Here is a 57,671-nt window from a genome sequence, read left to right as displayed (position 1 = left end):
AAAGGCAAAGATGTGGTGCTGAACTTTGAGATGGAAAGCGATGCACAGGCCTTGAGTGAAGTCTCCGTTGTTGCACGTAAAAACCTGGAAGGTGAACGTGCGTTGAGCATGGAACGCCAGAAAGCCACTGTAGCCATTGAAAACCTTGGGGCGAAAGAAATGAGCGTGAAAGGTATTAGCAATGTGCAGGAAGGTGTGAAAAAAATAACTGGTATCTCGATTGCCAGTGCAGGACAGTTGATTGTGCGCGGATTGGGCGACCGTTATAGTACGACTACTTTGAACGGACTGCCGATTGCTTCCCCGAATCCGGATAACAAACTGATTCCTTTGGATTTGTTTCCTTCAAGTACGGTACGAAACATAACGGTAAGTAAGGTATATGAAGCAGGAACATTCGCAGATTATTCAGGAGCACATATCGACATCAGTACCAAAGAAAATACGGGAAAGGACTTTTTCTCCATCGGTTTCAATACGGGAGGCCGGTTCAATACAATTTTCCAGGACTTCTATAAAATGGATCAGCAATATTCCTTGTTCCGTAATCCGGGCATTAATCAGAAGTACATTGATATGCCTAAAGCGGACTTTTCTACTGCCATTACAAAGGAAAATCCTTTTCATACAACTTTCGATGTGAATAAGAGTATAAGTCTTCCGGAATTTGGCGGTAATATAGCCGGTGGAAAGAACTGGGATGTGAATGGACAGAATCTGAGTCTGTTGGCCGCGTTAAGTGCAAGCAATACCAATGAAACCACAAAAGATGCTTTTTATCGTACCCTTGAGGCCGGAGGTACTACCCTCGACCGCTTTAATTACGACAGTTACCGTCAGGAACTGAAACTGGCTGGTCTTGGTAACCTGGCTTATACGCTGAGAGATGCTGACCGCATAGGATATACCTTCTTTTATGCACGTAATGCGGAGAATACCTACATGTTGCGACAAGGAGAAGACTATGAAGACAATGAACTGATAGGTAACAACTCTGTGACTCATATTTATACTCTTCAAAATCATCAGTTGAACGGACACCATGAGTTTGGAAAACAGTGGGACTTGAACTGGAGCGGTTCGTACAGCAAGACTTCCAGTGAAGAACCAGACCGCAGACAGGTGATGTTTGAAAAGGCAGGTAACTCTCTGGAACTGTTCGACCTGAACAAGCAGGAGAATATGCGTTATTTCGGCTCGCTGAATGAAGAAGAATGGGTGGGCGATTTGCGAAGCTCTTATCGTTATGGAGACAATAACCTGATACGTATGGGAGCTACTTACAAAGACAAGAGCCGTACGTTCCGTTCTACACGTTTCTACTATGATGTAAGCCGTTTCAATCCTGAAATAGAGGATATTTACCAGACTTCCAGCTTTATGGGGTATGACCATATTGCCAATGGAGACATTTCTATAATCCGTGACCAGCAGCCGAAAGACCAGTATGATGCCGGACATTCCATTTATGCCGGATTTATTGATGCGGAATATTACCCGACAGCCAATTTCCTGGTGAACATAGGAGTACGTTATGAATACAGCCACCAGTGGGTAAATTATGCGACTGACGGAGGTGAAGCCAAACGGAATGAGGTGAACTGTCATGATTTCTTCCCGGCATTAAACTTGAAATATACCGTGAACGATGCCAACAGTCTGCGCTTCTCGTTCTCACGTACGGTAACTCGTCCGTCATTTATCGAAATGGCTCCTTTCCTCTATCAGGAATCGTATGGAGCAGCCATGATTCGAGGTAATGCAGAATTGAAGAACGGATATAACTACAATATCGACTTACGTTACGAACGCTTCGACCAGCAGAACAGCAACAATATGTTCTCTATTACGGGTTATGCAAAAATCCTGGAAGACCCGATTGAACGTACACAGACCTTGTCGGGTGGTGCGGCTGTTCACTCTTTCCAGAATGCAGATACAGGTGTGGCTGCCGGAGTGGAAGTGGAATTCCGCAGAGAACTGTTCCGCGACTTCCGCGTAGGAGCCAACGCTTCTTACATGTACACCAACGTACAATTGCCGGAAGGTGGAGCCTATACCAACGCACAGCGTTCCCTGCAGGGAGCTTCTCCTTACCTGGTGAATGCGGATATCAGCTATGCGCCTAAGTTTAAGAACGATACACAGTTGACTGCTACGCTGCTCTATAACCTGCAAGGGCCACGCATTCATGCGGTAGGTATCTCCGGATTGGGCGATGTGAAACAGGAGGATTTACATACACTGGATTTCGTGGCTACTTACAAACTGAATGACCACTGGAACTTTAAGTTGCAGATGACCGACTTGCTGAATCAGGACATCGTATTCAAGCAGGAAGTGAAAGACGGCAGAAAACTGGAAGTGGAACGCTACGGAAGAGGAACTGCTTTTGAATTAGGTTTTAGCTATACATTATAAAAATTCATAAAGGGAAAAATTGAACACTATTCTAAACTTTTTATTAACGAGAAAAGTATGAAAACAATGAACTTGAAATTTATGTCGATGGCCGCAATCGCTGCTATGACTTTGTGTACTGCTTGTAGTGAAGATGACAACACTCCGAATCCGGAACCTCCTGTTGCAGATGCGTATTCTTCAGAGTTGTTCTTGGCTGCAGCAAACAATAACGCAATCAATTATAATTTCAGCAATACATTTACAAACAAATTTGTCGGTACGATTGACGGTGGAGCCGACATGACGAAGGTAGATAATTTCTTTGAAGCAGCTGCTTATCGTGGTGCAGTTCCAGCTAATAATGACTGGACAGCCGGATGGATTCGTACAAGCGGCAACGGTGATGAAACAAGTACCAATGCTGAAGAAATTCTGCAAGGCGAACTGACTGCCAATAAAACTTTATTGAAGAATAAAGTATATGCACTTAGCGGTGAATATATTGTGAAGACTGGCGCTACACTGACTATTGAAGAAGGTGTGAAAATTGTTGCCATGACTGACGATGAGTCTGTAGACTATATTTTGGTACAGCAGGGGGCTAAAATCGAGGCTGTAGGAACAAAAGAAAATCCGATTATCATGACTTCAGACAAGAAGGAATCTGGTGCATGGGGCGGTTTGCACATCTGCGGTAAAGCTCATACCAATGCAGAAGGTGGTACCGGTAAATCAGAAATCGGTGATGCAGCTTATGGAGGTTCTGCTGACAATGATAACTCTGGTACACTGAAATATATTCGTCTGGAAAATACGGGATATGCATTGGACTCTGAACATGAAGCAAACGGTATTTCTTTCTATGGCGTAGGTAACGGTACTACAGTAGAATACGTACAGGCTTACAATGGTTCTGACGACGGTTTTGAATTCTTCGGTGGTAGCGTTGACGTGAAACACATGGTAGTTACCAACTGTAGTGATGACTCTTTCGACTGGACTGAAGGATGGAACGGACGCGGCCAGTTCCTGGTGGCTTATCAGGAAGCAAAGGAAACACTCGGATTTGATTGCGACTGTTTGATGGAATGCGATAACAACGGTAAGAACTTTGCAGCCACTCCGGTAGCTTGTCCTACTTTGGCTAACCTGACCTTGATTGGTAACGGTGGTGAGAAACAGGGGGTTCGCTTGCGTGCCGGTACACAAGTGAAGATGTACAATGCCCTGATTTCTGGTAAGGGAAAATGCTTGACAACTGAAACTACAGAAACAGAAAAGGCATTGGTAGACGGTACTTCAGTATTGAACTACGTAACTTTGGCTACGGATATTGAATGTAACGGTGCTGAAGAATAAGAAATAGATTTCATTTGATTGATGGCGGTCTGTCGGGAGAAATGGCTCGGCAGACCGCTCCTTTTTTATTGGAGAATGAAATGCATTTTTCCGTCTTCTTCTCCGTGATAGGAAAATCCTTCCCATTCAAAGTCTTTCAGTTGTTCCGGATGTGCTATCCGGTTTTTCAGGATGAAACGGGTCATCTCGCCCCGACACATCTTGGCGTAGATAACTACCGTGGTAGGTTTCCCGTTTTTCAGGGTGTAGAACTCGGGTGTAATGACCTGTACTTCCCGACAGACTTTTTCCCAGTCGAACAAGTCTTTCATTTCACTGCTGGCCAGGTTGACAAGAATGCCTCCTTGTTGCCGGATGGCATCAATGAAATAGTCTGTCAGCAAAGGACGCCAGTATTCAAACATGGTTTTCCGCTCGTGTTCCGGTAAGCGTACACTGCCTTCCAAGCGGTAATTCTGAATACTGTCCAGCGGGCGGAGTAATCCGTATAAGAAAGAGGTAATCAACAAATGTTGCTGGGCATACCGGAAGTCTTCTGCGGTAAAGTCTGCCGGATGGATGCGCTTGAACACGATGCCTGTGTAGGCCAGAAGAGCCGGCAGGGCAGGAGTCTCCGGTGAAAGGAACTCGTGGTAGCGCAGATAGTTTTCGGCTGCTAACTTCGGATTCACTTTCAGCATCTGGGCCAGTTCTTCGGCAGTAAATTGAGTCATGTACAAGGCGTTTTCGCGGGCCTCTTTCAAAAAATGAGGGGTACTGGTTTCTGGATATGGAGTTTTGCTACGTGCGGTCATGGTTTTGGCACACGAGATAAATGTCATCATACGCGCTCTTGTTTTTCGTTAAAACTATTTACAAAGATAGACTCCTTGGCGGATTTTCCAGCGGTTTACGGTATATTTGTCAGGGTTTAACATTTTATAGAAAGGAAAGAACAATGAAAAATTTACGGATTTGGAGTCTTTTGTGTCTGATTTGGATGGGCGTATTGGCTGCTTCTGCACAAGACACCGGGAAAGAAAAAATCAGTTTGGGTGATGCCATGCCTGCCATTACCCTGAATTCGGAAATATATGGTAAAGTAACCCCAGCCGACCTGAAGGGAAAAGTGGTGCTGGTCAGCTTGTTTGCTACGTGGTGCGGACCTTGTCAGATAGAACTGGCAGAAGTTCAGAAGACCTTGTGGCCGAAATATAAGGATAATAAGGACTTCAAGTTGTTAGTTATCGGCCGGGAGCATACGGATGCAGAACTGAAAAAATACAATGAACGGAAGAAATTCAGTTTCCCGCTCTATCCGGATCCTAAACGGGAAGTCTTCTCTCTTTTTGCCGACCAGACAATCCCCAGAGCGTATCTGTTCGGAAAAGACGGTAAGCTGATTCATGCTTCCATAGGCTATACAAAGGCTGAATTTCAAGAACTTATGGCTGATATTGAAGCCGCTTTGAAATAAGAAAAAGGTATATGAAAAAAACGTCCTTGCGTTTAAGGGAAAACGCAAGGACGTTTTAGTGGAAACGCAAGTGCATTTTACTTCAAACGCACTTGCGTTTTAATCTAAACGTCAAAGCGTTTTTTTAAGCGCTTTGACGTTCTTATTTTCTACCATTGGTATACCTTATTTATATTCCTGCCAACTCTTGATCTGGATTTCATTCTGGTTCATGTGGCAGAATGCTTCGATGAACGCTTTGGCCAGACGGGCATTGGTAATCAGCGGAATGTTGTGGTCGATGGCACCACGACGGATGCGGTAACCGTTGGTCAGTTCCCGTTTGGTGTGGTTTTTCGGGATGTTGACAATCAAGTCGAACTTATGTTCCGCAATCATCTTCATCACATTGTTTTCTGCATTCGGACGTTCATCCGGCCAGAACACCGGAGTGGTGGTGATGCCGTGAGAGTTCAGGAAGGCAGCTGTACCGGCTGTAGCATAGATGTTGTATCCTTTCTGGTGAAGCATCTGGCTGGCATCCAGCAAATCGACTTTCGACTTGGTGGCACCGGAAGAGAACAGAACGGACTGTTTCGGAATCTTGTAGCCGGTTGCAATCAAGGCATTCAACAATGCTTCATCGAAGTCGTCTCCCAAGCAACCTACTTCACCGGTAGATGACATGTCTACTCCCAGTACCGGGTCGGCATTCTGCAGACGGGCGAATGAGAACTGAGAAGCTTTTACCCCAATCCAGTCGATGTCAAACGCCAGCTTGTCAGGACGTACGTAAGGAGCATCCAGCATGATGCGGGTAGCCGTTTCGATAAAGTTGCGTTTCAATACTTTTGATACGAACGGGAAGCTACGTGAAGCACGCAGGTTACATTCGATTACTTTTACATCGTTGTTCTTAGCCAGGAACTGGATGTTGAACGGACCGGAGATATTGAGTTCTTTGGCAATCTTGCGACTGATTTTCTTAATCTGGCGGGCAGTAGCAAAATAGATGTGCTGTGCCGGGAAGACAAGTGTCGCATCACCAGAGTGTACACCGGCAAATTCGATGTGTTCTGAAATAGCATATTCTACGATTTCACCGTTCTGTGCCACGGCATCGAATTCTATTTCCTTGGTTTCCTGCATGAATTGTGATACAACTACCGGATATTCTTTTGATACCTCGCTGGCCATTTGCAGGAAGCGTTCCAGTTCTTCCTGGTCGTAGCATACGTTCATGGCTGCACCACTCAGTACGTATGACGGACGAACCAGTACCGGATAACCCACTTTCTTGACAAAGTCTTTCACATCGTCCAGGCTGGTCAGTTCCTGCCAAGCCGGCTGGTCGATGCCCAACTGGTCAAGCATGGCTGAGAACTTGTTACGGTTTTCAGCACGGTCAATAGAAATCGGAGAAGTACCGAGTACCGGCACAGCCTGACGGTAAAGTTTCATGGCCAGGTTGTTCGGAATCTGACCACCTACGGAAACGATGACGCCGCGCGGCTGTTCCAAATCAATCACGTCGAGTACGCGTTCGAATGACAACTCGTCGAAATACAGGCGGTCGCACACGTCGTAGTCAGTAGAAACCGTTTCCGGATTGTAGTTAATCATGATAGACTTGTAGCCTAACTTGCGGGCTGTCTGGATGGCATTTACCGAACACCAGTCAAATTCTACAGATGAACCGATGCGGTAAGCTCCTGAACCCAGCACGATGACTGACTTTTCATTCTTATAATAGTTTACATCGTATCCTTCTACGGCATACGTCATGTACAAGTAGTTGGTTAGTTCCGGATGTTCGGAAGCTACGGTATTGATGCGTTTTACGGCCGGAAGGATACCTAATTTCTTACGGTAAGAACGAACGGCCAGATTTTCCTTTTCCATGTTACCCTGCTGAGGCTTCAGTACGAAGCGGGCAATCTGGAAGTCAGAGAATCCCATCACTTTGGCTTCACGAAGTACCTCTGCCGGAAGTTCTTCGAGCGAGTTGTAGGTTGACAGTTTATGTTTGTAGTCTACAATATTTTTCAGTTTGCCGATAAACCACGGGTCAATTTTGGTCAGTTCATAGATGCGTTCGATAGAGTAACCTTCTTCCAATGCCTGTGCAATGGCAAAGATACGCAAGTCAGTCGGATTGGCCAGTTCATCATCCAGGTTGGTGAAGCGGGTGTGGTCATTGCCCACAAATCCGTGCATGCCCTGTCCGATCATACGCAGACCTTTCTGGATGATTTCTTCAAACGTACGTCCGATAGACATGATTTCACCCACAGACTTCATGCTTGAACCGATGCGGTGAGAAACTCCGGCAAACTTGTTGAGGTCCCAACGCGGAATCTTGCAAATCAGGTAATCCAGTTGCGGAGCTACGTAAGCAGAGTTCGGTGTACCCATTTCTCCGATTTCATCCAAAGTATAACCCAAGGCAATCTTGGCAGCTACGAAAGCCAGTGGATAACCGGTTGCTTTGGAAGCCAGTGCAGAAGAACGGCTCAGGCGGGCATTTACCTCGATGATACGGTAGTCGTTGGTTTCCGCATTGAACGCATACTGAATGTTACATTCACCCACAATGTTCAAATGACGGATACATTGTTTGGACAAATCCTGCAACATGGTTACCTGTTCTTCGCTTAGTGAGCAGGTAGGAGCCACTACGATAGATTCACCGGTATGAATACCCAGCGGGTCGAAGTTTTCCATGCTGGCCACGGTGAAACAGTGGTCGTTGGCATCGCGAATCACTTCGAATTCAATTTCTTTCCAGCCTTTCAGTGATTCTTCCACCAGAATCTGTGGAGAGAAGGTAAAGGCACTTTCAGCCAGTTCTATGAATTTTTCTTCATCGGGGCAGATACCACTTCCCAATCCTCCTAATGCGTAAGCCGAACGGATCATCACCGGATAGCCGATGGTACGTGCTGCTTCCAGTGCGTCTTTCATGTTTTCTACCGCACGGCTGACCGGAGTCTTCAGAGATTTCTCGTTTAACTTCTTGACAAAGAGGTCGCGGTCTTCTGTATACATAATGGCGTCTACGGAAGTTCCTAATACTTCCACGCCGTATTCTTTCAATATACCTTTCTGGTAAAGTTCCGTACCGCAGTTCAGGGCCGTTTGTCCTCCAAAGGCCAGCAGAATGCCGTCCGGATGTTCTTTCTTAATAATCTCAGTTACAAAATAAGGTGTAACGGGCAGGAAATATACTTGGTCGGCAATTCCTTCCGAAGTTTGAATAGTAGCAATATTAGGGTTGATAAGTACCGAGCGGATGCCTTCTTCGCGTAAGGCTTTCAGTGCTTGTGAACCTGAGTAGTCGAATTCTCCGGCTTGCCCGATTTTCAGTGCGCCTGATCCGAGAACCAGGACTTTTTTGAGTTCTTTCTTCATGGTTATAGATAATTTGTTGTGGTATCGTTAAAGGTAGTCCCTGTCAGGCAGATGGTTGTCTGTTGAGACCTCTTGCAAAGAAACGATTTATTTTGAAGAAAACAAAGGATTTATATATCTTTAGAGAAGATAGGATGCGGTTCGAAAGCTCTTTCACTCAAAAGCAAGCTTTTGGCTTGGAGCTTCGCTCACCTTTCGCTATCTTTGCTGCAATTTAAAAATGAACAATAGCTTATATTATGAAAAAGGAAAAGATTATCTTGACCGGTGACCGTCCGACCGGAAAATTACATATCGGCCACTATGTAGGTTCATTGCGCCGACGTGTGGAATTGCAGAATTCGGGTTTGTATGATAAGATATTTGTGTTCGAAGCCGACGGACAGGCTTTGACGGATAACATTGAGAACCCGGAGAAAGTACGTCAGAACGTGATTGAGGTGGCTTTGGATTACTTGGCTGCCGGACTTGACCCTGCAAAGTCAACCATCTTTATTCAGTCACAGATTCCGGAACTCTATGAATTGAGCTTCTATTTTATGGATTTGGTAACCGTATCGCGCTTGCAGCGTAATCCTACAGTGAAGACTGAAATCCAGATGCGCAACTTCGAAACAAGTATTCCGGTAGGTTTCTTCACTTATCCTATCAGCCAGGCTGCCGATATTGCGGCATTCAAGGCAACTACCGTTCCGGTGGGAGAAGACCAGGAACCGATGATTGAACAGACACGTGAGATTGTACGCCGTTTCAACCATATCTATGGCGAAACACTGGTAGAACCGGAAATCCTTCTTCCGGACAATGCGGCTTGTCTGCGTTTGCCGGGTACGGACGGAAAGGCGAAGATGAGTAAGTCGCTGGGCAACTGTATCTATTTGTCTGATTCGGCAGATGAGGTATTGAAGAAAGTGAAGAGTATGTATACAGACCCGACACATATCAAGGTAAGCGATCCGGGCAAACTGGAAGGTAACTGTGTGTTCACTTACCTGGATGCTTTCTGCCAGACAGAACATTTTGGACGTTATTTGCCGGAATATGCTAACCTGGACGAACTGAAAGCACATTACACTCGCGGTGGATTGGGTGATATGAAGGTGAAGAAGTTCCTGGGAGCTGTGATGGAAGAGGTGTTGGAACCGATCCGTACACGTCGTAAGGAATTTGAAAAAGACATTCCTGCCGTATATGATATGTTGAAGAAAGGTTGTGAAGTGGCTCGTGAAGCTGCCGCTCAGACCATGGATGAAGTGCGCCGTGCCATGAAAATCAACTATTTTGAAGATGCGGCATTGATTGAAGAGCAGGCAAAGCGCTTCTCAGAACAATAAGAATATGGATATTGAAGAACTATACAGCCGTTTTACGGAGTGTAACGGACTGACGACCGACAGCCGTCATTGTCCGGAGGGTTCTATGTTTCTGGCCCTGAAAGGAGAAACATTTAATGGCAATGCGTTTGCGGCACAGTCGCTGGCACAGGGATGCCGTTATGCTGTGGTGGACGAACCACAATATGCATCACCGGAGAATCCATATATCTTGCTGGTGGAAAATTGCCTTCAGACGTTGCAGCAGCTGGCCAATTATCATCGTCGTAAGTTAGGAACTCGCATGGTGGGAGTAACCGGTACCAACGGGAAAACCACAACGAAGGAACTGATTGCAGCCGTATTGAAAGAAAAATTCAATGTGCTCTATACACAGGGAAATTTCAATAACCATATTGGCGTGCCCTTGACATTGTTACGCCTGAAGCCGGAACATGAGGTGGCTGTCATTGAAATGGGAGCCAATCATCCGGGTGAAATCAAGACGCTGGTTCATATTGCTGAGCCTGATTGCGGTATCATTACCAATGTGGGAAAGGCGCATCTGGAAGGATTCGGTTCTTTTGAAGGAGTCATCCGTACCAAGGGAGAGTTGTATGACTATCTTCGGGAAAAAGGAAATGCTACCATATTCATTCAGAATGAGAATCCTCATTTGAATAAAATTGCAGAAGGACTGAATTGTGTCCGTTACGGACAGACTTCGGGGCTGGATGTGAGTGGAACAGTGCTTTCTTGTTCTCCGTTCTTGCATTTGGGCTGGACGGCTGGAGGTGCGTCACACGAGGTGAAGACACACCTGATAGGTGCCTATAACCTGGATAATGCATTGGCTGCGGTTGCTATTGGTCGTTATTTCGGCGTGGAAGATACACAAATCTGTCATGCGCTTTCCTCTTATGTGCCTCAGAACAATCGTTCACAGCTGGTTCAGACAGAGTCCAATACACTCATTGTAGATGCGTATAATGCCAACCCAACCAGTATGATGGCGGCGCTGGTAAATTTCCGCCAGATGGAGGCCGAGCATAAGGTGGCAATTTTGGGCGATATGAAAGAGCTGGGTGAAGGAAGCCGGGAAGAACATCAGAAAGTAGTGGACTTCCTGAACGAATGTCAGTTTGAACGCGTGATTCTGGTTGGACCGGAATTTGCCGGACTCTCTGCTTCGTTTGAACATTATGAGAATGTGAAGGAGGTAGAAGCTATGCTGGCTGCTCATCCTGTTCAGCATTGTTGCGTGTTGATAAAAGGTTCAAACAGTATGAAGTTAAGCGAACTTCCAGCGTGTTTGTAAGATATATTGTTTTTGCGAAACAGTCCGTATTGAGAGAGAGTCTTTGAATACGGACTGTTTTTTTGTGTACGTGTCCTAGACATTTGTATCAGAACTGGTGACGATTCTGTCAAAATAAGGTGTAATTTGTCCATTCAGTTTCCCTTGCCCGTTTTTTATCCCTCCTTGACGAAATTTTCGTACTTCCTTTTATATGAAAATCCTATTTTTGCCAAAGAAACTTAATGGATAAACTATGAAGCGCATTTATTTATTTCTCATAGGACTTCTTGTTTGGAGTGAAATTTCAGCACAACAACTCGTAAAGGTGGGTGACGGATATAGTTCTACTTCCGTCAATACGACTGTATTCCGTAACAGTTCTCTGGTAACGGATGGGGATGTGCAATACATATCTTATTATGATGCCGATGGATATTTGACCGTAGGTAAACGTGCATTGGGGAGTACCGAATGGACGTTGCACCGCAGTCAATATAAAGGAAATGTAGCCGATGCACATAATGTCATCAGTATGATGGTAGATGGGGACGGTTATTTGCATCTTTCTTTCGACCATCATGGAAACAAATTAAACTATTGCAAGAGTACGGAACCCGGTGCTTTGACGCTGGGAGAAAAAGAAGCGATGACCGGTAAAGATGAAGATGATGTTACGTATCCGGAGTTTTATCGGATGCCAGATGGCGATTTGCTGTTTGTGTATCGTTCTGGGGCTTCCGGAAGAGGTAATCTGGTATTGAATCGCTATGACTTGAAGAGCCGGAAATGGACACGTGTGCAGGATGTGCTGATTGACGGAGAAAATCAGCGAAATGCCTACTGGCAACTTTATATGGATAAAGCTGGAGTGATTCACTTGTCGTGGGTATGGCGTGAGACCTGGATGGTAGAAACAAATCATGACCTTTGTTATGCATATTCTCCAGATGAGGGAAAGACATGGTATAAATCGACAGGTGAAAAATATACCTTACCTATTTGTAAGGACAATGCAGAATATGCTTGCCGCATTCCTCAAAACAGTGAACTGATAAATCAGACCAGTATGAGTACTGATGCGGAAGGCCATCCTTATATTGTGACCTACTGGAGAGATGCAGACAGTGAGGTCCCTCAATATCGGCTGGTATGGAACGACGGGAAAGGATGGCAGAACCGTCAGATTATGAATCGTTCGCAAGGATTTTCTCTAAAAGGCGGAGGCACCAAAATGATTCCGATTTCACGACCACGTATTGCAGTAGATAAAGGTAAGGCTTATTTTGTGTTCCGTGATGCAGAACGTGGCAGTAAAGTATCTATGGCCTATACAGATGATGTGAAATCGGGCAAATGGCAGGTGAAAGACCTGACCGATTTCTCTGTAGATGCCTGGGAACCCAGCTATGATACGGAGTTGTGGAAAACACATCAGAAACTGCATGTATTTGTGCAGGAAACGCATCAGGGAGACGGGGAAAAAGTTAAGGCTTCAGAAGCAACCCCTGTGTATGTATTGGAAGTAAATTAATCTCAAAATAAAACTATGAAACAGGTATTTAAATTGTTGCTGGCCTGCGCTGTCGGAGTATTGCCGATGTCGGTTGGGGCCAGAGGTTCCGAGGCTGTTGAGGTCCGGAAGATGATTGATAAGGTAAATCAGCATTGGCAGGCAGAAAATTCGCCGGAGGTTCGTTCGTTCTGGGATAATGCCGTATATCATACGGGAAATATGGAAGCCTATTTTTTGACTGGAAACGAGACTTATCGTACTTATTCTGAAACCTGGGCAAACTACAACCAGTGGAAGGGAGCGAAGAGTGATAACCGTGCGGAATGGAAATATTCTTACGGAGAGTCGGATGAATATGTGCTGTTTGGCGACTATCAGATTTGTTTTCAGACTTATACTGATTTGTATAATCTGGCTCCGGACGATAAGAAAATCAAGCGTGCGCGTGAGGTTATGGAGTACCAGATGAGTACCCCGCAGCATGATTACTGGTGGTGGAGTGATGCGTTGTATATGGCAATGCCGGTAATGACAAAACTCTATAAGGTTACTCATAATGCGAAATACTTGGATAAGTTGTATGAATATCTGATTTATTCTGATAGCATTATGTTCGATAAAGATGAGAATCTTTATTATCGTGATGCAAAATACATCTATCCGAAGCACAAGACAGTCAATGGCAAGAAGGATTTCTGGGCTAGAGGTGATGCTTGGGTATTGGCCGGACTGGCTAAAGTGTTGCAGGACTTGCCGGTAGAATACAAGCATCATCAGTTCTTTGTGGATAAATTTCAAAATATGGCTAAAGCCGTGGCAGCTATCCAGCAGCCTGAAGGTTACTGGACACGCAGCATGATGGATCCGGAATTTGCACCGGGACCGGAAACCAGCGGTACGGCACTATTTACATACGGATTCTTATGGGGTATAAACAATGGGTATTTAGAAAAAGATATATATATGCCGGTGGTGCAGAAGGCATGGAATTATTTGTCAAAGAAAGCGCTTCAGAAAGATGGAGCGGTAGGTTATGTTCAGCCTATCGGTGAAAAAGCAATCCCCGGACAAGTAATTAATGCAAAGTCTACCGCTAATTTTGGAGTGGGAGCCTTCTTGTTGGCTGCTTGTGAGTATGTTCGTTACTTGGAAGCACCTCAAACTGCTGATCGTGCTTATTGGTGCAAGCTGGCTTATCAGATGGCTTATCCGGTATTGAGCAATATGGCAAAAGGAGAGTTGCAGAAGAATATGCAGCTGGAAGTTAGTCCCACATGGGATGGCCGAAACAAAAAGGTGGCTTATATGGAAACGTTCGGTCGTTTGATGGCGGGTATCGCTCCTTGGCTGACGCTGCCGGATGATGATACAGAAGAAGGAAAGATGCGTAAGGAACTTCGTGAGATGGCTTTGAAGAGCTATGCGAATGCTGTAGACCCGCAAAGTCCGGACTATTTGTTGTGGAGACAGGAGGGCCAGACTCTGGTGGATGGCGCTTACGTGGCAGAAAGCTTTCTTCGTGCTTACGATCAGTTGTGGAAACCCTTGGATGAAACCACTAAAAAGCGTTATATAGAGGAATTTCAGCAGTTACGTCGTATAGATCCTCCTTATACCAACTGGCTGTTGTTCTCATCTACTATTGAAAGTTTCCTGGCAAAAGCAGGAGCTTCATTCGATGAATATCGTGTGAATTCAGCCATTCGTAAGGTAGAAGAATGGTATACGGGAGATGGCTGGTATGCTGATGGTCCTTCTTTTGCATTCGATTATTACAGCAGTTATGTGTTCCATCCGATGTATCTTGAAACCCTTCAGGCTATGAAGGATGCAAAAGTGCGTAGCCGGATAGATTATGGAAAGTATTATGACCGCGCATTGAAACGTGCCCAGAAATATAGTTTGATTCTGGAGCGTTTCATTTCTCCGGAAGGAACCTTCCCCGTATTCGGTCGTTCCATTCCTTACCGTATGGCTACTATGCAACCTTTGGCTTTAATGGCATGGTATCAGGAGTTGCCTGCAGGCGTAAGCAGTGCTCAGGTACGCTGTGCATTGACTGCGGTGATGAAACGTATGTTTGCCAGTGGACACAATTTTAATGAAGGTGGTTTCTTGACCATTGGATTTACTGGACGTCAGCCGAATGTAGCCGACTGGTATACCAACAACGGAAGTTTGTATATGACTTCTCTGGCATTCTTGCCGTTGGGACTTCCAGCTTCTCATCCTTTCTGGACCGATGCACCACAGGAATGGACCAGCGTACGTGCATGGGGTGAAAAACCTTTCCCGAAGGACCATCATTGGAAAGATGAAATCCGTACATGGGATTTGTTTTAGGGAATTATTGAACTTTGTAAATAAGGGATTATGAACTGCGACCAGACTCTTTGGGTATTCTCATAAGAGCCTGGCCGCAAGTGCTATATGGTTTGGAAATACTTCATTTTATCTGATTTTTTATAGAATATGAAAAAAACGGGGTTATTGTCTTTTTTATGGTTTGTTTGCTTATCGCTTCATACCGTAAATGCACAGTCACTTGCTAAAAAATTGCTTCCACTGGATTCTATTCGTTTGAGTGATCCTTGCATTCTGGCAGATACACAGACACAAATGTACTATATGACAGGTACAGGTGGAAAATTATGGAAAAGCAAGGACTTGAAACTTTGGGATGGACCTTACGATGTAGCTCAAACAGACCCTCATTCATGGATGGGCCCAAAGCCAATGATATGGGCTGCTGAACTTCACCATTATAAAGACAAATATTATTATTTTGCTACCTTCACGAATACCGCCGTAAAGATAGATACCGTAAAAGGAAATGTGATAGAGCGCAGGGCTTCTCATGTGTTGGTTAGTGACAAACCAGAAGGACCTTATCGTCCGATGCTGGATGCTACTTATTTGCCGGCAGATAAGCCAACCTTGGATGGGACATTTTGGGTGGATACTGATGGAAAGCCTTACATGGTGTATTGTTATGAGTGGCTGCAGAATTGGGATGGTACCATTGAAAAGATTGAATTAAAACCAGACTTGAGTGGTTCCATTGGAGAAGGTAAACTATTATTTCGGGCCAGTGAGTGCCCCTGGAGTCGTGAATTGCAGGACGGAAAGGAAGTTCCCAATAAAGTAACGGATGGTCCCTATCTGTTTCGCACGGCTACGGGACGTCTGGGAATGATATGGACAAGCTGGATTTATAATGTATATACCCAGGGAGTAGCCTATTCGGAAAGTGGTACTTTAGACGGACCTTGGATACAAGAACCGAAGCCCATAACTCCTCCCGACTTTGGTCACGGTATGTTGTTTCAAACTTTGGAAGGGAAATGGCTGATGTCTGTACATAGCCATAAAGATGTGAATGGAGTATATATTCGTATTCCTCATTTGTTTGAAGTGGACTTATCGGGTGATAAACTGGCGGTCGGGAAAGAGTATAAACCATAGCAGAATGAACTTATCGTTTAATTTAAATTTATATCAATCCATGAGAAATAGATTCATTAATCTTTTAGGAAGTATTTGTTTTTGTTGGGGAGTGGTGGCATGTACGGCCGAACCTCCTAAAGAAATTCGTAGTGGTGAAATCTGGCCTGACAATCAGGGGGTACATGTAAATGCCCACGGAGGAGGTGTATTGTATCACGATGGAACTTACTACTGGTATGGAGAGAATAAATCCGACTCTACCAGTAGTGCCATGGTGGGAATTATGTGTTACTCTTCAAAGAACCTGACAGACTGGAACAACGAAGGAGCCGTTTTACCTGTAGTGTTGAACGATTCTACCAGTGACATTGTACAGGGATGTGTAATGGAACGTCCAAAAGTAATCTATAATGAAAAGACGAAGAAGTTTGTCATGTGGTTCCATTTGGAATTGAAAGGAAAAGGCTATGCAGCAGCCCGTTCAGCGGTGGCCGTCTCTGATTCTCCTACCGGGCCATTCAAGTATATTCGTTCGGAACGTATTAATCCGGGAGTGCTTCCTTTTGATATGAATGAAACACAGCGTGCCATGCTGGATACATTGGATGCAGAGAAGTATAAGGAATGGTGGACACCGATGTGGTATGAAGCTATTCACAAAGGTTTGTTTGTGAAACGCGACCTGCAAGGAGGACAAATGGCACGTGATATGCAGCTTTTTGTTGATGAAGATGGAAAAGCCTATCATATTTACTCGTCAGAAGACAATCTGACACTACAGATTGCAGAATTGAGTGATGATTACCTGACTCATACAGGGAAGTATGTACGTATGGCTCCAGCCGGACACAATGAAGCTCCGGCCATATTCAAGAAGAGTGACGGTACATACTGGATGATTACTTCTGGCTGTACAGGATGGGATCCGAATGAGGCACGCATGTTCTCTGCTCCTAGCATCTGGGGACCTTGGACACAACATCCAAATCCTTGTCGTGGAGAAAAATCGGAAATCACTTTTGGCGGACAGAGTACGTATGTACTTCCGGTACCGGGAAAGAAAGACGCCTTTATCTTTATGGCAGATATCTGGCGGCCTAAGCATCCGAGTGATGCCCGTTATATTTGGTTACCTGTTCAATTTGAAAATGGGATACCTTATATCGAGTGGATGGATAGCTGGACACTTGATTTCTTCAATAAGAAATAATAAGAATAATAAATGCCTGTCTGGATTGTTCAGACAGGCATTTATTGTTTTATATTGCTAAGAGATAATATTAGTTTTGTTTTCTCTTCAAATATTCAGTGGGTGCCATTCCGTATTCATCTTTAAAACATTGGCGGAAATAAGCTACACTACTGAAACCTGTCAAATCCGAAATCTCAGCTAAGGAATACTTCCCTTCATTGATAAGTTCCATACCTTTCTTCATCTTGATTTTACGGACATATTCATTGACCGACATTTCAGTCAGTCCTTTAATCTTTCGGTAAAGAGTAGAATGGCTCATGCACATCTTATCGGCAATAAACGCTACATCCATTTTCTCCATACTCAGGTTCTCTTCGATGATGGCGGTTACCTTATCCAAGAACTCTTGGTCTAGTTTGTTTAAGTTCTTTCGTTCATTCTCAATGTTCTTCTGTTCACTTTCCGTTTCGGGTATGGAAGTGATTACCCCTGCCGTTTTACGTCTGTTTTCCAGAATGTTATTGATGCGGCTGTTCAGCAAACGGGCACTGAACGGTTTGGTAATAAACGAATCGGCTCCTGCGGCATAACCCTCTTCTTTATCTTGAAGGGTATCTTTAGCTGTAAGTAAGATGACCGGGATGTGGCTGGTACGCATATCTTCTTTGATATGACGACATAGTTCAATTCCGTCCATCACCGGCATCATGATGTCGCTGATGATGATATTCGGAATCTGGCTTTGTGCAATATCCCATCCTTCTTTCCCATTTGCAGCCGTCAAGACTTCATACATTTCTTCAAACGAACTTCGTACATATTCACGGATATCCCGATTGTCTTCCACGACCAGAATAATCGGTTTCCCATCTTCTGATTCTACAGAAGCAGGTTGTTTGTTTTCGTCTTCAGCTTTATGAATTTCTTTAGTAACCTGGCGTTCTGCATTAGGATAAGTGTTTTCTGTAAGTAGTTTTAATGTAAACTTACTTCCTTTTTCCACCTCACTTTCCACTTCAATGGTTGCCTGATGCAAATCTGCCAGTGATTTTACCAGTGCCAGGCCAATACCTGACCCCGAAGCCTGATATTTCCCTTGTCCTTGATAATATCGTTCGAAGATATGGTTCAAAGACTCTTGGGAGATACCATGTCCGGTGTCTTCCACACTGATAGTTGTATATTTAACCCCGTTCTCCTCATTGCTTGCCAAGGCAAGTGTTATATCGCCTTTGGGAGTATATTTTAAGGCATTCGACATCAGATTATCGATAATAATAGTGATAATCTCGTGGTCATAATAAATCTTGGTATCTTGCGCTTCTACATTGATGTGAATATTTACTTCTGCATTCTGGTTTAATTCTTTATATTTGATGCCTATTTCTTGTACCAGTAGTGCCAGATTATGATAACCTACCTTTAGCTTTCTGTTTTCTGTCTCCGTTTTTCTAAATTCCAGAATCTGATTAATAAGGTTCAGTAACCGGTTGGCACTGTCACGTATAATACTGATCTTATTGGCCTGTCGTGGAGACAGTGTTTTGTCAGCCAGCAAGTCCTCTAGTGGTCCGAGAATCAGGGTTAGAGGAGTGCGTAATTCATGAGTGATGTTAGTATAGAAACGCAGTCGTTCATTATTCAGCTTCTGATCATTCTCGTGCTGGTGATGTTCCAGATTCAAACGACTTTCCAGTGCCAGTTTACGCTTGTAGAAGCGCAAGATTGCAAACAGTATAAGGGCAATGAGAATCGTATAAAGTAGTTTAGCATACCAGGTAAGCCAGATAGGAGGGGCAATTGTAATCTGGAGAGAAGTAAACTTCTCGCCCCATGGCTGGTTTCTCATTTTGGCTTTTACCTTAAATGTATATTCTCCAGGCTGTAGATTCCGGAATGTAATCCGGTTTTCATCGCCTGTTTCAAACCATGTCTTACCTAATCCTTCCATGGTGTAGGCATATTCTACCTGAGGGGTTTGTGAGAAGTCCATCACACTGAAAGAGACTGTAAAAGTACTATTCTGGTAAGATAAATCGACCTTGTCATTTACAATTGGGGCAAGAGTTCCTTTGCTACTTGGATCTGAGTTGCCATAACTTTTGACTCCTGTAATTTTTACAGGAGCTATCTGTATGTCTTCTGTGGTTTGCTCTGGGTTAAAGTAGCAAGCTCCATTCTGTGAGCCAAAAAACAAATACCCATTTTTATCCTTGCATACTGAGCCATCCATAAAGTCCCCTCTGGGTACTCCTTGGTGCCAGGTATAGTTTAGAAATCTTTTTTCGTCACTTTTCCATTGAGCAATTCCTCCGTTGGTGCTGAGCCAGATGTTTCCTTTTTCGTCTTCTATGATACTTCTGACATTTTCATCAATTAGCCCTTGATTGTGATTGTAGATTTCCAGTTTAGGGTTACTTGTATCACTGATATGCGCGATACCAGCTCGTGTGGCAGCCCATAAACTTCCTTTTGAATCAATATATAGTGAGTTGACCGCATTCGATCCCATCCCATTGGATGTGTCGAAACGCATAGTTCGTTTTCCTTCTGGTGAAAAAACAATAAGTCCTTTGCCAAATGTGCCCAGCCATAGTTTCCCTTGACGGTCTCGCTGGATACCGTGTATCATGATGTCTGTAAGCTGTTCATTTATTCCTTTTTCTTCAGCGATTTTTCCATTTTGGTATGAATATAGTCCGTTTTGTGTACCAATCCATATTTTATTGTTCTCTTCATAAAAGCAGCAAATGTCAGCCTTCTTATCTTCTAGTTCAATTCGGGTAATTTTCTCTGTGCTAGGATCACAAGTCAATATTCCATCTTTATATAATCCTAGCCAAAGAATTCCGTTTTTATCTTTAAAGATAGTAGAAACATGGGTATGAGGATTGGCTTTGTTGGCAAGTGACAATATTTTCTGATACTTCATATCCGCGCTGAATATGGCGATTTCGTTTTCTCCTCCTAGCCAGATGCGTGATTTATTGTCAAGAGCTATACCCCACACCTGTTTGTCTGTTAGTGTTCCGTCCTTTAATGTATTATATGCTAATGTTTGGAAAACAGGTTGGTTATAACTGAGAAAATCTACGCCTCCTCGATAGTTCCCTAACCAGATATTTCCGAATGAATCTTGCAAGAAACATTTGGCATTAGGAGATGAGATGCCATGCAGGTCATTGGTGACCCGTATATTCTGAAAATGCATGTTTTCGGGACTTGTGAATACGTTGTCATTGAGGTCGAGTATGCTTACTCCTCCCATGTGGGCGCATACCCACAATTTCCCGTCTCTGCTTTCGCCTATATCATTGATTTGATTAGATAAGAGTGAGTTGGGATTTTCTTGTTGGTTCTGAAAGGTGATAAATTGTTCTTTATGAGGGTTGAATAGTGCCAGTCCTTTGTCTGTACCAATCCAAATAGCGTTGGTTTTGCTAATGAATATGCAGCGTACGGTATTGTTAGGTAAGCTATATGGGTCTTCCGGATTGTGTTGGTAGACTTTTGCGGTTTGTTTCTGAATATCTATAACAGCCAGCCCTCCTTTATGAAGACCTACGTAAAGATGACCTTTTCCATCGTCGGTTGCACACCAGAAATTTCCTGACAATCCTTTAATATCTTTTGCCCAATAATGAGTTACTTCTTTAGTCTTATTGTCATAATAATCTATGCCTAGGTGATAATGGGTAATCCAAATACCTCCATCGGCTGCAGGGCTTAAGTCTGTGACGTCTCTGGTAATCATATCAGGAACGCCATTGGTGATGAAAGTTTGCTTTTCACAATCAAAAATGCTAATACCATCGCGTTGAGTTCCTATCCATACGGTGTTGTCTGCTTCATTGTAGTATAATACATTTTGTGCATTGCTTCCAATAGCTGAGTTTCCTATATTATATATTGTAAAATCCTTTCCATCAAATTTGCAGAGTCCGGATTCTGAGGCCATCCATATATACCCTTGTTTGTCTTGAATAATATCGACAATATAATTACTGACCATGCCGTCGGACATTGTTAATCGCTTGAAGGTATATTGAGGTTGTGAAAGGATAGAGTAGCACCATCCGAACAAGAAAAGAAATAGAACAATGCAGTTTTTCATGGCTTGCGATTTTTAGGCAAAAATACAATAAACTCTTTAGATTGAGAATTTGAGAGAATAGAAAAATATGTACCTAGAAATAAAAACAGACGAATTTTTTATGCTATGACGAATTTTTATTATTCGCTGAATGGACATTTATGTTCAGTTACGGTATGTGAATATCTGTATAATAGGGCGTATATTTAAAAGGTGATTTATTTTTGGCTTTTTAATTAGATAGAATGACGAAAAAAACGATTCATTTGCTCATTTTTTCATTTATGACTGACTTAATATAGTATAATTTTGCGGCAGAAAATCTAATTAATTTGAAAAGCAATGAAAGTAGATTCAGTAAAAAACAATCGAAGAGCATTATTTGCTTTGCTGTTGTGTTCAGGATTTATTGCTTCACATCCGTTAACAGTGTTTGCAAGCAGTAATGAGGTTCAAGCTACTCAGCAACAAAATTTGACAGTGTCTGGTGTCGTAAAAGACAATGCGGGGGAACCAGTAATTGGAGCTAGTATTGCCGTTAAAGGAGGTACTACAGGTACTATATCCGATATCGACGGTAAGTTTTCTTTAAATGTTGCAAAAGGGGCTATTCTTGAAGTATCTTTCATCGGCTACAAGACCCAGGAGTTTAAGATTGATTCTTCCAAATCATTGAACATTGTTTTGAAAGATGATACTGAAATGTTGGATGAGGTTGTTGTTGTCGGTTATGGTACAATGCGTAAGAAAGACTTGACAGGTTCTGTTGTGCAAATTAATCCAACTAAGATTGCTGACCAAAATCCGACTTCTGTACAAGATGTATTACGAGGAACTCCAGGTTTGCAGATTGGTTATGATGCTTCGGCAAAAGGTACAGATGCTTCTATCCAATTGCGTGGTCAGAACTCTTTAGGTACCAATGCCAGTCCGATGATTGTGTTAGATGGTATGCCTTTCTATGGTGAACTTTCTGAAATTAATCCGGACGATATTGCACAGATTGATGTGTTGAAAGATGCTTCTTCTGCGGCTATCTATGGTGCCAAGGCTGCTGCGGGTGTTATTATCATTACTACAAAGAAAGGTAAGGAAGGAAAACCTGTTATTAATGTAAGTGCAAACCTTTCGGTAGTTAATAAATCTGATTACCGCGACTATTATGATGCTGCTGGATATCTTAAATTCCATCAGGATTGGCGTAAAATGTATTATACCTATGGCCAGGGAGAAGATGGCTTGTATGGCTATTATCAAGCGAAAGATGGTAATGGTAACGTCCTGTATCCTGAAGGTTACTTCGATGACCCCCGCACTATGTCGGAAAGTGAGCAGCAGAAGTGGATGACTAATGTAGGTGCTAGTGGTATTGGTCCGTCAGATGGTGAGACAGCGCTGAATTTGTTTGCTCGTCGTTTACAATTCTACAATTCTCCGTTGATGATGGATAATTTCTTGAATGGACGTATGGTCGATTGGAATGATGCCACATTCCGTACCGGATTCAATCAAGATTATAATGCTAGTATTTCGGGTGCTACTGAACGTGTGAACTACTACTTCTCACTGGGGTATGTGAACAATGAAGGTGCCGTACAGGGGAATGAATACAATGCATTCCGTTCAAACATGAAAATCAATGCGAAAATCACAGATTGGTTGGAAGTAGGTGCCAATGTGAACTTCCAGGATCGTTCAGATGGCGATATTCAGGTTTCGTTGGGAAGCAATTATTGGGATGCCAATATGTTGCGTAACTCTCCATACGCTTCTATGTATGATGAGGATGGAAATTATGAACAATATCCTATGTCTGGTCTGCCTTCTAATGGTGGTTATAACTACTATTTTGACCGTCAATACTATGATTTGGAAAAAGGTTACACTGTATTGAATACAATTTTCAATGCCAAAATCACTTTGCCGGCAGGTTTCACTTATTCATTTAATATTGCTCCTCGATACCAGTGGTATTATGACCGTTATTGGATGTCTGCCGATCTGCCTGATGCATCTGCATCTAGCCGAGGAGTAAATCGCGGATGGAGTAAGAATTTTGACTGGAACTTGAATAACACTATTACATGGGACAAGACATTCGGCGATCACCATTTTACTGCTACATTAGTACAGGAAGCAGAAGAGCACCGTTATTGGAGTGATAATATCAATGCACGTAATATTACTCCGAGTGACGCTTTGGGCTTCCACTATACATCGGGTGCTAACAAGAGTCAGAGTAGTTTCAGTACCAACGATACACACTATACGGCAGCTTCTTATCTTGGTCGTTTGTTCTATGGATTGAAAGACCGTTATATGATAACTGGAACTTTCCGTCGTGATGGTTATTCTGGTTTTGGTGCTAATAATCCATGGGGTAACTTCGGTTCTGTGGGTGTTAGCTGGGTATTCTCTGAAGAAAAATTCATGTCTGCCACTCGCGACTGGTTCGATATGGGTAAGTTACGTTTGTCATGGGGTACCAACGGTAACCGTGAATTCGGCGATGTATATTCTACATTGGCTAACCTGGCTTTGGCAGGAGGAAACATGGTGTACTACCAGAATGGTAATTCCAATGTGGTTAATCCGCTTTATATGAGCCGCCTGGCTGCTCCTAACTTGGAATGGGAAAAGACAAAAGCATGGAACGTTGGTTTGGACCTTTCTTTCTTTAACGGAAGATTGACAGCCAACATGGATTATTATTTCAAGAAGACCACTGATATGATTATGAGTCAGCGTCTGCCGAATTTCTCTGGATTTGGATCTATTATGGCTAACTTGGGTGAAGTACAGAACCAAGGTTTTGAAATCGCACTTAATTCTACCAACATTCAGAACAAGGACTTTACTTGGAATACTTCTGTAGGTTTCTCTATTAATAAGAACAAAATCAACCACATCTACTACGACTACGATGAAAACGGAGTAGAAAAGGATGATACATCTAACGGATGGTTTATTGGACAGCCTATCGGTACCATCTGGTATTATGAAACAGATGGTGTATGGCAGAACACACCGGAAGACATTAAGGCTGCCGCACTGGTAGGACAGAAACCGGGTGACCCGAAAGTTGTAAATAATTATACGGAGGATGATCAGATTTTGGAAGATGGAACTCGTATCCCGGTATATAACGATAACGATAAAGTATACCAAGGTACTACAGCTCCTCCTATCTATTGGAACATGCGCAACGACTTCACTCTGTGGAAAGATTTGACACTCTCTATTTCATTGTACTCATACATGGGACACAAGAGTCGCGCAGGTTACTGGTTGAACCAGGAAAACGGAGGTTCACAGGTAACAAACGGATTTAACGTAGCAGCTAGAGAATATTGGACTCCGGATAATCCGACAAATGATTATTGCCGTTTGGAAGCAGTAGGTCCTAATACTGGTTTGTCTGGAGGCGTTGATAAAGTCTATAACCGTAGCTTTGTTCGTTTGGATGACATCACTATCGGTTATACGTTGCCGAGAAAATGGACACACAAGTTTATGGTAGACCGCATTCGTCTGACTGCCACTTGCAAGAATGTTTGTACGATTGACGGTTGGGAATACGGTGATCCGGAAACAGGTGGATTGGCTACACGTTCCTTTAACTTTGGTATTAACGTAACACTCTAATTACTGAAAAAACATTATGAAAACAATAAATACAATATTTACAAAAGGATGTATGGTGCTGGCTTCAGCTGCGCTGCTTACTACTGGATGTACGGATGACTTCCTGAAGCAAGACCCCTTGTCATTCTATAATCCTGAAAATACCTATACGACCGAATCAGGATTGAAGGCTGCCATGGCAATGTGTGACTATGGTTTGAAGGAAATGTTGATGGATGGTAACTCGAATGTTCTTCCTATGGCTTCTCTTTATTTTATGACTGATATTGGTTTGTATGCTAAAACAGATGCAAATCCTGTACAGGCAGACTTCGCTAATATCATTACTCCTACTTCCGGTATGGCAGGTGGGGGTGACTTAAACGCTATGCAACGTTTTTGGGATCGTACCTGGAACAGTGTTACTTTTGCTAATACAATTATTTCGAATGTAGATAAGGTAGAAGGCTTGGATCCTACTTTACGCGACGAGTATCTGGGTCGTGCTTATTTCCATCGTGCTTATGCTTACTATCATGGTGTATTGTTGTTTGGGGATATTCCTTTGATTACAAAATTGATTGAAGTTCCTAAGCAAAACTATAAATCAACCAGTAAGGAAGCCATCTTTAAAATGTTGGTACATGATTTGGAATTTGCAGTAGAACATGTACCGCCTCAGAAAGAGATTGGTTACATTGGAACGGTGAATCAAGAAGCTTGTATGCAGCTCCTTATTAAATGCTATCTGGTAGTAGGAGAATATGCAAAGGCTGAAGCGATGGCTACAGACTTGATTAATAACCATGGACTGGCACTTATGAAAGCGCCGTTTGGTACCAATGTACCTTCAGGTAATCCAGAAACATGGCCTGTAGAACGTAACGTAATTTGGGACTTGCATCGTGGTGTCAATATTACCGATGCTTCAAATACGGAAATGATTATGCCGATTCTGAACTATTATACAGAAGGTTTTATTTCTTATCCGCAAATGCGTGCTATGTGTGTGCACTGGAGTAATGGTGACATTGTTGATCCTCATAATATAGGCTCTCCAACTTATAACTATGCACGTACTGATGATAAATATAATGCAGAGTTGGATTGGTTGCGTGCTTTAGGTCGTGGAATCGGTTGTTTCCGTACATCTTATCACTACAACCAGACTATCTGGAACTACGACGGTGAAACAGACTGGCAGGATTTGCGCCACAACCGTGAAAAGGGTAACTGGGTAGAGATGACCGACTTGAAATACAACAATCCTTCTTCTGAGTTTTATGGACAGAATATGATGCTTTATGCGCCGGAAGACTGGGGATGGGATGAAGAGAAAAATGAACCTTTAATTAAGAAAGGACAATTGCTTTGTAAAGATACTATCCGTAGCTGGTTCCCGACTCCGTTGTATAAGGTTTATATCCTCGACCAGAGTGCAGAGGAGAATATGAATGCCAATCAGTTTAACGGTGCGACAAAAGGTAATAATGTATCTAACGGTAACTTGTATCTGTTCCGTTTGGCAGAAACTTATCTGTTGCGTGCAGAAGCTAAGTTCTATCAGGGTAATGCAACAGGAGCAGCTGAAGATGTTAATGAAATTCGTCGCCGTGCCAATGCTAAGAAGATGTTTACAACGGTAACAATTGGAGACATTTGTGATGAACGTGCACGCGAACTTTACCTGGAAGAATGGCGTCAGCCTGAGTTAACCCGTATCTCTTGGTGCTTAGCAAAGAGCGGTCAACCGGATGAATGGGGTGATACTTATGATTTGGCTACTTGGGACAAACAAAGTGGTACAGACCTGAACGGTGGTAGCTATTGGTACAAGCGTACAACTCGTTACAGTATTTTCAACCATGGTCCTATTACATCTAAGGTTGAAATTAATTATCAGGTTGACAAACGTAACTTGTTCTGGCCTATTCCTAATTCTGCTATTACCGCGAATACTGGTGCTCAGCTTCGTCAGAATTACGGCTATGATGGATATGATGATAGCGTATTTATGTTCGATAATTGGGAGGATGCTGTTGCTGATGAGGAAACAGCTAACTAAAGAAGGATAAATAATTTCTAATAAAAAACGTCTTGATGTTTTGCGTCAAGACGTTTTTTATTAGAAAATTGTCTGTATTGAATGTCTTCTGGAAGTCTAGGTTCTTTATTGCGAAAATCTGACTCTCTTTTTTATATCTCCTTTCTCTAAACCGTAGGTTTCGCATTGCGAAAACCTATGTTTCCCTGCTAGAAAACGTAGGTTTCTCAATGGGAAAACGTATAAAACTCTTTGGTGCAATGCACTATTCACAAAAGGTTTTTATAAAAGAAAAAAGAAAGAGGACATAAGAATGATATAAGTCGGGATAAGAGGAAATAAAAAGGCATTGCCTGTGAGTTTCAAACCTCAGGCAATGCCTTTCTTTATATCAATACCGATAAACTATTTATCCGATATTCTTCACTTTAATCAGGTATTCAGCAATCTGAACGGCATTCAGAGCGGCACCTTTCTTAATCTGGTCGCCTACAATCCAGAAAGTCAGACCGTTTTCGTTAGCCAGGTCTTTACGGATACGACCTACATATACAGGGTCTTTTCCAGCCAGGAACAACGGCATCGGATATTCTTTCTTTTCAGGGTTGTCCATCAGTACCAGACCTTCGCCGTTGGCAAATGCTTCGCGGGCTTCTTCTACAGATACCGGACGTTCTGTTTCAATCCAGATGCTTTCTGAGTGTGAACGAAGTGCAGGAACACGTACGCAAGTTGCACTAACCTGTACATCTGAGTGCATGATTTTACGTGTTTCATTGTACATCTTCATTTCTTCTTTGGTATAACCGTTGTCTGTGAACACGTCAATCTGAGGAATCAGGTTGAATGCCAGCTGATAAGCGAATTTCTCTACAGTGACAGGCTCTCCGGCCAATACCTGACGGTACTGTTCGTAAAGCTCGTCCATGGCAGCCGCACCGGCACCACTGGCAGCCTGGTAAGTAGATACGTGTACACGTTTGATATGAGTCAGGTTTTCGATAGCTTTCAGGGCTACAACCATCTGGATAGTCGTACAGTTAGGGTTGGCAATAATGCCACGTGGACGGTTCAGCGCGTCTTCTGCGTTGACTTCAGGCACTACCAGAGGAATATCGTTTTCCATACGGAAAGCGCTGGAGTTGTCAATCATCACTGCACCGTATTTAGTGATGGTTTCTGCAAACTCCTTGGAAGTTCCCGCACCGGCTGACGTAAAGGCGATGTCTACTCCTTTGAAATCATCGTTGTGCTGCAGAAGTTTTACTTCGATTTCTTTTCCGCGAAAAGTGTATTTTCGTCCGGCACTTCTTGAAGATCCGAACAACAGCAGTTCATCTACCGGGAAGTTTCTTTCATCGAGCACACGCAGGAACTCCTGTCCTACGGCTCCGCTTGCACCAACAATTGCTACTTTCATTTCTTATGTTTCTTGTTTAAGTTAATAAATTCCGTGATTGTATTGCTTTCTGTATTTTAGTTAGATACTTTTGTCTTCTCCTTGTATCCTTTGAACCGCAAAATTAAAACATTTTGGAATACCAAAGGGGAAATACGGAACTTTTTTCGTATTTTTGTCCATAAATTTAAACCGAATAAACCGAACAGCTCATTATCTATGGAAGAATTGTTAGATTTTTTTCATCTCAATATAGATTTTCCCATCACTGATCCCACCTGGATTTTTTTCCTTGTGTTGGTCATCATCCTGTTTGCTCCGATTGTATTGGAACGTCTGCGTATTCCGCATATCATCGGAATGATTCTGGCAGGTATCGTCATCGGGGAACATGGATTCAATATTCTGGCGCGCGACAGCAGTTTTGAGCTTTTCGGTAAGGTAGGACTGTATTATATCATGTTCCTGGCCGGATTGGAAATGAACATGGAGGATTTCAAGAGTATCCGTGTGAAGGCTACGGTGTTAGGCTTGCTGGCCTTTATCTTCCCGCTGGGTATCGGTGTGTGGACTAACCTGAACTTGCTGGGATACGGACTGATTACTTCTGTGCTGCTGGCCAGTATGTATGCTTCGCACACTTTGATAGCTTATCCGATTGTGATTCGTTACGGTATCAACCGGCAGCGGGCTGTCAGCATTGCGGTGGGAGGTACGGCGGTGACGGATACACTGACCTTGTTGGTTTTGGCCGTCATTGCAGGTATGTACAAGGGCGATACCTCGGATATGTTTTGGGTGTGGCTGGTGCTGAAAGTCGTAGTGCTGAGCGTGGTGATTATGCTGACGTTCCCTCGCATCGGGCGCTGGTTCTTCCGTCGTTACAGTGACCAGGTGGTACAGTATATCTTTGTGATGGCCATGGTCTTCTTGGGGGCCGGATTGATGGAGCTGATTGGTATGGAAGGAATCTTAGGCGCCTTCCTGGCCGGGCTGGTGCTGAACCGTCTGATTCCGCATGTTTCTCCGTTGATGAGTCACCTGGAGTTTGTGGGAAATGCGTTGTTTATTCCTTATTTCCTTATCGGGGTGGGAATGCTGATAAACGTGAATGTGCTGTTCGGCCATATCGATTCCATTAAGGTGGCTGGTGTCATGATTGTGGTGGCACTGTTAGGCAAATGGATTGCATCGTGGCTGACACAGAAAATATATCGCATGAAGGCGGTAGAACGGGAACTGATGTTCGGACTGAGTAATGCGCAGGCTGCGGCTACCCTGGCGGCGGTACTGGTGGGTTACAACATTATTCTGCCCAGTGGAGAGCGCTTGTTGAACGAAGATGTACTGAATGGTACCATTCTGCTGATTTTGGTGACGTGTGTGGTCAGCTCGTTTATTACAGAACATGCGGCCAAACGAATTGCGATGGATGATGCAGAGCTGGATGAAGAAAAAGAACAGCAAAAAGAACGTATCCTGATTCCTGTGGCCAATCCGGACACACTGGATAAACTGATGCAGCTGGCGCTGGTGGTACGTGATGAAAAGCGGACGGACAATCTGGTGGCACTGAATGTGATTAATGACAACAATGATTCTGTGCGGTTGGAGATGCGGGGAAAGAGAAGCCTGGAAAGGGCGGCTCAGATTGCTGCGTCGGCCAATGTCTTTCTGAAAACAGTGTCGCGTTTCGACTTGAATATTGCTACGGGTATTTTACATACAGCTAAGGAAACTGAGGCGACTACGATTGTCATTGGTTTGCACAACAAGGCCAATATCGTGGATTCGTTCTTCGGTAATCTGACGGAAGATTTGCTGAAGAATACTTATCAGCAGGTGATGATTGCCCGCTTCCTGATGCCGGTCAATACGTTGCGGCGCATTATCGTGGCGGTACCTCCTAAATCGGAATTTGAGCACGGCTTTGTGAAATGGATTACGCACTTGTGCCGCATGAGCAGTCAGCTGGGATGCCGTCTGCATTTCTTTGCTCATCCCCAGACTTTGGGGTATATCAAAGGATATATCCAGAAGAAGCACAAGGATGTGATGACGGAATACCAGGAACTGGATAACTGGGACGACTTGCTGATTATTACAGGACAGGTGAATTACGATCATCTGCTGGTTATTGTCAGTTCACGAAGAGGGTCTATTTCGTACGACTCTTCTTTTGAACGCTTGCCCATGCAGGTATCCAGATATTTTAATAACAACAGTATCATGTTGTTGTATCCTGACCAGAAGGGTGACCCGAATGAAACACTGAGTTTTGCCGATCCACGTGGATGGGCCGAAACGCAGTATTATGACAAGGTGGGCAACTGGTTTTATAAATGGTTTAAGAAAGATTCATGAGCGAAGAAAATAAGAAAGAATGGCAGCAGCGCACGGAATTGCTGTTAGGCGAAGAGAAGATGGAGCGTCTGCGTAAGGCGCATGTGCTGGTGGTAGGCCTGGGAGGAGTAGGTGCGTATGCGGCTGAAATGATTTGTCGTGCCGGAGTGGGACGGATGACGATTGTAGATGCCGATACGGTACAGCCGAGTAACATCAACCGTCAGTTGCCGGCCACTCATTCCGTTATCGGACGTCCAAAGGCAGAGGTACTGGCTGAACGTTTCCGGGATATCAATCCGGAACTGGAGCTGACTGTGCTGCCGGTTTACCTGAAAGATGAGGCTATACCTGAACTGCTGGACAGTGCGGCGTTTGATTTTGTGGTAGATGCCATTGATACGGTAGCTCCTAAGTGCTATCTGATATATCATGCCTTGCAACGCGGATTGAAGATTGTCAGCAGCATGGGAGCCGGAGCCAAACGGGATATCACGCAGATTCGTTTTGCGGATTTGTGGGATACGTATCACTGTGGGTTGAGCAAGGCGGTGCGTAAGCGTTTGCAGAAAATGGGTATGAAGCGGAAGCTGCCGGTGGTATTCAGCACGGAGCAGGCCGATGCAAATGCCGTGATATTGGTAGATGATGAGCAGAACAAGAAGTCTACCGCAGGAACCGTCAGCTATATGCCGGCCGTATTCGGATGCTATCTGGCGGAGTATGTAATTCGTAAATTGTAAAGTCGTATGATTCAGTTGGAAGGGATAACCAAGAGCTTTGGTGCGCTTCAGGTGTTGAAGGGGATTGACCTTGAAATCGGAAAAGGTGAAGTGGTCAGTATTGTGGGACCCAGTGGGGCGGGAAAGACTACCTTGCTGCAAATTATGGGTACACTCGACAAGCCGGACGGAGGACGAATTATATTGAACGGCACGGAGGTGAACCGTCTGAAAGAAAAAGAGCTTTCTGCCTTCCGGAACCGGGAAATCGGTTTTGTTTTTCAGTTTCACCAGCTGTTGCCTGAGTTTACGGCAGTAGAGAATGTCATGATGCCGTCTTTGATTCAAGGTAAGTCGGCGGGAACTGCCCGCAAGGAAGCATTGGATTTGCTGGATTTCCTGGGATTGTCGGAACGGGCCACGCATAAGCCGGCAGAGCTTTCGGGTGGCGAAAAGCAGCGTGTGGCTGTAGCCCGTGCCTTGATGAATCATCCTTCGGTAATCTTGGCGGACGAGCCTTCCGGAAGTCTGGATACGCAGAACAAGGGAGAATTGCATCGGTTGTTCTTTGAACTGCGTGACAAGTTAGGGCAGACTTTTATCATCGTAACGCACGATGAGGAGCTGGCCACTCAGACCGACCGTACCATTCATCTGGTGGACGGACGCATTGTATAAGATAAAAAAATCCCGTCCCGGTATGTATACCGGCGGACGGGATAAATTTTTCCTCGATTTATTAGCTTTTTAGAAAGAAAGGTGTACGATTTCCGGATTGTGGTCGGAAAGGAATTTCTTTGCTTCCCGGTTCTCTTCAGGAATGTAGCTGCGCTGTACCTCTATTTGAGGAGTGACAAATATGAAGTCAATTTTCTCACATGAATCGGCAGGAATGCGTCCGAAGTCATGGAAGGTATAGCTGGCACCTTCTTGCTGGAGAGCTGTCTTATGCGCATCCTTCAGTACGAAACTGTTGCCGGTGATGGTCTGGTAGGCTTCCGACTGGTCGGAAACATTGAAGTCTCCGGTAACTACAGCAGGCTGGTCGCCTACGATTTCTTTTATTTTCTCAATAATCAGCAAAGCGCCTTTTTTACGGGCTTCTGTTCCCACATGGTCAAAGTGCGTATTGATGGCCATAAAGATTTTTCCGTTGGTTTTGTCTTTCAGCTTGGCCCAGGTGGCAATACGGGTGCAGGCACCGTCCCATCCGATGAAGCCTACACTGTCGGGGTATTGTGACAGCCAGAAGGTATTGTTGTCCAATAATTCAAAACGGTCTTTTTTATAGAACAGAGGGGCATATTCGCCTTGTGTCTTTCCGTCTTCTCGTCCCACGCCGACTTCGGCATATTCTGGTAGACGGGCTTTCAGGTCTTCAAGCTGGTGGTGCAGGACTTCCTGCATACCTACAATGTCCAGATTTTGTGCCTTGATGAAATTGGCTACGGTGTCCTTTCTGTATGTCCAGCTGTTCAGACTGTCGTAGGGATTGTCGTAGCGGATGTTGAAGGTGCTCCATGTGATTTCACTGGTTGGTTGGGGAGAGTGGCATGAAGCGATGGTCATGCACAAAGAGAGCCCCAGAAAACTTCCTAAAATAGTGTAGAGTTTCATAGATATAAAGTTTAATGATATATGTTTTTCCTATAAAACAAGTCACGGCGGTTTACCACTTACTTTGCGGCGTAAAAATAAAAATATTTTTAGTTTTTCTTTATAGGGAAGGCAGTGTGAGTATATGAGTTTTTTATGCTATCTTTGGCGGAAATAAAGAGTTGTTATGAGTCATATAAAATTAGGAAAATATAATCAGCTGGAAGTAGTGAAGGAAGTGGATTTCGGGGTGTACCTCAATGGAGATGAGGACGGTGAAATCTTGCTTCCGAAACGTTATGTGCCCGAAGGTACCAAGCCGGGAGACATTCTGAATGTATTTATTTACCTCGATATGGAGGAGCGTCTGGTCGCTACTACACTGCAGCCTTATGTACAGGTGGGTGAATTTGCCTGTCTGCAGGTGGCATGGGTCAATCAGTTCGGTGCCTTTCTTGACTGGGGACTGATGAAAGACTTGTTCGTGCCTTTCCGTGAGCAGAAGATGAAGATGCAGAAAGGAAAGCGCTATGTGGTGCATGTGCATCTGGATGAAGAAAGCTATCGTATTGTGGCTTCTGCCAAGGTGGAGCATTATCTTTCTACGGAGAAACCGGAGTACCAGCCGGGACAGGAGGTGAATGTCATGGTATGGCAGCGTACGGATTTAGGCTACAAGGTGATTGTAGAAAATCAGTTTAGCGGTATGCTGTTCCATAACGAGGTGTTCCAGCCTTTGGAAGCGGGAATGCACCTGAGTGCTTTCGTGAAGCAGGTACGTCCGGATGGCAAGATTGACTTGGAATTGCAGAAGGCCGGTGCCCGGAAGGTAGATGATTTTTCCGAGGTATTGCTTCAGTACATCAAGGATAATGACGGCTTTACTCCGCTGAATGATAAGACCGATGCGGAGGTGATTTACCAGACCTTCGGTGTAAGTAAGAAGACTTTCAAGAAAGCGGTCGGCGATTTATATAAGAAAAGACTGGTGATGCTGGAAGAAGGGGGTATCCGCTTAGTCTGAGAATCTTTTGATATAAAAGGAAGTGCTGAATCTGGAAAAGATAATTCCTGATTCAGCACTTTTTTATTTATAATCGTTTGGAGAGAGATTTACGCTCTTTTTCTTTTATGTTGCTTTTTTCCCGGATTTGTTTCGGACGCATTTTGTCGGGACTTACCTCCGGGCGTCGGGTTGGCCTTTCCTGGGGCTTGAAGCCTGGGTTCTTGTGAGGATTGTGAGGTGGGCGTGCCTGCGGTTTGTGTTCCGAATGCTGAGGCGGGCGGTAATTGGGTCTACCCACAGAGACAGGTTTCCGGTCCGGACGGGGGGCAGGTTTCCAGTTGGGCTTCTGCGGAGGACGATTGCCCGGACGTGGTCCGGCAAAGTCGTGCGGTCGCATCTGCGGACTGACTCGGCACGGACGGCTGTACACCGGATGGTGGTAGCGTGCAGGATAATTACGCCGGTAGTAGCTTACGCCTCCGAAATGTGCTCGGCAATGTCCGCCTCTGTAGGTCAGGTAATGGCGGGGAGGTCCGAAGTAGAAATGGGTTCTGTTCGGATAAATTTTATACACACGCAGATAGCATACGTTATTGATGGCATAAATGGGGCGGAAGAAATATTCGATATCGATGAAGCGTACGTATTCTGCTTGTGAAAGTACCCATCGCAGGTCGTCGTTTCGTTCGTCCAGGTAACGGTAATATGCATCCATCGCACGAGTGTCGGCAACGGCAATGCCAGAAACGTATGGACCTATATTGCAGAGAAAGTCGTAATTGATTTCGTACAGGTCGTTGTACTGGTTACTGTTGAGGTGCAGTTCAAAGGCCATTCGGTCGGTCAGGAAACGGGCATTGATACGGAAGTCGCCCAGACCGGATGCGTAGCCCCGGATTGTGCTCAGGCAAAGGGCCAGCAGGCAAAGAATAAATGTTCTTGTTCTCATAAGCATTGTCTTTTCCGGCTGAGAGTATGATTTCTCCAGCTTTGTTGATAGCACAAAGTTAGCGGAAGAAAATTCTCCGGTCAAGATGAAAATGCCCATTCTTTTGTAGGGGATTTCCTATAATTGGATAGGGAAATACCGGCTAATGGATGATTTTGAGAAATTTCTCGATGTCTCTCCGTATCATCTGGTAGAGAGGAGAGTTCTTGTAGAAACTGTTTCGGTGGATAACGACTTCCACCCCTACCTGACTTCGCTGATAGCTGGTCAGCTCGTTGTGAAGCTGCATGTCGTGGAGGGCCAGGTCATGGATTTGCTGTTCTCTTTCCCGGCGGAGTACGGTGCATACGGGAATGAGCAGTCGCAACACTACATTGTCCATAATGTGATGGCCTTGAATAAACATATAGGTATTGTCTGGATGGACTCCCAAGCGGTCGAATTCTTTTTTCATGCTTTCAATCTCTTCCAGCGCTTCCGGATGATGGCGTTCCAGGTCATGCAGTTTGCGGTTGACTTTTTTGGCCATGGTTTCCAGACTTCGTTCCGGATGATGAGTGCTAACCTGATCAAGCTTTACATAGGAACAGAAGTCCAACAGTGAGAATTCAGACAGAATATGTTTCCGGTAAAACCAGACAGACCATACAAATAGCGGATAGGCTATCTGAGAATAAAGTTTCATGAATTCCGGAAAATTAATCAGCTTATGGTCGTTCAGCGTAGCCATGACGCAGATTTCATGCAATCCTTCGGCATAGCAATGGTAGTTCTCAATGGCGTATGCATAGGTTTGCATCACGTAGGGATTTTCGATGATGTATCGGGAGGTGTTGGTACGTCCTTGCAACAGGTAGTCATAATCGCTGTCCACGCAGGCAATCATATTCTCGCCTAATTGCTTCCCGAGCTGGTTCATCAGTACGGTTTTCTTACCTTTAGCCAATGAAGTCTGAGAGGGGAGCATGACTTCGAAATAGCGGGTGTTGTCTTCGTATTCCGCAAGTATGGATCTCCAGAAAGAAATATCATCATAGCTTTCTACGTAGGCCACGATTTTTCTTCTTGCACGCTTGGGCTTAAGGCTGTTAGCCGCTCCAATGTACAGGGAAGAAAGGTTTTCAGTCAGTCTTTTTCCCATACGGCTACATGTTTTTAAAGGGTTGTAATGTCACTCACTTCGGTAACGGCGTCCATCCATCCGTTCATGATAAGTGCCGGTGAATGGGTGGTCAGTATAATTTGCACATTCGGATTCAGGCTTCGGATGAGCGAGATAAGCCGTTGCTGCCATTCTACATGAAGTGAGATTTCGGGTTCGTCCATAAAGAGGGTACATGGTTGGTTGTCCTGCACCAGTACGGTGAGCAGGATGACCAGCATCTGCTTTTCACCGGAAGAAAGCTGATAAGGGGTTAATATGTCGCCGTCTTGTTCAAACTGTATTTCATTGCTCTGGCGGAGAATCTTTTTCCCCGTTTCACTGAACAGGTCGTCTACCAGGTTCTGGAAATGGGTTTTAGGCAGAGAGATTTCGGCTGCCTTGGATTGATTTTCGGGCTTGCCGCTGGTCAAAAGCTCGATAATCCGGTTGCCGATGTTTACTTGATAATCCAGATAGCGTCGCTGCAGGAGATAAAGCTGCCAGTCGAGTTCAGTCTTGACATTCTGGTTACCGATTTTTTCCAATAATCCGGAACTGAGCAGCGGACGGTCAAAACTTCTTATCACATCGAAGTGGATATAGGTGGCATCTTCCGGATAGAAAGTGAAAGACACTCCCAGATGTATGCCGTTACTCAGGGCTCCTCCTTCCAGGTCACTCAGCCGGCGGACAGAGTTGTTCAGAATCGTACTTTTTCCGATGCCGTTTACTCCACTCAGGATGTTTACATCCGGGCGTAAATCCCAGGCAATGTTTTTCCGGCCCCATAAGCCCTTTATCTCAATGCGCTTGATATATTCAGCTTGCTTTTTCATGGACTGTATTTTTTAACGCGTCAAACAAAAATAGAAAATTCCCGGGAATAAATCAACGCCCGACCGGCCCTTTTTTCAAAAACCTCGTAACTTTGCAGAAATTTAAAGAGACTAAATCATGAAAGGTTCTGTAAAAGCTCATATTTCATTGTTATTGGCTGCAAGCATGTGGGGATTGATGTCGCCGGTAGGCAAGGCAGCCATGGAAGCGGGTATTACCGGACTCACACTGGCGAATATGCGTATGATAGGAGCGGCCGTGTGTTTTTGGACTACCTCTTTCTTCGTAAAGCAGGAGAAGGTCAATCCGCATGATTTGCTGATGCTGTTCTTTGCTTCCTTGTTAGGGATTGTCTGCAATCAGGGATGTTTTACTTTCGGCTTGTCACTGACCTCTCCGGTCGATGCGTCTATCATGACTACTACCATGCCGATTGTAACCATGATTTTAGCGGCTCTATTCCTGAAAGAACCCGTTACTCCGAAAAAGGTGATTGGGATATTTCTTGGGTCCATCGGTGCCCTGACCTTGATTCTGAGCAACCGGGGAGGAGATACGGAAGGTGGCAGCGTATGGGGGGATGCACTCTGTATGGCAGCTCAGATTAGTTTTGCCTGTTATCTGACCATTTTTAAGAAGTTGATTGCGCGTTATCACGTGATTACGTTGATGAAGTGGATGTTTACTTATGCGGCGATATGCTTTATACCTTTCTCTTATCATGATTTTTCAGTGATGGATTGGGCAGCTTTCCCGGTAGAAGTTTGGTTGGAAGTCGGTTATGTTATACTCTTTGGTACGTATGTGGCTTATATTTTGATGCTGGTCGGTCAGAAGTCCTTGCGGCCTACAGTAGTCAGTATGTATAACTACATGCAGCCGGTTGTGGGAAGTTGTGTGGCTGTACTTGCTGGTATGGCAACTTTCGGTTGGGTGAAGATTGTAGCGGCGCTGTTGATTTTTACAGGTGTCTATGTGGTGACGCAGAGTAAATCGCGTGCCCAAATGCTGGCAGAAAGCAAATCAAATGTAGAAGGAAATGAATAAGGAAGGTACTCAAATAAAATCGCCTGTTTTATACTTGCAGCATCACTATGAATTGCTGAAATTAGAGTATGAATACGAAAAGGAGCAGTTCCAGCAGCAGACGGAGCTGATGGGAATTGGCCGGAAAATCAAACGGGGCATGTGCTGGTATCCGTTATCGCTGGGACGGAGCTATTACAATGCCTTGAATCAGTTGGTCATTGAAGTAGAGCGAAAAGAAGACAAGGAGATAGAGCATCTGTTTGAATATGGGAAACCGGTTTGTTTCTTTACGCAGGACATGTCGGGGAAACTGACTTACCTGAATTTCGTAGCTACGGTGAATTACGTGGAGGAAGACCGCATGGTAGTCATCTTGCCGGATGCCAATGCACTGCTTACGCTGCAGAGCAAAGAAGTGGTCGGGGTACAACTCTATTTTGATGAAACCAGCTATCGCCTGATGTTCGAGGCACTGAAACAGGTCATTTCTGCCAAGAACAACCGACTGGCTGAGTTAAGGGATATTTTTCATGGTACGCAACCCGTATCTACTTTCTCTTTTCAACCGGTACGTTTCCCCTGGTTGAACGCCACACAGGATGAAGCGGTGAATAAAGTCTTGCATGCCAAGGATGTGGCCATTGTACACGGTCCTCCGGGAACAGGTAAGACCACTACGCTGGTGGAGGCTATTTATGAAACACTTCATCGTGAAAATCAGGTACTTGTATGTGCACAGAGTAACATGGCTGTCGACTGGATTAGTGAAAAACTGGTAGACCGTGGTGTCAGCGTGCTCCGTATCGGGAATCCCAGTCGGGTAAACGATAAGATGTTGTCGTTTACGTACGAACGTCGTTTTGAGTCACATCCCGACTATCCTCAGCTATGGAGTATCCGTAAGGCGATTCGTGAACTATATACCCGTAGCCGGAAAGGAAATGACCGGGAAAGTATCCGGCAAAAAATCAATTCATTGAAAGACCGAGCTACGGAATTGGAAATCCGTATCAATGAATCCTTGTTCAGTGAAGCAAGAGTGATTGCCTGCACGCTGGTGGGTAGTGCCAACCGCTTGCTCACCGGACAGAAGTTTGGAACGGTATTTATTGACGAGGCGGCTCAGGCATTGGAAGCGGCATGTTGGATTCCGCTTCGTAAAGCCGACCGGGTGATTTGGGCTGGCGACCATTGTCAGTTGCCGCCTACGGTGAAGAATCCGGAAGCCTTGCGTGCGGGGTTAGGACATACATTAATGCAGGCCATTGTGAAGAACAAGCCGGAGGTGGTATCCTTGCTGAAGGTACAGTATCGTATGAACGATGAGATTATGCGTTTCTCGTCCGACTGGTTTTATGGAGGGATGTTACAGTCGGCTCCTGAAGTGAAATACCGTAGCATCCTGGATTTTGATACGCCGATAGAATGGGTAAATACGGAAGGCATGGACTGCAACGAGGAGTTTGTAGGTGAAAACTACGGACGAATCAATAAGCCGGAGGCTGAATTGTCTATTGGTCAGTTAAAGGAGTACATCACGAAAATCGGTCGGGAACGCTTTTTAGAAGAACGGATTGATGTAGGACTGATTTCTCCTTATAAGGCTCAGGTGCAGTATTTGCGTCAGCTGGTAAGGAAAGATGCGTTTTTCAAGCCTTATCGCTCCTTGATTACCATCAATACGGTGGACGGCTTTCAGGGGCAGGAGCGTGACGTGATTCTTATCAGTCTGGTACGTGCCAATGAAGACGGTCAGATTGGCTTCCTCAATGACTTGCGCCGTATGAACGTAGCCATCACCCGTGCCCGTATGAAACTGATTATTCTGGGCGATGCTTCCACATTGACCAAGCATGCGTTTTATAAGAAACTTTACGAGTATGTAGGTAGTCTGCAGGAGTGAATTCAGAAGCTGGGATAAAGATATTCATAAAATTTGCTTATCTTTATCCCAGTTTTATTCATTTATCTTTATTAACCATGTTGACAGACTTACTGCAAACTTCGTATTTTGCAATTTTCTTGATTGTAGCCTTGGGCTTTATGCTCGGACGTATCAAAGTGATGGGCCTATCGCTCGATGTGTCTGCCGTAATTTTTATTGCTCTTGCCTTCGGGCATTGGGGGGTGTCCATTCCAAAGGAATTGGGAACCTTCGGGCTGGTGTTGTTTATCTTTACGATTGGCATTCAGGCCGGTCCGGGTTTCTTCCATTCGTTCCGGAGCAAGGGAAAAACCTTGATTCTGATTACACTGCTGATTGTGGCTTCTGCCTGCCTGACAGGGGTTGGAATGAAATATCTTTTTGATATCGATACACCTAGTATCGTGGGACTGATAGCTGGTGCCTTGACCAGTACACCTGGTTTGGCGGTGGCCATTGACAGTACCCAGTCGCCGTTGGCTTCCATTGCCTACGGTATTGCCTATCCGTTTGGGGTGATTGGGGTGATTCTTTTTGTGAAGTTGCTTCCCAAACTGATGGGAGTGGACTTGAATGAAGAAGCACGCAGACTGGAGAAGGAACGGCGCAGCCAGTTCCCTGAATTGAGCACTTGTTTGTTCCGGGTGACGAATCCGGCTGTATTTGGCCGTACGCTAAGTCAGTTGAACATACGTGCCATGACGGGAGCCGTAATTTCACGCTTGAAGCAAGGAGAAGAGATTCTGATTCCTAAAGCTCATACCGTATTGCAGGAAGGTGATTGCATTCAGGCCGTGGGCAGTGAGAATTCCTTGAATAGTTTGGCTCTGATGTTGGGCGAACGTGAAGAAGGTGAACTCCCGTTGAGCCATACACAGACCATTGAATCTTTGTTGCTCACCAAGAAAGATATGATTAATAAACAGTTGGGTGAACTGAACTTGCAGAAGAACTTTGGTTGTACGGTCACTCGTGTACGCCGAAGCGGTATTGACTTGTCTCCCTCACCGGAATTGGCACTGAAGTTTGGTGACAAGCTGATGGTGGTGGGCGAAAAGGAAGGCATTCAGGCAGTAGCCCGTTTGTTGGGAAATGATGTAAAGCGTTTGTCGGATACAGACTTCTTCCCGATTGCTATGGGTATCGTGTTGGGCGTATTATTCGGAAAACTGCACATCTCTTTCGGTGGTGGCATGACTTTCTCTCCGGGACTGACCGGAGGCGTACTGATGATGGCTTTGTTCCTGAGTGCCATTGGCAAGACTGGTCCGATTATGTGGTCCATGTCAGGTCCGGCCAATCAGTTGCTGCGTCAGTTGGGCTTGTTGCTGTTCCTGGCAGAAGTAGGAACTTCAGCCGGAAAGACTTTGGTAGCCACCTTCCAGGAAAGTGGTTTCCTGCTTTTCGGAGTCGGAGCGTTGGTTACATTGGTACCTATGCTGCTGGCTGCCATAGTGGGTCGATGGGTCTTCAAGGTAAGTCTGCTCGACTTATTAGGCACCATTACCGGAGGTATGACCAGTACGCCTGGTCTGGCCGCTGCCGATTCGATGACAGACAGTAACATCCCGGGAGTGGCATACGCTACGGTTTATCCTATCGCTATGGTATTCCTGATTCTGTTTATTCAGCTGATTGCGCTGGTAATTGTATAGTGTAACAAATATGTATATAGAAGAATCCCTGAAGCAAGTGAAATATCCTTGCTTCAGGGATTTCTTTTTTACACTAATTGAAAAAATACGAAGGAGATAAGTGGTATTTCGACTTTTGTTTTTTATGTTTTCCCTTGCGGAACCTTATGTTTCTCATTCTGCATCTCTAGGTTTTCGCACCGGAAAACTTAGGGGTGCAGAATGAAAAACGTAAATGATGTTTTAGGGTTCTACTGTTGATGCAGTAGTCTGTCTATAAATCTATGGTAGACAATTGTGTGCTGTTAAAGTTTGCTCAGGAAACGTTCCCTGTCCACTATGTAGCGGATGTGAATCCCTTCTCCCACCAGTCCTTTGCTGTCGGATGCACTAACTTTGAAGGTAAGTTTCCGTCCTTCTATTTCTGTGAGTTCCGCGGTAGCGGTCACTTCTTCGTTCAGACCGGAGGGTTTGAGATGCGAGGTTTGAATCATGGCACCCACGGTGGTAGAGCCTTCCGGGAGTACGGGTTTTACAGCATTCATGGCAGCGTTTTCCATTAAGGCTACCAATGCGGGGGTAGCAAACACTTCTATATCTCCTGAGCCGAGTGCCAGGGCGGTGTTGGTGGAATTTACCTGTACGGTGCTGCTGTATGTAAGTCCTGTTTCCATTGTTTTTTATTTTGAAGTTAGAAATTCATTTTTCTCATTGGGTTGAAAATCGGTTCCGGCCGGGCGCTGGAAGATATGCAGGCCGAATTCCGGTATCATGGCTATCAGGTGGTCAAAGATTTCGCCTTGCAGGGTTTCGTATGGAATCCAGTCGGGGGTATTCGAGAAACAGTAGATTTCTACGGGGATACCTTCGGTGGTGGGCTGCAACTGGCGGACCATCTGCATCAGGTTGTGATTCACTTCGGGATGGCTGCTGATGTATTTGAGGGCATATTCGCGGAACACGTGTAGGTTGACAGGTGGTTCATTTCCTTCGGTTGGAGCAGTTATCCATCCTTTTTGTACGAATCGGTTCACTTCTTCCGGTGTACAGAAATGTACGGTAGTCATGTCGATAAACAGTGAGCGTTTGATGCGGCGACCTCCACATTCGCGCATGCCCCTCCAGTTTTGGAACGAGTCACTGACCAGTGCATAAGGAGGAATCGTGGTGATGGTTTTGTCGAAGTTCTGTACTTTTACGGTAGTCAGCGACACTTCAATCACGTAACCGTCGGCACCGTATTTGGTCATGGTTATCCAGTCGCCCGGACGGAGCATGTCGTTGGCCGAAAGCTGCACGCCGGCCACTAATCCCAGAATACTGTCTTTGAAAATCAACATCAGAATGGCGGCCGAGGCACCGAGTCCGGTCAGGATAGCGGTGGCGTTCCGGTCAATCAAGACGCTGATGATAAGAATGATACCTATTCCGATGGATACCAGATTTATCATCTGGTAGATACCTTTGAGCGGACGATTCTTTAAGGCTTCATGCTCACTGGATATTTCGTAGAGAGAGTCCAGAAAGCATTTAATCAGCATGAGTGCCGTGATGATGAGATAAATCAGACAGATTTTCAATAGGATTTGAAGTAGGTAGGCCGATTTGTCATCAAAGGCAAAAGGGAGCAGGATGTACCAGGTGATAGGTGGAATCATCCGGCAAGAGGCTTTCATCATCTTGTCATTGAACAGATAGTCGTCCCACGTGGCTTTGGTACGGGCTGTAATTTTTCGTACGGCCGGCATGATAAGATGGCGGAAGATTAGTGTAGTAAGATAAGATACCAGTAAGATGGCTAAGATGAGTACAACTTGTGTAGTCCAGTTTAAATCAGACTTCTCAATTCCGATTTGCTGGAGAAGTTGCGCAGTTTCCTGATTCATTGTATTCATATTTTATAAAGTCTTTTTCAGGAGTCAAAGATAAACAAGTTCTTAGAGTTTGCAAAACTTGTGTATCTTGTTTATCTTTACCGTATGAAGTATTGGTCAAGTATTTTTTTCGTGTTATTGGGGTGCTTGTTGTTTTCCTGCATCCGTGAAGAGGTTTCGGCTGGTGAGAATATAGTGGAGCCGGGCGATGTGTTGCCGGATTTTTCGGTCGTTTTGAATGATGGCTCAGAGCTGAGTACGCAGTCTCTTAAGGGAAAGGTAGCTGTATTGATTTTCTTTCATACGGAATGTCCGGATTGCCAGAAAGAATTACCGGTTATTCAGCGATTATATGAAGAATATGCTGCGAATGAAGAGGTTGCTATCTATGCCATCAGCCGGGAGGAAAGCGAAGAGGAAGTAGCAGATTACTGGGAGAAGAACTCTCTGACCATACCCTATTCGGCACAGGATGACCGGCGGGTGTATGAATTGTTTTCTACGAGCGGAATTCCCCGGGTGTATGTTTGCAGGAGGGATGGAACGGTTGTGTCCATGTATTCCGATAATCCCATTGCCACCTATTCACAGTTGAGTGAAGATGTGGAGAATACACTTAAATTTTCTTCATATCTTTTTGCGGAACAAATGCTTTCATTAAATTTGCCGACAAGAATTTACTAATACCAAAATAAAGAATCTAATGAGTTTGAAAATTGTAGTATTGGCTAAACAGGTTCCCGATACACGCTGTGTGGGAAAAGATGCCATGAATGCTGACGGTACAATTAACCGTGCAGCACTTCCGGCGATTTTTAATCCGGAAGACTTGAATGCCCTGGAACAGGCACTCAGACTGAAAGACACACATCCTGGTTCTACTGTAACTATCCTGACAATGGGTCCGGGTCGTGCCGCTGAAATTATCCGCGAAGGATTATACAGAGGAGCAGACAACGGTTATTTGCTGACAGACCGTGCTTTTGCCGGAGCAGATACGCTGGCTACTTCGTATGCGCTGGCAACAGCTATCCGCAAGATTGGTGAATATGACATCATCGTGGGTGGACGTCAGGCTATCGATGGTGATACCGCACAGGTCGGTCCTCAGGTAGCAGAAAAATTAGGTTTGCCTCAGGTGACTTACGTAGAAGAAATTCAGGAGGTAAAAGACGGACGTATCCGTGTGAAACGCCATATCGACGGAGGTGTGGAAACTGTAGAAGGTCCGCTTCCGATTGTATTGACTGTAAACGGTAGTGCGGCTCCTTGCCGTCCGCGCAATGCGAAACTGGTACAGAAGTACAAACGTGCACTGGGTGGTCAGGAAAAGGCTGCCATTACTAAAGACGGAGCTGAATTGCCTTATGCTTCTTTGTATGAAAGCCGTCCTTATCTGAATATCACAGAATGGAGTGTAGCCGATGTAAACGGTGATACGAAACAATGCGGTCTGTCGGGTTCTCCGACTAAGGTAAAGAAGATTGAGAACATCATCTTCCAGGCAAAGGAAAGCAAGACGCTTACCGGCAGCGATGCAGATGTAGAAAACTTGATTGTTGAACTGTTGGCTAACCATACTATCGGATAAAGACTATGAATAACGTATTTGTATATTGTGAGATGGAAGGCAAGCACGTTGCCGATGTCAGTCTCGAACTTTTAACCAAAGGTCGTAAGTTGGCCACTCAGCTGGGATGTCAGCTGGAAACTATCTGTGCCGGTACAGACCTTGCAGATGTAGAAAAACAAGTTTTGCCATACGGAGTAGACCGTGTACATGTGTTCGATGCTCCGGGCTTGTTCCCTTATACTTCACTTCCTCATACTTCTATTCTTGTCAACTTGTTCAAGGAAGAAAAACCGCAGATTTGTTTGATGGGTGCTACCGTAATTGGTCGTGACCTGGGTCCGCGTGTGTCTTCTGCACTGACAAGTGGTCTGACTGCCGACTGTACGCAGCTGGAAATCGGTAACCATGAAGACAAGAAAAACGGTATCACTTACGAAAACCTGCTGTATCAGATTCGTCCGGCCTTCGGTGGTAACATTGTGGCTACCATTATCAATCCGGAACATCGTCCGCAGATGGCTACCGTACGTGAAGGTGTGATGAAGAAAGAAATCGTAGATGCCAATTATCAGGGTGAAGTGATTCGTCACGACGTAGCGAAATACGTGCCTGAAACTGATTACGTAGTGAAAGTAATCGACCGTCACGTAGAAAAGGCTAAACACAACCTGAAAGGTGCTCCGATTGTAATTGCCGGTGGTTACGGTATGGGTAGCAAGGAAGGTTTCGATATGTTGTTCGAACTGGCTAAGGAACTTCATGCAGAAGTAGGTGCCAGCCGTGCAGCAGTAGATGCCGGTTTCTGCGACCACGACCGTCAGATTGGTCAGACAGGTGTGACCGTACATCCTAAACTGTACATCGCTTGTGGTATCTCCGGACAGATTCAGCACATTGCCGGTATGCAGGATGCAGGTATCATCATTTCTGTGAACAACGATGAAAATGCACCTATCAATGCAATTGCCGATTATGTCATCAACGGCACAGTGGAAGAGGTTATTCCGAAAATGATTAAGTATTATAAAAAGAACAGTAAATAATGGCAAACTTTTATACAGAACATCCGGAACTCAAGTTCCACTTGAACAATCCGATGATGGAGCGTATCTGTCAGTTGAAAGAACGCGATTACAGAGATAAAGACGAGTATGACTACGCACCGCAGGACTATGCGGATGCAGTCGACTCTTACGATAAAGTATTGGAAATTACCGGTGAAATTACAGGTGAAGTAATTGCAGCCAATGCAGAAGGAGTGGACGAAGAAGGTCCACATTGCGCAAACGGTCGCGTGGAATACGCTTCCGGTACAAAGGCCAACCTGGATGCAATGGTGAAAGCTGGTTTGAATGGTATGACTATGCCGCGCCGTTACGGTGGCTTGAACTTCCCGATTACTCCGTACACCATGTGTGCAGAAATCGTGGCTCAGGCTGATGCCGGTTTCGGTAACATCTGGTCACTTCAGGACTGTATCGAAACACTTTATGAATTCGGTAACGAAGATCAGCACAGCCGTTTCATTCCGCGTATCTGTGCCGGTGAAACTATGTCAATGGACTTGACTGAACCGGATGCAGGTTCCGACCTTCAGAGTGTGATGCTGAAAGCTACATACGATGAAGCTAACAATTGCTGGCGCCTGAACGGTGTGAAACGTTTCATTACAAACGGTGATGCAAACCTTCACCTGGTATTGGCTCGTTCGGAAGAAGGTACACACGACGGTCGTGGATTGTCTATGTTCATCTATGACAAGAACGATGGTGGAGTAGACGTACGTCGTATTGAAAACAAGTTGGGTATTCATGGTTCTCCTACTTGTGAATTGGTTTACAAGAATGCAAAGGCCGAACTTTGCGGTGAACGTAAGTTAGGTTTGATTAAGTACGTCATGGCGTTGATGAACGGTGCCCGTCTGGGTATTGCCGCTCAGTCTGTAGGTTTGAGCCAGGCTGCTTACGATGAGGCTTTGGCATACGCAAAAGACCGTAAACAGTTCGGTAAGGCAATTATCGAATTCCCTGCTGTGTATGACATGCTGGCTACTATCAAGGCAAAACTGGATGCAGGTCGTGCGTTGTTGTATCAGACTTCTCGTTACGTGGACATCTACAAAGCGTTGGATGACATTGCCCGTGAACGCAAGCTGACTCCGGAAGAACGTCAGGAACAGAAACGTTATGCAAAACTGGCCGACAGCTTTACTCCGCTGGCAAAAGGTATGAACTCTGAATATGCCAACCAGAATGCATACGACTGTATTCAGGTACACGGCGGTTCAGGTTTCATGATGGAATATGCTTGTCAGCGTATCTATCGTGATGCCCGTATCACCAGCATCTATGAAGGTACTACCCAGTTGCAGACAGTAGCTGCCATCCGTTACGTAACAAACGGTTCGTATGCGGCTACTTTGCATGAATATGAACTGATTCCTTGTGCTCCGGAATTTGAAGGTTATATGAATCGTATCAAGGATATGACTCGTAAGCTGGAAGCATGTACCAATGCAGTGAAGGAAGCACAGAACCAGGAATTGCTGGATCTGGTATCTCGTCGTTTGTATGAGATGGCAGCCGTGTGCGTGATGAGCCATCTGCTCTTGCAGGATGCGACAAAGGCTCCTGACATGTTCGGCAAGTCATTGAACGTGTATGTGAACTACGCTGAATCTGAGGTAGAAAAGCATTTCAACTTCATCCGTAAGTTCCAGGCAGAAGAATTGGAAAGCTATCGGAAATAAGATTTCTGATTGATATAGAAATGGAAAGGGCGAATTTCGAATGAGATTCGCCCTTTTTAGTATGGTACAGTTTTTAAACTGTTTTATGCATTTTCTTTCGTAGCCATCGGTCGAAGAAGTACAGCAGACAGAGGGCACAGAGCGTGGGCAGGTAGAAAAGGAGCGTATGGGAGTCCGGAAGTATTTCCTTGCAGGTGTGCCAATAGCTGATGAAGGCTGCTCCGTATTTCCATATAAAAAATCCGATGCAACTTCCCCCGCTGAGTATGGCGAAGACAAGGAAGAGGATGAACATTCTTTTTTCCTGCCGTTTTTCGCGTAAGATACTTTCCTCTTGTATCTTTTGCATCATGCGGTAGCTGAAATTACTAGGCAGCTTGTAATGGGGCTGCCTTTTTATGGCCTTCTGAAGTCCTTTATCTGTTGTTCTCATGTCTTAAATCTCCTCTTTCATTAAGTTACATAACTTTTTTCGGATGCGGTGCAGTTTTACTTTTACGTTACTTTCTGTCAGATGAAAGATGTAGGCTATTTCTTCTATATTTTTTTCTTCTTCATAGAACAGGGTAACGAGTGCCTGTTCATCGGGCTTGAGCTGGGTGAGTGCCTGCTGTAATTTTTGAATCTGCACTTCGTTTTCGGTATCCAGTTCCTCATCTATTTCTGTATCTGAAAGACTGTTCCACATCCGGTCGTCGAATGAAAGCAGTTCTTTGTCTTTTTTCCGGAGTGCGGAAGTCGCTTCATTGTAGGCAATGCGGTAAATCCAGGTAGAGAAACTGCTGTCTCCATGAAAAGAGGAAAGGTGGGTGAAGGCTTTCATAAAGCAGTCTTGTGTCAGCTCTTCTGCATCTTCCGGTGAGCCAACCATGCGGACTATCAGGTGGAAAACCTGCGGTCCGTAGGTGTCGAGAAAGTAGGCGAACTGTTCGGTTCGTCCACTTAGGATAGATGCAATGATATGTAGTTCCTCGTGATTCATGATGCCTTTTAGACGCAGGGCAAAGTAAAAGGTTACACTGAAATCATAAAAATATTTTTTTCGGTAAAAGTGTAACCTTTCCGCATGGGTTGCGTCTAAAGGGCAAAGTAACAAATTAAAAACCGAATAAAATGGAAGAATTGATGATTGGTGCCAATATGGCAATTGTATTTGGAGTAATTTATAAAGTGTTTGAATTGTTTGTATGCCGCAGAGAACGGATGATGCTGATTGAAAAGATGGGCGACAAACAGGTACCGGAAACCTTTAAGAATGGCATTATGTATCGTCCCAGTTCGTTTTCGTTTAGCGGATTGCGTATAGGATGTTTGCTACTTGGGTTAGGAGCAGGATTGTTGACGGGATATTTTCTGGTGTGTGTTACCCAGCAGTCCTACTTTTCAGGTAAAGAAGGATGGGCTGTAAATGAGGCCGTTTCTATAATTTACGGAGCGTGCGTTCTGTTAGGAGGAGGTTTAGGCCTTGTCATCTCTTATTTGATAGAGAAAGAACAGTGGAAGAAAAATAAGTAAGAATTGCAAATTTCAGCAGAGCGGCCTGGCATGCCATAACGGTGTGTCAGGCCGCGTGCTTTATGGTATGATTTATCCTGAAACTGGCCTTTTATTCTTTATTTGTGAAATAAACCTTTCATTTATGCAAGGCAATTGAATCTTTTTGTAACTTTAGGTGCCATGGGTATAATAAAGGAGGTATTGGGTTATGAAGTATTATAGAGTCATCGGAATCGTATGTGTGTGGATTTTTTTTATCGGACAAATTTTTGCCCAGTCTGTGCCGGATAATGAATGCCTGCAACTGGTAGCGTCTAATGATAGTGATGATGTGCTGAAGGAAATGGTGATTTATCCTCCTGTATTTTGTGCGATGCACGATGGAAAACGTCTGAAAATGAAAATCAGCAATGAAGGAGAAAAGGTGATGCGTAAAACCTATTTTTATTTGTTCTATAAAAAGAAAAGAATATGCCGGATTCATCTTCCTAACATGAAAAAGGGAGAAACGTGTGAGTTTGGTGTGAACATTCGCGACCGTTTTTTTCATAAGGATCGGAGGGAACTTGTGTTCAAACTTAAGAAAGGGAAACGCTTCCGGACTTACAAACTGGCTGACTGCTGACAGGCTGCCAGTTCTGATAGCCTTTTTTTATATTTGAGCTCGATTTTGTTAATGGGTTTTATTGCCCAGAGCTTTGTAGTTAATGTATGTTGTAAAACATTCTTTTTAGACCTTTCATTTTGCTATTCCGAATAAAATAAATACTTTTGTACTGTGTTTTTCATAGTATTAGATTTAAGGTTAACAAAGGTTGGAGTTCAGCGGAACTCCTTTTTTTATGCCTTTTTTTTCAGCCTAAAGAAACGCTTTTTATATTTGCTTTAAAACGCAAGTACATTCAATGTAAAACGTAAGGGCGTTTAAACTGAAATGTACTTGCGTTCCGATAAAAACGTTTTGACGTTTTAGTGCAAACGCCTTTACGTTTTTTGTCGCTCAATTTTTTCATTGGATTTTATTCTGATTTCAGGCTGTTGACAGGGTTGCTACTGGCTGTCCGGTAATTCTGTATGGTAATGGTAATCAGTGTAATCAGACTGATTATGACGCATGTAATCAGAAATACCCATGGAGAAATAGGGATTTTCTCATTGAACTGTTTCAGCCATTCCGATACGGCATACCAGGCGATGGGACTGGCCAGGAGTGAACAGACGATGGAAAGCGTGAGGTAGGAGCGGCCGAACATCCAAAGAATTTGTCCCGTGGAGGCTCCATATACTTTTCGTACCCCGATTTCCTTACGGCGGTGTGCGGCTTCAAAAATAATCAGTCCAAATACTCCTACCAGTGAAATCAGAATGGCAAGCAGACTGAACCAGGTGATTATCTTTTGCTGGTTTGTTTCTTTTTGGTAAAGCTGGCCGTATATCTGGTCGTAAAATTTCACTTCTGTGGGATAGCCCGTAAAACATTCACTCATTGTCTGACGGATATGCTTCAGTGCGCTGTCCATATTACTTCCGGCCTTTACGCGGATGTAGGCAAATGGTAGCACATTGTTGCTGTAGATACCGTTGGGACAGAAAATATAGGGGACGGAGCCAGTTTTGAGTGAAGTAAACTGCACGTTATTCACATATCCTTTGAGGGTGGCGCTCATTCCCCATGGGAAAAAGTCGAGTGTCTCTCCTGCCGGGATACCGCTTTCTTTCTGAAGGTCCTGCGTGGCGATAAAGTTTAACTGGGAGGTGTAGATGGAATCGCTGGGCAGGAAGTCGCTTCCCGACAGAATGTGCATTCCCATGACTCGGCAGAAGTTCGTTGTGACGTCAATATATTGATGTCCGTAGTTGTTTCCTTTGTAGCGGAAGGTATACTGTGTATATCCCTCGGTGGCTCCTAACTCCCATTTGGCGTAGGCGATGTCGTCGATTTCAGCAAAACTTTTCAGCTGAGTGTCGAATTTGCGGTACGGACTGCTGTGATAAGGCATTTGGGGGAGGGAAGCGACCAGTATCTGGTCTTTGTCGATGCCCAGTTCATGGTTTCGCATGAATCGGTTCTGCAGGAAAATAAAAGCTGCGGTCACAATCAGGGCAAACGAAACAATATACTGGAAACCGATGAGTACCGTACGAAGACGTTTCCCTTTTCCGCTCAGGGCATAGTTTCCTTTCAATACAAGGGCAGGAGGGAAAGAGGTCATGTACCATGACGGATACAGTCCGGCTACGATACCGGTAAGCAGGGCTATCACTCCGGTGTAAAGCACATACTTCCAGTAAACGAGCAGGGAAGGGGTAAAGCCCATAAAAGAAAGCACGTTCAGGCGTATCAGGGCTGCGACAATACCCAATGATAATAGCCATCCTATTAATACGATACTCACCGATTCGGCTACCAGGGCACGGCGCAGTTCTCCGTTGGTGCTTCCCAGCACTTTCTGGGTATTGATGCTGCGCATGCGTACCGGAGCCAGTGCCGTGCTGAAATTGATAAGATTGATGCAGGCTATGAGGATAATCAGGAACCCGATACTTACCAGCAGGGTCATGGTGCTGCGGCTACCTGTTTGGAAGTAGTAAGGGGAATGCATGTCATAATATAGTTTCTGTATCGGGAGGACATAGAGTTTCTGGGTACCTTGATCTCCGGTAAACAGTCGTTTGTTGGCTTCTGTAGCTGCAATCTGCTGGTTGACTTCTTCCACGCTGACTCCCGGTTTTAGCAAGAAGAAGGCAAAAAAGTTCTGGCTGCCCCAGTCGTTCTCCTGAAGTTTTCCCATCGGAACAAAGAGGTCATTTTGGAACTGACAGTTTTCTGGCAGGTCTTTAAAAATACCGCATATCCGGAATTTGGTGGCTTCCGGATTTCGCCAGTCTGGAGTATCTGTGTACAGATAGGAACCTAAGGCATCTCCATTCGGGAATAGTTTGCGGGCATAGCTTTCGGACACAATGACACTTTCCGGCTGGTTCATCTCCTGGTCACTGCCTTCCACAAACTTCAGCCCGATGATTTTTCCGAAGTCGGGATATACGGCCCAGGGTTCCTCATAGAAGTATTGCGGATTCTTGGGGTCGGTGTAGAAAGCCTGCTTCTGCCAGGCAGGGGAATAGATGGTGCCATATTCGATGCCCGGTACTTGTTGGATGAGGTAGTCGATAGGACCTCGGGGAAGTGTACTGACATAATTCTCCTCTTGAGGTCGTGCCAGGTTCAGCATGACCAGGCGGTCGGTATAAGGATAGCAGGTATCGAAATCGCGTTCGTAACTCACCTTCATCATAAGCAGGACAAAGGCGGCAAAGGCAGCCGAAAGTCCCATCAGGTTCAGCACAGAGGCGGTCTGGAAGCGTTTCAGTGTGTAGAATAGATTGCGTAGGATGGTTCTCATATTTTCTTTTTTATGTTTCTGATTTGGGTAAGATTATTCTGTTTTCAGGTTCAGTACTGGATTTTCCCGTACGGCTTTTCGGCTGATTAACCAGACGGAGGCCAGTGAGATGAGGGCTACAATCAGGAAAGCGGCAACCGGTACCCACCAGGGGAAACTGCTTTCGTAGGTCACAATCTTGTCTATCTGCTGAATGCCGATACACATCAGCGGGAGGCCGATGAGCAGACTGACCGCTAGTGATGCGGAAGAGAATTTCATTAACCGGAGCATTTCGCTGCGGCTGTCGGAGCCGAATACCTTGCGTACGGCGATGTCTCGTTTGCGTTGTGCGATGAAGTAGATACTCATGGCGGTAAGTCCTAACAGGGAAATAACCAGTGCTGCGCAGGTGAAGATAAGAATCAGGTGATTCATACGGGTAATGTTTTCATATATTTTCTGTACCAGTGTGTCATACCATTCTGAATCAAACGAGTATCCGTCTATTATCTTGGAATAGAGCTGGTCCAGTTGCTTTTTATAAGCCTCAGGTTGATCATCGCGTACTTCTACCAGGATGTTCCATGGGCTGATGCTGTCGGAAGGAGCAATTTGCATACGCAGCGGATGAGGATCTTTCATAAGCAGAGAGCGAATCTGGAAGTCTTTGAACCCACCGGTGATGTTCCAAGAGTAGTTACCGTCGCTACTACTCACATGGTTGGTAAATCCTAGTCGTTTTAATTCTTTCATGGCTGATTGTCCCACCAGATAGTTCTGAGGATCGTATCCTGCATGGCGGTTTTCTGTAATTTGGATATGAAAGATGTCGATGAAGGCAGAGTCCACCACAAAGGTCTGGAAACTTAGGTCCTTGGTACTGTCGGCCGATGTAAAATACATGGTATCATTGTTTCCACCGTCAATGGGAGTACCTTGTGCAAAACTGACGCGTTTTACGAAAGGGAGTTTCTGAGCTTCCTGGCGGAAAAGCTGAAGTTTCTGGTCGCTGGCCATAGGCGGGTAGTGGATGACATGTCCATATTCATACCCTAATGGGGCATGCAGGATGCGGTAAATCTGTACACTCAGGTAAATGGCACATCCTAACATGGCGATGGTGAGTCCGTTTTGCACAATATTTAGCAGGCGAAGGTATAAAGTCTTGGTCTTGCGGCGGAAGGTATCTTTTACGATGTCCAGCGGATTGTATTGTGACAGCAGAGTGGCAGGTACGAATCCGGAGAGTAAGGAAAGTACGGTAATCAGAAGCAAATAGCACAATAGGGTGAGGGGATTTAAGTCACCCACAATGTCAAGCCGTGTATGAAGCAGTTCCATGGCTGTAGGCTCTGCTGCCTTGGCCAGTAGAAAACCAATCACAAAGGCCAGCGTGGTCAGCAGGAACGATTCGGCAATCATGCGCCAGAAGATGCTTTTCTTGGAGGAACCTAACAGACGTCGGGTAGCCATTTCCTTTGCCCGGTAACTGGTCTGGGCAATGCTCATGCTGGTGTAGTTGAAGATGGCCATAAACAGAATCAAGACGCCGATGGTCAGGAAAATAAGTACCACTTTCAGGCTATATTGGTTGAGTATGGCTCCAGCGGCCTGTGTATCGGAGAAGTAAAATTCGTGTATGGGGATGAATAATACCTTTTTAACGGAATCATATTGGTAAATCCAGAAGAATTCTTTGAAGAAGCGGGCAATGTCATCGGCTTTATCGTTGGGATTGACGTTCGGATGGAAACGCAGGAAAAAGATGCAGCTGGCGGCATTGCCTAAGTGGGTATTTTCTTCGCTGGCACTCCAATTAACATATCGCACATTCTTATGAAGGCTGAATGCTTCAATATTGGAAGGAAAGATAGAATTATCAATGTCTTCAATGATTCCACTTACTGTACAGCGCCGGTCACCGAATGCTTGTTCAATAAGTGTTTTTCCTAACGCATGTTCCGTACCAAACAGCTTGATGGCACAGGAACGTGTCAGCACGATGTTGTTTTCATTGGCCAGTAAGGTTTCCGGATTTCCTTCCAGCAGATGAAAGTTGAAGAACCGGAAGAAGTTTTCGCGGACAAACATCATTTGTATATTAACCGGTTGGTCGTTAGTTCTGACAAACTGTTCGTAGTAACCGCTTACGGCGCACCAGTCTTCTATTTCCGGATAACGGCTTTGTAGTTTGTCACCCAGTAAGATGTGACCTCCTGCCCATATCTCGTTAGCCAGTACATAAGTCCGGTCTGCATCTTTCATGTCTTTGTCTACGGTGAGCTGTCGGGTGACCATGTGGGTAATCAGCAGGAGAAACATGAGTGAGATGCTTAATCCGATGACATTGACAAAGGTAAAAAGCTTGTTGCGCTGTAAAAAGGTAAAGTAAGTTTTCATTTTCTGTGTTTGGTTTTGTTTTTACTGCAATATACGATACAATTTTCGTGCCATTGTTTCAAATCGTTGATTTATAACTATATGTGATTTTCCTATTTTTTGTGAGTGTCTAAATTTTTGACAAGGGGTGTATGATTTTTAGACAAAAGTAATCGGGTGTTGGGAGAGGTAATATGATAATGCAGTTTCGTTCTTGATTTTTTTAAGGTTGAGGCTATATTTGTTAAGGGATTTAATCGGTAAATAGGTTTTGGTTAATGTGTGTTGTAAAACATTCTTTTGGAGCCTTTGGTTTTGCTATTTCGAATAAAATAAATACTTTTGTACTGTGTTTTTCATAGTATTAGATTTAAGGTTAACAAAGGTTGGAGTTCAGCGGAACTCCTTTTTTTATGCCCTTACGTGAAGGGCTGTTTTCTAACTGTTCTGTTGTTGGTTTATCTATTGTTGGGAGATGACAATGATGTTTTCAGTAAAAAAATCGTAGATACTTTTGATTTTTCATATTTCTCATTTGGGAGATTTATTCTCTTTCGCGTGACTTGTGCAGTTTCTCTTTGGGAAAATATATGTTTATTTCGTGACGGAAAAGTGGAAAAGTTTCCTGCATGTTGAAAAAATTATGGTTTGGTCTTTGGGATTTTTATGTCGTAGCACATATTCTGTAGGCATTTTTTCTGTATTGATTATTAATTTTCAGTGAGAAATCTTTTTGTCTTCCTTTGCACGCGCACGCATACGCGTACGCACGAATTATATAATGTAGAGTATTTCACATCCGTTTTCGTATAGCAATAAAAAACATGCTTTATAGCATAAAGTAAATCAGCGAGTTAGATAAAACCCTGAAAAAATATTTCAAAAAAGTGTGCCATAAGAGTTGCAGAAATGGAAAAAGTCTGTACCTTTGCAACCGCTTTCGAGAGGGAGAGCCGCTGAAGATGACAGACTGAGTAAAGCTGAGGCTATGGAAGAGAGTGCCGGATGCTGCACCGAGTATCTTACCTTGCGGATGTGCAAGGGAGCGAGAAAGGATAAGCCGCACGCCTTCTGAAAACCTTCTGAAAAATTTTTTCAAAAAAACTTTCGAAAAAATTTGGAGGTTACGAAAAAACGCCTTACCTTTGCAAACGCTTTCCCGCTGAAACGGGAGCTTGAGAAAAGATAGTTCTTTGAAAGACTTTAGATAAACAGACTAGGATGTAGTACAAGAAGTAGTCCTTTATATAATGTATATATGGGATGAACGGAAGACAACCGTCAATAACCCTTGGAAACAAGGAAAATGAAAAAAATCGGTTTCCTGAACAGAGATAAAACATACCCGAAAGGGTAGTAAAAATATTTTACAATGAAGAGTTTGATCCTGGCTCAGGATGAACGCTAGCTACAGGCTTAACACATGCAAGTCGAGGGGCAGCGGGATTGAAGCTTGCTTCAATTGCCGGCGACCGGCGCACGGGTGAGTAACGCGTATCCAACCTTCCGTACACTCAGGGATAGCCTTTCGAAAGAAAGATTAATACCTGATGGTATGATGAGATTGCATGATAGCATCATTAAAGATTTATCGGTGTACGATGGGGATGCGTTCCATTAGGTAGTAGGCGGGGTAACGGCCCACCTAGCCTACGATGGATAGGGGTTCTGAGAGGAAGGTCCCCCACATTGGAACTGAGACACGGTCCAAACTCCTACGGGAGGCAGCAGTGAGGAATATTGGTCAATGGACGAGAGTCTGAACCAGCCAAGTAGCGTGAAGGATGAAGGTCCTACGGATTGTAAACTTCTTTTATAAGGGAATAAAACCTCCCACGTGTGGGAGCTTGTATGTACCTTATGAATAAGCATCGGCTAACTCCGTGCCAGCAGCCGCGGTAATACGGAGGATGCGAGCGTTATCCGGATTTATTGGGTTTAAAGGGAGCGCAGACGGGTCGTTAAGTCAGCTGTGAAAGTTTGGGGCTCAACCTTAAAATTGCAGTTGATACTGGCGTCCTTGAGTGCGGTTGAGGTGTGCGGAATTCGTGGTGTAGCGGTGAAATGCTTAGATATCACGAAGAACTCCGATTGCGAAGGCAGCACACTAAGCCGTAACTGACGTTCATGCTCGAAAGTGTGGGTATCAAACAGGATTAGATACCCTGGTAGTCCACACGGTAAACGATGGATACTCGCTGTTGGCGATATACAGTCAGCGGCTTAGCGAAAGCGTTAAGTATCCCACCTGGGGAGTACGCCGGCAACGGTGAAACTCAAAGGAATTGACGGGGGCCCGCACAAGCGGAGGAACATGTGGTTTATTCGATGATACGCGAGGAACCTTACCCGGGCTTAATTGCAAAGGAATGATCTGAAACAGTCAGTCTTCGGACTTTGTGAGGTGCTGCATGTGTCGTCAGCTCGTGCCGTGAGTGTCGCTTAAGTGCAATAACGAGCGCATCCCTCCGCCGCCAGTTACCTAACAGGTAA

38 protein-coding genes and 1 rRNA gene (1 of these 39 running past the window's edge) are annotated in these 57,671 nt (G+C 44.6%); 25 read left to right on the top strand and 14 right to left on the bottom strand.

All coding sequences use genetic code 11. From position 1 onward, the window contains the following. On the top strand, positions 1–2,421 hold the 3' portion of the coding sequence (locus tag BACPLE_RS05655) for a TonB-dependent receptor (protein WP_040312479.1). 270 nt of this gene lie to the left of the window's left edge; 2,421 of the gene's 2,691 nt are visible here — the last part of the coding sequence; the start codon falls outside the window, past its left edge; it ends in the stop codon at positions 2,419–2,421. 282 nt (positions 2,422–2,703) lie between these two features. Continuing rightward, entirely contained in the window at positions 2,704–3,762 is a 1,059-nt protein-coding gene (locus tag BACPLE_RS05650; RefSeq protein ID WP_394357918.1) for a hypothetical protein, read from the top strand. Positions 3,763–3,827: 65 nt separating this feature from the next. On the opposite strand, the gene BACPLE_RS05645 is transcribed toward BACPLE_RS05650, so the two are convergent. Further along, positions 3,828–4,586 carry a YaaA family protein gene (locus BACPLE_RS05645; RefSeq protein ID WP_007559735.1) on the bottom strand — a complete coding sequence of 253 codons (759 nt, stop codon included), beginning with the start codon at positions 4,584–4,586 and terminating at the stop codon, positions 3,828–3,830. A gap of 113 nt (positions 4,587–4,699) precedes the next feature. Between BACPLE_RS05645 and BACPLE_RS05640 the strand changes: the two genes are divergently transcribed. Continuing rightward, complete coding sequence (locus BACPLE_RS05640; protein ID WP_040312478.1) at positions 4,700–5,218, top strand: TlpA family protein disulfide reductase; 519 nt, start codon at positions 4,700–4,702, stop codon at positions 5,216–5,218. A gap of 165 nt (positions 5,219–5,383) precedes the next feature. Here BACPLE_RS05640 and carB read toward each other — a convergent pair whose 3' ends face one another. Continuing rightward, positions 5,384–8,608 (bottom strand): carbamoyl-phosphate synthase (glutamine-hydrolyzing) large subunit, encoded by a 3,225-nt coding sequence (gene carB / locus BACPLE_RS05635; protein ID WP_007559734.1) that lies wholly within the window; start codon positions 8,606–8,608, stop codon positions 5,384–5,386. A gap of 239 nt (positions 8,609–8,847) precedes the next feature. Between carB and trpS the strand changes: the two genes are divergently transcribed. The 6 genes from trpS (at position 8,848) to BACPLE_RS05605 (ending at position 17,391) form a co-directional block, all read left to right on the top strand. Beyond that, on the top strand, positions 8,848–9,942 hold the full coding sequence (gene trpS / locus BACPLE_RS05630) for a tryptophan--tRNA ligase (protein ID WP_007559732.1): 1,095 nt from the start codon (positions 8,848–8,850) through the stop codon (positions 9,940–9,942). A gap of 4 nt (positions 9,943–9,946) precedes the next feature. Continuing rightward, positions 9,947–11,239 carry a UDP-N-acetylmuramoyl-tripeptide--D-alanyl-D-alanine ligase gene (locus tag BACPLE_RS05625; protein ID WP_007559726.1) on the top strand — a complete coding sequence of 431 codons (1,293 nt, stop codon included), beginning with the start codon at positions 9,947–9,949 and terminating at the stop codon, positions 11,237–11,239. Between the two features lie 235 nt (positions 11,240–11,474). Then, positions 11,475–12,752 carry an alpha-l-rhamnosidase gene (locus tag BACPLE_RS05620; protein WP_007559725.1) on the top strand — a complete coding sequence of 426 codons (1,278 nt, stop codon included), beginning with the start codon at positions 11,475–11,477 and terminating at the stop codon, positions 12,750–12,752. Between the two features lie 15 nt (positions 12,753–12,767). Further along, positions 12,768–15,077, top strand: coding sequence for a DUF2264 domain-containing protein (locus BACPLE_RS19845; protein ID WP_007559724.1), 2,310 nt, complete (start codon positions 12,768–12,770; stop codon positions 15,075–15,077). Between the two features lie 129 nt (positions 15,078–15,206). After that, positions 15,207–16,199: a glycoside hydrolase family 43 protein gene (locus tag BACPLE_RS05610; protein ID WP_007559723.1), complete on the top strand. Its 993-nt coding sequence runs from the start codon at positions 15,207–15,209 to the stop codon at positions 16,197–16,199. Between the two features lie 40 nt (positions 16,200–16,239). After that, positions 16,240–17,391 (top strand): glycoside hydrolase family 43 protein, encoded by a 1,152-nt coding sequence (locus tag BACPLE_RS05605; RefSeq protein ID WP_007559722.1) that lies wholly within the window; start codon positions 16,240–16,242, stop codon positions 17,389–17,391. 70 nt (positions 17,392–17,461) lie between these two features. Here the strand turns inward: BACPLE_RS05605 and BACPLE_RS05600 are convergent, their stop codons facing one another. Continuing rightward, positions 17,462–21,490 carry a hybrid sensor histidine kinase/response regulator transcription factor gene (locus tag BACPLE_RS05600; protein ID WP_040312477.1) on the bottom strand — a complete coding sequence of 1,343 codons (4,029 nt, stop codon included), beginning with the start codon at positions 21,488–21,490 and terminating at the stop codon, positions 17,462–17,464. Between the two features lie 321 nt (positions 21,491–21,811). Here BACPLE_RS05600 and BACPLE_RS05595 point away from each other — a divergent pair, with 321 nt between their 5' ends. Together BACPLE_RS05595 and BACPLE_RS05590 are read left to right on the top strand one after the other, a co-directional pair. Then, on the top strand, positions 21,812–25,114 hold the full coding sequence (locus BACPLE_RS05595) for a SusC/RagA family TonB-linked outer membrane protein (RefSeq protein WP_007559720.1): 3,303 nt from the start codon (positions 21,812–21,814) through the stop codon (positions 25,112–25,114). 16 nt (positions 25,115–25,130) lie between these two features. Further along, a complete protein-coding gene (locus tag BACPLE_RS05590; protein ID WP_007559719.1) occupies positions 25,131–27,158 on the top strand; it encodes a RagB/SusD family nutrient uptake outer membrane protein in 2,028 nt (675 codons plus the stop codon). A 388-nt stretch (positions 27,159–27,546) separates the two neighbouring features. Here BACPLE_RS05590 and BACPLE_RS05585 read toward each other — a convergent pair whose 3' ends face one another. Further along, the gene (locus BACPLE_RS05585; protein WP_007559717.1) at positions 27,547–28,557 is read right to left on the bottom strand and encodes an aspartate-semialdehyde dehydrogenase; all 1,011 of its coding nucleotides are present in this window, start codon (positions 28,555–28,557) and stop codon (positions 27,547–27,549) included. Positions 28,558–28,755: 198 nt separating this feature from the next. On the opposite strand from BACPLE_RS05585, the gene BACPLE_RS05580 reads away from it, so the two are divergent. The 3 genes from BACPLE_RS05580 to BACPLE_RS05570 are packed head-to-tail and all read left to right on the top strand — an operon-like array spanning position 28,756 to position 32,279. Next, a complete protein-coding gene (locus BACPLE_RS05580) occupies positions 28,756–30,900 on the top strand; it encodes a cation:proton antiporter (protein WP_007559716.1) in 2,145 nt (714 codons plus the stop codon). Next, positions 30,897–31,622 (top strand): tRNA threonylcarbamoyladenosine dehydratase, encoded by a 726-nt coding sequence (locus tag BACPLE_RS05575; RefSeq protein WP_007559715.1) that lies wholly within the window; start codon positions 30,897–30,899, stop codon positions 31,620–31,622. The genes BACPLE_RS05580 and BACPLE_RS05575 overlap by 4 nt, the downstream gene beginning before the upstream one ends. Positions 31,623–31,628: 6 nt before the next feature. Continuing rightward, positions 31,629–32,279: an ABC transporter ATP-binding protein gene (locus BACPLE_RS05570; protein WP_007559709.1), complete on the top strand. Its 651-nt coding sequence runs from the start codon at positions 31,629–31,631 to the stop codon at positions 32,277–32,279. A 69-nt stretch (positions 32,280–32,348) separates the two neighbouring features. Here the strand turns inward: BACPLE_RS05570 and BACPLE_RS05565 are convergent, their stop codons facing one another. Beyond that, positions 32,349–33,170 carry an endonuclease/exonuclease/phosphatase family protein gene (locus BACPLE_RS05565; protein ID WP_223805024.1) on the bottom strand — a complete coding sequence of 274 codons (822 nt, stop codon included), beginning with the start codon at positions 33,168–33,170 and terminating at the stop codon, positions 32,349–32,351. Positions 33,171–33,384: 214 nt separating this feature from the next. Between BACPLE_RS05565 and BACPLE_RS05560 the strand changes: the two genes are divergently transcribed. Then, the gene (locus tag BACPLE_RS05560) at positions 33,385–34,221 is read left to right on the top strand and encodes a CvfB family protein (protein ID WP_007559705.1); all 837 of its coding nucleotides are present in this window, start codon (positions 33,385–33,387) and stop codon (positions 34,219–34,221) included. Between the two features lie 67 nt (positions 34,222–34,288). On the opposite strand, the gene BACPLE_RS05555 is transcribed toward BACPLE_RS05560, so the two are convergent. The 3 genes from BACPLE_RS05555 to BACPLE_RS05545 all read right to left on the bottom strand — a co-directional run bounded on the left by BACPLE_RS05555 (position 34,289) and on the right by BACPLE_RS05545 (position 37,132). Continuing rightward, positions 34,289–35,152: a hypothetical protein gene (locus BACPLE_RS05555; RefSeq protein WP_040312488.1), complete on the bottom strand. Its 864-nt coding sequence runs from the start codon at positions 35,150–35,152 to the stop codon at positions 34,289–34,291. Positions 35,153–35,294: 142 nt separating this feature from the next. Further along, positions 35,295–36,293, bottom strand: a complete 999-nt coding sequence (locus BACPLE_RS05550; RefSeq protein WP_007559702.1) for a DUF4435 domain-containing protein — start codon at positions 36,291–36,293, stop codon at positions 35,295–35,297. A gap of 14 nt (positions 36,294–36,307) precedes the next feature. Then, entirely contained in the window at positions 36,308–37,132 is an 825-nt protein-coding gene (locus tag BACPLE_RS05545) for an AAA family ATPase (RefSeq protein WP_007559701.1), read from the bottom strand. A gap of 118 nt (positions 37,133–37,250) precedes the next feature. Between BACPLE_RS05545 and BACPLE_RS05540 the strand changes: the two genes are divergently transcribed. The 3 genes from BACPLE_RS05540 to BACPLE_RS05530 all read left to right on the top strand — a co-directional run bounded on the left by BACPLE_RS05540 (position 37,251) and on the right by BACPLE_RS05530 (position 41,741). Next, positions 37,251–38,180 carry a DMT family transporter gene (locus BACPLE_RS05540; protein ID WP_007559700.1) on the top strand — a complete coding sequence of 310 codons (930 nt, stop codon included), beginning with the start codon at positions 37,251–37,253 and terminating at the stop codon, positions 38,178–38,180. Further along, complete coding sequence (locus tag BACPLE_RS05535) at positions 38,173–40,065, top strand: AAA domain-containing protein (protein WP_007559699.1); 1,893 nt, start codon at positions 38,173–38,175, stop codon at positions 40,063–40,065. Before BACPLE_RS05540 ends, BACPLE_RS05535 begins: the two co-directional genes overlap by 8 nt. Before the next feature lie 77 nt (positions 40,066–40,142). Next, complete coding sequence (locus BACPLE_RS05530) at positions 40,143–41,741, top strand: aspartate:alanine exchanger family transporter (protein WP_040312476.1); 1,599 nt, start codon at positions 40,143–40,145, stop codon at positions 41,739–41,741. A gap of 284 nt (positions 41,742–42,025) precedes the next feature. Here the strand turns inward: BACPLE_RS05530 and BACPLE_RS05525 are convergent, their stop codons facing one another. After that, positions 42,026–42,394, bottom strand: coding sequence for a thioesterase family protein (locus BACPLE_RS05525; protein ID WP_007559696.1), 369 nt, complete (start codon positions 42,392–42,394; stop codon positions 42,026–42,028). Between the two features lie 6 nt (positions 42,395–42,400). Continuing rightward, positions 42,401–43,615 (bottom strand): mechanosensitive ion channel family protein, encoded by a 1,215-nt coding sequence (locus BACPLE_RS05520; protein WP_007559694.1) that lies wholly within the window; start codon positions 43,613–43,615, stop codon positions 42,401–42,403. 84 nt (positions 43,616–43,699) lie between these two features. On the opposite strand from BACPLE_RS05520, the gene BACPLE_RS05515 reads away from it, so the two are divergent. From BACPLE_RS05515 to BACPLE_RS05500, 4 genes are read left to right on the top strand one after another with little or no spacing between them, the layout of a single operon-like run. Beyond that, positions 43,700–44,278 carry a TlpA family protein disulfide reductase gene (locus tag BACPLE_RS05515; protein ID WP_007559692.1) on the top strand — a complete coding sequence of 193 codons (579 nt, stop codon included), beginning with the start codon at positions 43,700–43,702 and terminating at the stop codon, positions 44,276–44,278. Between the two features lie 19 nt (positions 44,279–44,297). Continuing rightward, a complete protein-coding gene (locus BACPLE_RS05510; RefSeq protein WP_007559689.1) occupies positions 44,298–45,185 on the top strand; it encodes an electron transfer flavoprotein subunit beta/FixA family protein in 888 nt (295 codons plus the stop codon). A gap of 5 nt (positions 45,186–45,190) precedes the next feature. Then, positions 45,191–46,210 (top strand): electron transfer flavoprotein subunit alpha/FixB family protein, encoded by a 1,020-nt coding sequence (locus BACPLE_RS05505; protein WP_007559687.1) that lies wholly within the window; start codon positions 45,191–45,193, stop codon positions 46,208–46,210. Continuing rightward, entirely contained in the window at positions 46,210–47,916 is a 1,707-nt protein-coding gene (locus BACPLE_RS05500; protein ID WP_007559685.1) for an acyl-CoA dehydrogenase family protein, read from the top strand. The genes BACPLE_RS05505 and BACPLE_RS05500 overlap by 1 nt, the downstream gene beginning before the upstream one ends. A 73-nt stretch (positions 47,917–47,989) precedes the next feature. Here the strand turns inward: BACPLE_RS05500 and BACPLE_RS05495 are convergent, their stop codons facing one another. Together BACPLE_RS05495 and BACPLE_RS05490 are read right to left on the bottom strand one after the other, a co-directional pair. Further along, positions 47,990–48,349 (bottom strand): hypothetical protein, encoded by a 360-nt coding sequence (locus tag BACPLE_RS05495; RefSeq protein ID WP_007559683.1) that lies wholly within the window; start codon positions 48,347–48,349, stop codon positions 47,990–47,992. A 3-nt stretch (positions 48,350–48,352) separates the two neighbouring features. Next, positions 48,353–48,898: an RNA polymerase sigma factor gene (locus tag BACPLE_RS05490; protein WP_007559682.1), complete on the bottom strand. Its 546-nt coding sequence runs from the start codon at positions 48,896–48,898 to the stop codon at positions 48,353–48,355. Between the two features lie 131 nt (positions 48,899–49,029). Between BACPLE_RS05490 and BACPLE_RS05485 the strand changes: the two genes are divergently transcribed. Both BACPLE_RS05485 and BACPLE_RS05480 read left to right on the top strand, forming a co-directional pair. Next, a complete protein-coding gene (locus BACPLE_RS05485; RefSeq protein WP_007559681.1) occupies positions 49,030–49,431 on the top strand; it encodes a DUF6249 domain-containing protein in 402 nt (133 codons plus the stop codon). A 190-nt stretch (positions 49,432–49,621) separates the two neighbouring features. After that, positions 49,622–50,038 (top strand): hypothetical protein, encoded by a 417-nt coding sequence (locus BACPLE_RS05480; protein ID WP_007559680.1) that lies wholly within the window; start codon positions 49,622–49,624, stop codon positions 50,036–50,038. 394 nt (positions 50,039–50,432) lie between these two features. On the opposite strand, the gene BACPLE_RS05475 is transcribed toward BACPLE_RS05480, so the two are convergent. Beyond that, on the bottom strand, positions 50,433–52,817 hold the full coding sequence (locus BACPLE_RS05475; protein WP_007559679.1) for an FtsX-like permease family protein: 2,385 nt from the start codon (positions 52,815–52,817) through the stop codon (positions 50,433–50,435). A 33-nt stretch (positions 52,818–52,850) separates the two neighbouring features. Next, complete coding sequence (locus BACPLE_RS05470) at positions 52,851–55,199, bottom strand: ABC transporter permease (RefSeq protein ID WP_007559678.1); 2,349 nt, start codon at positions 55,197–55,199, stop codon at positions 52,851–52,853. 1,348 nt (positions 55,200–56,547) lie between these two features. Between BACPLE_RS05470 and BACPLE_RS05465 the strand changes: the two genes are divergently transcribed. Then, positions 56,548–57,671: ribosomal RNA gene (locus BACPLE_RS05465) — 16S ribosomal RNA — on the top strand; the annotation flags it as partial.

Origin of the sequence: Phocaeicola plebeius DSM 17135 (assembly GCF_000187895.1) — a bacterium.
Classification (GTDB): Bacteria; Bacteroidota; Bacteroidia; order Bacteroidales; family Bacteroidaceae; genus Phocaeicola; species Phocaeicola plebeius.
The sequence above is the reverse complement of the archived record's forward strand: the minus strand, read 5'-3'. Positions and strand labels throughout refer to the sequence as shown.

Excerpts from the sequence above, each read along its gene's own strand:
- BACPLE_RS05650 (WP_394357918.1), top strand. The coding sequence starts at position 2,704 with ATGACGAAGGTAGATAATTTCTTTGAAGCAGCTGCTTATCGTGGTGCA.
- BACPLE_RS05645 (WP_007559735.1), bottom strand. The coding sequence starts at position 4,586 with ATGATGACATTTATCTCGTGTGCCAAAACCATGACCGCACGTAGCAAA.
- BACPLE_RS05640 (WP_040312478.1), top strand. The coding sequence starts at position 4,700 with ATGAAAAATTTACGGATTTGGAGTCTTTTGTGTCTGATTTGGATGGGC.
- carB (WP_007559734.1), bottom strand. The coding sequence starts at position 8,608 with ATGAAGAAAGAACTCAAAAAAGTCCTGGTTCTCGGATCAGGCGCACTG.
- trpS (WP_007559732.1), top strand. The coding sequence starts at position 8,848 with ATGAAAAAGGAAAAGATTATCTTGACCGGTGACCGTCCGACCGGAAAA.
- BACPLE_RS05625 (WP_007559726.1), top strand. The coding sequence starts at position 9,947 with ATGGATATTGAAGAACTATACAGCCGTTTTACGGAGTGTAACGGACTG.
- BACPLE_RS05620 (WP_007559725.1), top strand. The coding sequence starts at position 11,475 with ATGAAGCGCATTTATTTATTTCTCATAGGACTTCTTGTTTGGAGTGAA.
- BACPLE_RS19845 (WP_007559724.1), top strand. The coding sequence starts at position 12,768 with ATGAAACAGGTATTTAAATTGTTGCTGGCCTGCGCTGTCGGAGTATTG.
- BACPLE_RS05610 (WP_007559723.1), top strand. The coding sequence starts at position 15,207 with ATGAAAAAAACGGGGTTATTGTCTTTTTTATGGTTTGTTTGCTTATCG.
- BACPLE_RS05605 (WP_007559722.1), top strand. The coding sequence starts at position 16,240 with ATGAGAAATAGATTCATTAATCTTTTAGGAAGTATTTGTTTTTGTTGG.
- BACPLE_RS05600 (WP_040312477.1), bottom strand. The coding sequence starts at position 21,490 with ATGAAAAACTGCATTGTTCTATTTCTTTTCTTGTTCGGATGGTGCTAC.
- BACPLE_RS05595 (WP_007559720.1), top strand. The coding sequence starts at position 21,812 with ATGAAAGTAGATTCAGTAAAAAACAATCGAAGAGCATTATTTGCTTTG.
- BACPLE_RS05590 (WP_007559719.1), top strand. The coding sequence starts at position 25,131 with ATGAAAACAATAAATACAATATTTACAAAAGGATGTATGGTGCTGGCT.
- BACPLE_RS05585 (WP_007559717.1), bottom strand. The coding sequence starts at position 28,557 with ATGAAAGTAGCAATTGTTGGTGCAAGCGGAGCCGTAGGACAGGAGTTC.
- BACPLE_RS05580 (WP_007559716.1), top strand. The coding sequence starts at position 28,756 with ATGGAAGAATTGTTAGATTTTTTTCATCTCAATATAGATTTTCCCATC.
- BACPLE_RS05575 (WP_007559715.1), top strand. The coding sequence starts at position 30,897 with ATGAGCGAAGAAAATAAGAAAGAATGGCAGCAGCGCACGGAATTGCTG.
- BACPLE_RS05570 (WP_007559709.1), top strand. The coding sequence starts at position 31,629 with ATGATTCAGTTGGAAGGGATAACCAAGAGCTTTGGTGCGCTTCAGGTG.
- BACPLE_RS05565 (WP_223805024.1), bottom strand. The coding sequence starts at position 33,170 with ATGACCATCGCTTCATGCCACTCTCCCCAACCAACCAGTGAAATCACA.
- BACPLE_RS05560 (WP_007559705.1), top strand. The coding sequence starts at position 33,385 with ATGAGTCATATAAAATTAGGAAAATATAATCAGCTGGAAGTAGTGAAG.
- BACPLE_RS05555 (WP_040312488.1), bottom strand. The coding sequence starts at position 35,152 with ATGAGAACAAGAACATTTATTCTTTGCCTGCTGGCCCTTTGCCTGAGC.
- BACPLE_RS05550 (WP_007559702.1), bottom strand. The coding sequence starts at position 36,293 with ATGGGAAAAAGACTGACTGAAAACCTTTCTTCCCTGTACATTGGAGCG.
- BACPLE_RS05545 (WP_007559701.1), bottom strand. The coding sequence starts at position 37,132 with ATGAAAAAGCAAGCTGAATATATCAAGCGCATTGAGATAAAGGGCTTA.
- BACPLE_RS05540 (WP_007559700.1), top strand. The coding sequence starts at position 37,251 with ATGAAAGGTTCTGTAAAAGCTCATATTTCATTGTTATTGGCTGCAAGC.
- BACPLE_RS05535 (WP_007559699.1), top strand. The coding sequence starts at position 38,173 with ATGAATAAGGAAGGTACTCAAATAAAATCGCCTGTTTTATACTTGCAG.
- BACPLE_RS05530 (WP_040312476.1), top strand. The coding sequence starts at position 40,143 with ATGTTGACAGACTTACTGCAAACTTCGTATTTTGCAATTTTCTTGATT.
- BACPLE_RS05525 (WP_007559696.1), bottom strand. The coding sequence starts at position 42,394 with ATGGAAACAGGACTTACATACAGCAGCACCGTACAGGTAAATTCCACC.
- BACPLE_RS05520 (WP_007559694.1), bottom strand. The coding sequence starts at position 43,615 with ATGAATACAATGAATCAGGAAACTGCGCAACTTCTCCAGCAAATCGGA.
- BACPLE_RS05515 (WP_007559692.1), top strand. The coding sequence starts at position 43,700 with ATGAAGTATTGGTCAAGTATTTTTTTCGTGTTATTGGGGTGCTTGTTG.
- BACPLE_RS05510 (WP_007559689.1), top strand. The coding sequence starts at position 44,298 with ATGAGTTTGAAAATTGTAGTATTGGCTAAACAGGTTCCCGATACACGC.
- BACPLE_RS05505 (WP_007559687.1), top strand. The coding sequence starts at position 45,191 with ATGAATAACGTATTTGTATATTGTGAGATGGAAGGCAAGCACGTTGCC.
- BACPLE_RS05500 (WP_007559685.1), top strand. The coding sequence starts at position 46,210 with ATGGCAAACTTTTATACAGAACATCCGGAACTCAAGTTCCACTTGAAC.
- BACPLE_RS05495 (WP_007559683.1), bottom strand. The coding sequence starts at position 48,349 with ATGAGAACAACAGATAAAGGACTTCAGAAGGCCATAAAAAGGCAGCCC.
- BACPLE_RS05490 (WP_007559682.1), bottom strand. The coding sequence starts at position 48,898 with ATGAATCACGAGGAACTACATATCATTGCATCTATCCTAAGTGGACGA.
- BACPLE_RS05485 (WP_007559681.1), top strand. The coding sequence starts at position 49,030 with ATGGAAGAATTGATGATTGGTGCCAATATGGCAATTGTATTTGGAGTA.
- BACPLE_RS05480 (WP_007559680.1), top strand. The coding sequence starts at position 49,622 with ATGAAGTATTATAGAGTCATCGGAATCGTATGTGTGTGGATTTTTTTT.
- BACPLE_RS05475 (WP_007559679.1), bottom strand. The coding sequence starts at position 52,817 with ATGAGAACCATCCTACGCAATCTATTCTACACACTGAAACGCTTCCAG.
- BACPLE_RS05470 (WP_007559678.1), bottom strand. The coding sequence starts at position 55,199 with ATGAAAACTTACTTTACCTTTTTACAGCGCAACAAGCTTTTTACCTTT.